General features: G+C 61.6%; 57 protein-coding genes and 1 tRNA gene (1 of these 58 running past the window's edge). 35 read left to right on the forward strand and 23 right to left on the reverse strand.

Translation table 11 applies throughout. The annotated features are described in order from the left end of the window. A protein-coding gene (locus CPI83_RS03825; protein WP_007730016.1) for a CoA transferase subunit A crosses the window boundary here: on the forward strand, positions 1-470 show its 3' portion. The gene continues 277 nt to the left of window position 1, outside the view; 470 of the gene's 747 nt are visible here — the last part of the coding sequence; its start codon lies beyond the left edge, outside the window; its stop codon occupies positions 468-470. Then, entirely contained in the window at positions 467-1114 is a 648-nt protein-coding gene (locus CPI83_RS03830; RefSeq protein ID WP_007730017.1) for a CoA transferase subunit B, read from the forward strand. The genes CPI83_RS03825 and CPI83_RS03830 overlap by 4 nt, the downstream gene beginning before the upstream one ends. Positions 1115-1177: 63 nt before the next feature. On the opposite strand, the gene CPI83_RS03835 is transcribed toward CPI83_RS03830, so the two are convergent. Continuing rightward, a complete protein-coding gene (locus CPI83_RS03835; RefSeq protein WP_097386806.1) occupies positions 1178-2056 on the reverse strand; it encodes an AraC family transcriptional regulator in 879 nt (292 codons plus the stop codon). Positions 2057-2210: 154 nt separating this feature from the next. Between CPI83_RS03835 and CPI83_RS03840 the strand changes: the two genes are divergently transcribed. The 4 genes from CPI83_RS03840 to CPI83_RS03855 all read left to right on the forward strand — a co-directional run bounded on the left by CPI83_RS03840 (position 2211) and on the right by CPI83_RS03855 (position 6312). After that, a complete protein-coding gene (locus CPI83_RS03840) occupies positions 2211-2783 on the forward strand; it encodes a peroxidase-related enzyme (protein WP_097386807.1) in 573 nt (190 codons plus the stop codon). A 133-nt stretch (positions 2784-2916) separates the two neighbouring features. After that, positions 2917-4614: a hypothetical protein gene (locus tag CPI83_RS03845; RefSeq protein WP_097386808.1), complete on the forward strand. Its 1698-nt coding sequence runs from the start codon at positions 2917-2919 to the stop codon at positions 4612-4614. Continuing rightward, positions 4586-5203: a sortase gene (locus tag CPI83_RS03850; RefSeq protein ID WP_097386809.1), complete on the forward strand. Its 618-nt coding sequence runs from the start codon at positions 4586-4588 to the stop codon at positions 5201-5203. The genes CPI83_RS03845 and CPI83_RS03850 overlap by 29 nt, the downstream gene beginning before the upstream one ends. 26 nt (positions 5204-5229) lie before the next feature. Then, positions 5230-6312, forward strand: a complete 1083-nt coding sequence (locus CPI83_RS03855) for a M20/M25/M40 family metallo-hydrolase (RefSeq protein WP_097386810.1) — start codon at positions 5230-5232, stop codon at positions 6310-6312. On the opposite strand, the gene CPI83_RS03860 is transcribed toward CPI83_RS03855, so the two are convergent. Next, positions 6273-7298 (reverse strand): LacI family DNA-binding transcriptional regulator, encoded by a 1026-nt coding sequence (locus CPI83_RS03860; protein ID WP_019745496.1) that lies wholly within the window; start codon positions 7296-7298, stop codon positions 6273-6275. The two genes, CPI83_RS03855 and CPI83_RS03860, sit on opposite strands and share 40 nt — an antisense overlap. 234 nt (positions 7299-7532) lie before the next feature. On the opposite strand from CPI83_RS03860, the gene CPI83_RS03865 reads away from it, so the two are divergent. Genes CPI83_RS03865 through CPI83_RS03900 form a run of 8 tightly spaced genes read left to right on the forward strand, consistent with a single transcriptional unit; the run spans position 7533 to position 14508 of the window. Further along, positions 7533-8375 carry a BtpA/SgcQ family protein gene (locus tag CPI83_RS03865; protein ID WP_003940276.1) on the forward strand — a complete coding sequence of 281 codons (843 nt, stop codon included), beginning with the start codon at positions 7533-7535 and terminating at the stop codon, positions 8373-8375. A 2-nt stretch (positions 8376-8377) separates the two neighbouring features. Further along, positions 8378-9277: a PfkB family carbohydrate kinase gene (locus CPI83_RS03870; RefSeq protein ID WP_092764202.1), complete on the forward strand. Its 900-nt coding sequence runs from the start codon at positions 8378-8380 to the stop codon at positions 9275-9277. After that, positions 9274-10281, forward strand: coding sequence for a substrate-binding domain-containing protein (locus CPI83_RS03875; protein WP_019745494.1), 1008 nt, complete (start codon positions 9274-9276; stop codon positions 10279-10281). Before CPI83_RS03870 ends, CPI83_RS03875 begins: the two co-directional genes overlap by 4 nt. Positions 10282-10283: 2 nt before the next feature. Then, positions 10284-11054: an ATP-binding cassette domain-containing protein gene (locus CPI83_RS03880; protein WP_003939830.1), complete on the forward strand. Its 771-nt coding sequence runs from the start codon at positions 10284-10286 to the stop codon at positions 11052-11054. Continuing rightward, a complete protein-coding gene (locus tag CPI83_RS03885) occupies positions 11051-12094 on the forward strand; it encodes an ABC transporter permease (RefSeq protein ID WP_003939698.1) in 1044 nt (347 codons plus the stop codon). Before CPI83_RS03880 ends, CPI83_RS03885 begins: the two co-directional genes overlap by 4 nt. Continuing rightward, a complete protein-coding gene (locus CPI83_RS03890) occupies positions 12091-13140 on the forward strand; it encodes a phosphotriesterase (RefSeq protein WP_021345661.1) in 1050 nt (349 codons plus the stop codon). Before CPI83_RS03885 ends, CPI83_RS03890 begins: the two co-directional genes overlap by 4 nt. Continuing rightward, positions 13133-13885, forward strand: a complete 753-nt coding sequence (locus CPI83_RS03895) for a glutamine amidotransferase (RefSeq protein WP_003939869.1) — start codon at positions 13133-13135, stop codon at positions 13883-13885. Before CPI83_RS03890 ends, CPI83_RS03895 begins: the two co-directional genes overlap by 8 nt. Then, complete coding sequence (locus CPI83_RS03900; RefSeq protein ID WP_029256359.1) at positions 13882-14508, forward strand: TenA family protein; 627 nt, start codon at positions 13882-13884, stop codon at positions 14506-14508. The genes CPI83_RS03895 and CPI83_RS03900 overlap by 4 nt, the downstream gene beginning before the upstream one ends. Positions 14509-14605: 97 nt before the next feature. On the opposite strand, the gene CPI83_RS03905 is transcribed toward CPI83_RS03900, so the two are convergent. Next, positions 14606-14679, reverse strand: a tRNA-Met gene (locus CPI83_RS03905). A gap of 53 nt (positions 14680-14732) precedes the next feature. Beyond that, a complete protein-coding gene (locus CPI83_RS03910; RefSeq protein WP_020909270.1) occupies positions 14733-15443 on the reverse strand; it encodes an FCD domain-containing protein in 711 nt (236 codons plus the stop codon). Between the two features lie 98 nt (positions 15444-15541). On the opposite strand from CPI83_RS03910, the gene CPI83_RS03915 reads away from it, so the two are divergent. From CPI83_RS03915 to CPI83_RS03930, 4 genes are read left to right on the forward strand one after another with little or no spacing between them, the layout of a single operon-like run. Further along, the gene (locus CPI83_RS03915; RefSeq protein ID WP_097386811.1) at positions 15542-16291 is read left to right on the forward strand and encodes a (Fe-S)-binding protein; all 750 of its coding nucleotides are present in this window, start codon (positions 15542-15544) and stop codon (positions 16289-16291) included. Beyond that, complete coding sequence (locus CPI83_RS03920) at positions 16288-17808, forward strand: LutB/LldF family L-lactate oxidation iron-sulfur protein (RefSeq protein ID WP_020909268.1); 1521 nt, start codon at positions 16288-16290, stop codon at positions 17806-17808. Before CPI83_RS03915 ends, CPI83_RS03920 begins: the two co-directional genes overlap by 4 nt. After that, positions 17805-18431, forward strand: coding sequence for an LUD domain-containing protein (locus CPI83_RS03925; RefSeq protein WP_069145542.1), 627 nt, complete (start codon positions 17805-17807; stop codon positions 18429-18431). The genes CPI83_RS03920 and CPI83_RS03925 overlap by 4 nt, the downstream gene beginning before the upstream one ends. 58 nt (positions 18432-18489) lie before the next feature. Then, positions 18490-19305, forward strand: coding sequence for a mycofactocin-coupled SDR family oxidoreductase (locus CPI83_RS03930; RefSeq protein ID WP_097386812.1), 816 nt, complete (start codon positions 18490-18492; stop codon positions 19303-19305). A 6-nt stretch (positions 19306-19311) separates the two neighbouring features. Here CPI83_RS03930 and CPI83_RS03935 read toward each other — a convergent pair whose 3' ends face one another. Next, positions 19312-19950: an LON peptidase substrate-binding domain-containing protein gene (locus CPI83_RS03935; RefSeq protein ID WP_097386813.1), complete on the reverse strand. Its 639-nt coding sequence runs from the start codon at positions 19948-19950 to the stop codon at positions 19312-19314. Continuing rightward, the gene (locus tag CPI83_RS03940) at positions 19950-20426 is read right to left on the reverse strand and encodes a DUF309 domain-containing protein (protein ID WP_097386814.1); all 477 of its coding nucleotides are present in this window, start codon (positions 20424-20426) and stop codon (positions 19950-19952) included. Before CPI83_RS03940 ends, CPI83_RS03935 begins: the two co-directional genes overlap by 1 nt. Before the next feature lie 140 nt (positions 20427-20566). Here CPI83_RS03940 and CPI83_RS03945 point away from each other — a divergent pair, with 140 nt between their 5' ends. Continuing rightward, positions 20567-20911 carry a YciI family protein gene (locus CPI83_RS03945; RefSeq protein ID WP_007730031.1) on the forward strand — a complete coding sequence of 115 codons (345 nt, stop codon included), beginning with the start codon at positions 20567-20569 and terminating at the stop codon, positions 20909-20911. 6 nt (positions 20912-20917) lie between these two features. Next, positions 20918-22159 carry an RNA polymerase sigma factor gene (locus CPI83_RS03950; RefSeq protein ID WP_097386815.1) on the forward strand — a complete coding sequence of 414 codons (1242 nt, stop codon included), beginning with the start codon at positions 20918-20920 and terminating at the stop codon, positions 22157-22159. Between the two features lie 7 nt (positions 22160-22166). On the opposite strand, the gene CPI83_RS03955 is transcribed toward CPI83_RS03950, so the two are convergent. Both CPI83_RS03955 and CPI83_RS03960 read right to left on the reverse strand, forming a co-directional pair. Then, positions 22167-22745: a hypothetical protein gene (locus CPI83_RS03955; protein WP_080909892.1), complete on the reverse strand. Its 579-nt coding sequence runs from the start codon at positions 22743-22745 to the stop codon at positions 22167-22169. A 35-nt stretch (positions 22746-22780) separates the two neighbouring features. Continuing rightward, positions 22781-23380 carry a TetR/AcrR family transcriptional regulator gene (locus CPI83_RS03960; RefSeq protein WP_020970923.1) on the reverse strand — a complete coding sequence of 200 codons (600 nt, stop codon included), beginning with the start codon at positions 23378-23380 and terminating at the stop codon, positions 22781-22783. A gap of 140 nt (positions 23381-23520) precedes the next feature. Between CPI83_RS03960 and CPI83_RS03965 the strand changes: the two genes are divergently transcribed. The 3 genes from CPI83_RS03965 (at position 23521) to CPI83_RS03975 (ending at position 26268) form a co-directional block, all read left to right on the forward strand. Beyond that, positions 23521-24666: an acyl-CoA dehydrogenase family protein gene (locus CPI83_RS03965; protein WP_007730036.1), complete on the forward strand. Its 1146-nt coding sequence runs from the start codon at positions 23521-23523 to the stop codon at positions 24664-24666. 95 nt (positions 24667-24761) lie between these two features. Beyond that, positions 24762-25523: an SDR family oxidoreductase gene (locus tag CPI83_RS03970; RefSeq protein ID WP_003939707.1), complete on the forward strand. Its 762-nt coding sequence runs from the start codon at positions 24762-24764 to the stop codon at positions 25521-25523. A 97-nt stretch (positions 25524-25620) separates the two neighbouring features. After that, positions 25621-26268, forward strand: a complete 648-nt coding sequence (locus CPI83_RS03975) for a TetR/AcrR family transcriptional regulator (RefSeq protein ID WP_019745481.1) — start codon at positions 25621-25623, stop codon at positions 26266-26268. A 2-nt stretch (positions 26269-26270) separates the two neighbouring features. On the opposite strand, the gene CPI83_RS03980 is transcribed toward CPI83_RS03975, so the two are convergent. Then, a complete protein-coding gene (locus tag CPI83_RS03980; protein WP_019745480.1) occupies positions 26271-26732 on the reverse strand; it encodes an SRPBCC family protein in 462 nt (153 codons plus the stop codon). An 89-nt stretch (positions 26733-26821) separates the two neighbouring features. On the opposite strand from CPI83_RS03980, the gene CPI83_RS03985 reads away from it, so the two are divergent. Further along, positions 26822-27448, forward strand: a complete 627-nt coding sequence (locus CPI83_RS03985; protein WP_070795625.1) for a TetR/AcrR family transcriptional regulator — start codon at positions 26822-26824, stop codon at positions 27446-27448. Positions 27449-28205: 757 nt separating this feature from the next. Then, a complete protein-coding gene (locus CPI83_RS03990) occupies positions 28206-29498 on the forward strand; it encodes an MFS transporter (RefSeq protein ID WP_019745477.1) in 1293 nt (430 codons plus the stop codon). Between the two features lie 761 nt (positions 29499-30259). Here CPI83_RS03990 and CPI83_RS30690 read toward each other — a convergent pair. Together CPI83_RS30690 and CPI83_RS04005 are read right to left on the reverse strand one after the other, a co-directional pair. Then, positions 30260-30511 carry a hypothetical protein gene (locus tag CPI83_RS30690; RefSeq protein WP_133727159.1) on the reverse strand — a complete coding sequence of 84 codons (252 nt, stop codon included), beginning with the start codon at positions 30509-30511 and terminating at the stop codon, positions 30260-30262. Between the two features lie 405 nt (positions 30512-30916). Beyond that, positions 30917-31936 carry a Gfo/Idh/MocA family oxidoreductase gene (locus tag CPI83_RS04005; RefSeq protein ID WP_019745474.1) on the reverse strand — a complete coding sequence of 340 codons (1020 nt, stop codon included), beginning with the start codon at positions 31934-31936 and terminating at the stop codon, positions 30917-30919. A gap of 361 nt (positions 31937-32297) precedes the next feature. Here CPI83_RS04005 and hisD point away from each other — a divergent pair, with 361 nt between their 5' ends. The 6 genes from hisD (at position 32298) to CPI83_RS04035 (ending at position 39689) form a co-directional block, all read left to right on the forward strand. After that, positions 32298-33620: a histidinol dehydrogenase gene (gene hisD / locus CPI83_RS04010; protein ID WP_097386816.1), complete on the forward strand. Its 1323-nt coding sequence runs from the start codon at positions 32298-32300 to the stop codon at positions 33618-33620. After that, positions 33617-35050, forward strand: coding sequence for an aspartate ammonia-lyase (locus CPI83_RS04015; RefSeq protein ID WP_019745471.1), 1434 nt, complete (start codon positions 33617-33619; stop codon positions 35048-35050). Before hisD ends, CPI83_RS04015 begins: the two co-directional genes overlap by 4 nt. Positions 35051-35203: 153 nt before the next feature. After that, complete coding sequence (locus tag CPI83_RS04020) at positions 35204-36790, forward strand: GMC family oxidoreductase (RefSeq protein WP_232816862.1); 1587 nt, start codon at positions 35204-35206, stop codon at positions 36788-36790. A 40-nt stretch (positions 36791-36830) separates the two neighbouring features. Then, positions 36831-38630, forward strand: a complete 1800-nt coding sequence (locus tag CPI83_RS04025; protein ID WP_070796055.1) for a thiamine pyrophosphate-binding protein — start codon at positions 36831-36833, stop codon at positions 38628-38630. Between the two features lie 31 nt (positions 38631-38661). Further along, positions 38662-39498, forward strand: coding sequence for a sugar phosphate isomerase/epimerase family protein (locus tag CPI83_RS04030; protein WP_070795628.1), 837 nt, complete (start codon positions 38662-38664; stop codon positions 39496-39498). 50 nt (positions 39499-39548) lie between these two features. Then, entirely contained in the window at positions 39549-39689 is a 141-nt protein-coding gene (locus CPI83_RS04035) for a hypothetical protein (protein ID WP_153211537.1), read from the forward strand. Between the two features lie 242 nt (positions 39690-39931). Here the strand turns inward: CPI83_RS04035 and CPI83_RS04040 are convergent, their stop codons facing one another. Genes CPI83_RS04040 through CPI83_RS04050 form a run of 3 tightly spaced genes read right to left on the reverse strand, consistent with a single transcriptional unit; the run spans position 39932 to position 42841 of the window. After that, complete coding sequence (locus CPI83_RS04040; RefSeq protein ID WP_070795630.1) at positions 39932-40711, reverse strand: ATP-binding cassette domain-containing protein; 780 nt, start codon at positions 40709-40711, stop codon at positions 39932-39934. A gap of 33 nt (positions 40712-40744) precedes the next feature. Further along, complete coding sequence (locus CPI83_RS04045) at positions 40745-41713, reverse strand: sugar ABC transporter substrate-binding protein (protein WP_097386818.1); 969 nt, start codon at positions 41711-41713, stop codon at positions 40745-40747. A 48-nt stretch (positions 41714-41761) separates the two neighbouring features. Then, positions 41762-42841, reverse strand: coding sequence for an ABC transporter permease (locus CPI83_RS04050; RefSeq protein WP_019745464.1), 1080 nt, complete (start codon positions 42839-42841; stop codon positions 41762-41764). A gap of 346 nt (positions 42842-43187) precedes the next feature. Between CPI83_RS04050 and CPI83_RS04055 the strand changes: the two genes are divergently transcribed. Together CPI83_RS04055 and CPI83_RS04060 are read left to right on the forward strand one after the other, a co-directional pair. Next, a complete protein-coding gene (locus CPI83_RS04055) occupies positions 43188-44729 on the forward strand; it encodes a PucR family transcriptional regulator (RefSeq protein WP_097386819.1) in 1542 nt (513 codons plus the stop codon). 955 nt (positions 44730-45684) lie between these two features. Further along, positions 45685-46731: a LacI family DNA-binding transcriptional regulator gene (locus CPI83_RS04060; protein ID WP_097386820.1), complete on the forward strand. Its 1047-nt coding sequence runs from the start codon at positions 45685-45687 to the stop codon at positions 46729-46731. Between the two features lie 29 nt (positions 46732-46760). Here the strand turns inward: CPI83_RS04060 and CPI83_RS04065 are convergent, their stop codons facing one another. After that, entirely contained in the window at positions 46761-47924 is a 1164-nt protein-coding gene (locus tag CPI83_RS04065; RefSeq protein WP_097386821.1) for an iron-containing alcohol dehydrogenase, read from the reverse strand. 63 nt (positions 47925-47987) lie between these two features. Next, positions 47988-49478 carry a CoA-acylating methylmalonate-semialdehyde dehydrogenase gene (locus CPI83_RS04070; protein WP_021331897.1) on the reverse strand — a complete coding sequence of 497 codons (1491 nt, stop codon included), beginning with the start codon at positions 49476-49478 and terminating at the stop codon, positions 47988-47990. Positions 49479-49592: 114 nt separating this feature from the next. Between CPI83_RS04070 and CPI83_RS04075 the strand changes: the two genes are divergently transcribed. Beyond that, complete coding sequence (locus CPI83_RS04075) at positions 49593-50486, forward strand: LysR family transcriptional regulator (RefSeq protein ID WP_058037608.1); 894 nt, start codon at positions 49593-49595, stop codon at positions 50484-50486. 131 nt (positions 50487-50617) lie between these two features. Here CPI83_RS04075 and CPI83_RS04080 read toward each other — a convergent pair whose 3' ends face one another. Next, positions 50618-51196 (reverse strand): TetR/AcrR family transcriptional regulator, encoded by a 579-nt coding sequence (locus CPI83_RS04080; RefSeq protein WP_097388118.1) that lies wholly within the window; start codon positions 51194-51196, stop codon positions 50618-50620. A gap of 82 nt (positions 51197-51278) precedes the next feature. Between CPI83_RS04080 and CPI83_RS04085 the strand changes: the two genes are divergently transcribed. Beyond that, the gene (locus CPI83_RS04085; protein ID WP_097388119.1) at positions 51279-52208 is read left to right on the forward strand and encodes a DMT family transporter; all 930 of its coding nucleotides are present in this window, start codon (positions 51279-51281) and stop codon (positions 52206-52208) included. Here the strand turns inward: CPI83_RS04085 and CPI83_RS04090 are convergent. The 6 genes from CPI83_RS04090 to CPI83_RS04115 form a co-directional block, all read right to left on the reverse strand. After that, positions 52195-53016, reverse strand: coding sequence for a tyrosine-protein phosphatase (locus tag CPI83_RS04090; RefSeq protein WP_047888321.1), 822 nt, complete (start codon positions 53014-53016; stop codon positions 52195-52197). The genes CPI83_RS04085 and CPI83_RS04090 overlap by 14 nt on opposite strands. Positions 53017-53054: 38 nt before the next feature. Continuing rightward, positions 53055-53468: a phage holin family protein gene (locus tag CPI83_RS04095; protein WP_097386822.1), complete on the reverse strand. Its 414-nt coding sequence runs from the start codon at positions 53466-53468 to the stop codon at positions 53055-53057. 27 nt (positions 53469-53495) lie between these two features. Beyond that, complete coding sequence (locus CPI83_RS04100) at positions 53496-54473, reverse strand: DUF1214 domain-containing protein (protein ID WP_097386823.1); 978 nt, start codon at positions 54471-54473, stop codon at positions 53496-53498. A 64-nt stretch (positions 54474-54537) separates the two neighbouring features. Then, the gene (locus tag CPI83_RS04105; protein ID WP_097386824.1) at positions 54538-54840 is read right to left on the reverse strand and encodes an SHOCT domain-containing protein; all 303 of its coding nucleotides are present in this window, start codon (positions 54838-54840) and stop codon (positions 54538-54540) included. A 1-nt stretch (position 54841) separates the two neighbouring features. Next, positions 54842-55279 (reverse strand): DUF6325 family protein, encoded by a 438-nt coding sequence (locus CPI83_RS04110; protein WP_097386825.1) that lies wholly within the window; start codon positions 55277-55279, stop codon positions 54842-54844. After that, entirely contained in the window at positions 55276-55650 is a 375-nt protein-coding gene (locus CPI83_RS04115; RefSeq protein WP_019745450.1) for a PLDc N-terminal domain-containing protein, read from the reverse strand. The genes CPI83_RS04110 and CPI83_RS04115 overlap by 4 nt, the downstream gene beginning before the upstream one ends. Positions 55651-55735 lie beyond the last annotated feature (85 nt).

The raw sequence follows: 55735 nt of genomic DNA on the forward strand, positions 1-55735 counted from the left end.
TGGAAGTCGAACTCACGCCGCAGGGCACGCTCGCCGAGCGCATGCGCGCCGGGGGAGCGGGCATCCCCGCGTTCTTCACCCCGGCCGGCGTCGGCACCCAGGTCGCCGACGGTGGCCTGCCACTGCGTTACGACGGCAACGGCGGCATCGCAGTTGCCAGTCCGCCCAAGGAAACTCGTGACTTCGACGGCGTCACCTACGTGATGGAGCGCGGCATCGTCGCCGACTATGCACTGGTCCATGCCTGGAAAGGTGACCGGCACGGCAACCTCGTCTACCGCGCGAGTACCCAGAACTTCAATCCGGCTGCAGCAACGTCGGGGCGCATCACCATTGCGCAGGTCGAGCACCTCGTCGAGCCGGGTGAGCTCGACCCTGCCGAGATCCACACGCCGGGCATTCACGTTCAGCGTGTTGTCCACGTCGGCCCCGTGACGGTCGGCATCGAGAATCGGACGGTACGAGCATGACTTCTGTACTACCCACCAAACTCACCCGCGAAGAGATGGCGGCCCGCGTCGCGCGCGAACTCGAGGACGGGCAGTACGTGAACCTCGGCATCGGTATGCCGACGCTGGTTCCGAACTACCTCCCGACCGACATCACCGTTGTATTGCATTCGGAGAACGGCGTTCTGGGCGTGGGGCCGTACCCGACCGAGGACGAACTCGATCCCGAGCTGATCAATGCGGGCAAGGAGACCATCACCGTTCTCCCCGGTGCGTCGTTCTTCGACTCCTCAGCGTCGTTCGGCATGATCCGCGGCGGCCAGGTCGACGTTGCCGTGCTCGGTGCCATGCAGGTCAGTGCCACCGGAGACCTCGCGAACTGGATGATCCCCGGCCACATGGTCAAAGGCATGGGCGGCGCGATGGATCTGGTCCACGGCGCAAAGCGCGTCATCGTGATGATGGAGCACGTCTCGAAGAAGGGTGAGCACAAGATCGTCGAGGAGTGCTCGCTTCCGCTGACCGGTAAGGGCTGTGTCCAGCGAATCATCACCGACATGGCCGTGATCGACGTGACTGACGACGGTCTCCGCTTGGTGGAGACGGCGCCGGGCATCAGCGTCGAGGACGTGGTTGCTGCCACCGGAGCGAAACTGATTCTTTGACAGTATGTTTCATCTGATGGCTCAGCCGCCGGGTCGTGACTTCCATCCGACCCGGCGGCTGTTTTACGCCCCGACGTCCTTCAGCTCGCTCTCGACCGGAATCCAGAGCTCGAACCGTGCGACGGTGAAATCGTCGTTGTATTCGGTACGCATGATCTCGGGACCAGGTACGGAGCGAAAAGGGTTGGCCGGGAACCATTCCGTGTAGATATCGCGCCACAAGTACTGCACAGATTCGATTGCCGACCCGTCGGCGGTGAACACGGCCCACGTGTGTGCGTCGACCGTCAGCACATCGAAACCCGTGGGTGAAGGTTTGCCGGTGACCACTCCCAGGTAGTAATCCAGTTCTGTACCTTCGGTTCTGGGATGCGCCAAATTGTCGACGACACTGACGATTCCTGCCGGCTCCTGATCGGACAGCTCGCGCAAACCGCGCAGCGCAACCTTGTCCACGGAGCGGGTGAAATCTTCGATCGCAGAATTGGGACCTTCGTGAACCAGTGGAACCCGGGTCTGGAATCCGACTACCGTCAGGGCAGGTTTGTCCACAAGCATGTAGTCCATCGGTGTGGCTCCTTCCAACGTCACGTGAATGACAAGTTTCGGTTGTGATTTGAGAACGGCGGGAGCGCGTTTGACCGCGCCGGGGCTCACGCCGTGAAATGCGGTGAACGCTCGTGTGAAGGCTTCCGCGGACGAGTAGCCGTACTTCACGGCGGTCTCCAACACTCCTGATCTGCTGACGGACAACTCGGCACCGGCCAGGGTGAGTCGACGTCGACGGATGTATTCGGATACGGGAATGCCGGCCAGGGCCGAGAACATCCGCCGAAAGTGATACTCCGAGGTGGTTGCCAGCCTTGCCATCTCGGCTGTGTCGATCTCGCCGCTCAGATTGTTTTCGATGTAGTCGAGCGCGCGGTTCAGTCCGTCGATCATCGTGTCTTCCTGTTCACGGGTTTCACGCTACGCAGATCACTTGGTCCGTACCCGACTATCCGTGCCCGAAAAAGTAGGGCAGGAAATGCATCTGGACAACTCAGTTAATCATCATTATCTTGAATCGAACATCGATGGTTGACCAGGAGGCACAGTGAGCACCCGTTTTCCGCAGGCTGAATTGACCGAGGTGCCCGAGGACATCGCCGCCAGGATTCTCGAGATCCAGGAGAAGTCAGGGTTCGTGCCCAACGTCTTCCTGATGTTCGCTCGGCGGCCAGCCGAGTTCCGGGCATTCTTCGCATACCACGACGCGATCATGCTCAAGGAAGATTCCGCACTCACCAAGGGCGATCGAGAAATGATCGTCACCACGATCTCTGCGGCCAACAAATGTACGTACTGCGTTGTCGCGCACGGCGCGATTCTGCGTATCTACGAGAAGAAGCCGCTGGTTGCCGACCAGGTTGCGGTCAACTATCGCACCGCAGAGATCTCCGATCGTCAGCGCGCGATGCTCGACTTCGCCACCAAGGTGAACTCCGCCTCGCACGAAATCGCCGACGTCGACTTCGACGCCCTCCGTGAGCACGGCTTCGGCGACGAGGATGCGTGGGACATCGCCGCGATCACTGCATTCTTCGGGCTCAGCAATCGCATGGCGAGCTTCTCCGGCATGCTGCCCAATCCGGAGTTCTACCTGATGGGGCGCGTTCCGCGGTCCTGATTCCTGCGACTCGAACATAAGCTTTCAATTTTTCGGACCGACCGGTCGTAACGTCTGGAACTCAGCCGACGAAGTAAAGGCTGTCCACGCCGGAATTGCCGTCTTCGTAAAGAAGGCCGAAAGGTTGAGCGCTATGTCGGAGAAGTCCATCGCCCATTCTCGGAGGGTCCGCTCTGCGGCCGCCGGTGCCGTACTAGCTCTCGGATTGGCGGTGGGCGGCACAGGAATTGCATCGGCAGAGCCCGAAACCGTGTGTACCCCGAGTGCCGATCCGCTGGTGACCTGCGCCGAGGAAGAGGCAGCTGCCACCACCGACGCCGACGCGGCGACGAGCACCGAGACCACACCCGAGAAGGTTGAAGCCGGGGTCGCGGGCGCGGGCAGTGCCGAAACCGCAGGTACGGACGCCGCAGCACTGGCGGAAGCCGAAGCAAAAGCCAAAGCAGCAGCCGACGCGGCAGCGAAGGCCGCCGAAGCAGCCGCAGCGGCAGGGGTCGACTCGTCCGCAGCGACAGACACTTCGGTGAAGGCGACCGAGGCAATGACTCAGGCGAGCGTCGAGGCAACCAAGGCGGCGGTCGAATCGACCCAGGCCAAGGCGGAGGCAGGGGCCGCGGAACAGTCTGCCAAGGAAGCCGAAGAGGCAGCCAAGGTTGCGGAGTCCGCTGCAGCCGATGCCAAGGAGGTAGCAAAAACAGCTCAGGCAGAAGCAGACGCCGCCGCAGCCAAGGCTGCCGAACTCGAGGAAGCAGCGAAGGCCGCCGGTTCGGGGACCAAGACCGAGGAGGCGGCACAGGCGCGCGCCGAGGCTAATGCTCTGCAGGCCAAAGCCGATGAGGCGAAGGCTGCCGCGGATGCAAACGCCAAGCTGGTTGCGGACAAGAACAAGGAAGCCGAGGAAGCCTTCAAGAACTGGGACATCGCGAAGGGACTCGCCGCAAAGACTCAGGCGTTGGCCGCGGCTTGGAATGCCAAGCAGCTCGCGATCACCGTCAAGGAAACTCAGAAGGTGGCCACCGCCGCCGAAACCACGGCCAAGGCAGCCGAGTCCGCGGCCGCAACCGAGGTAGAAGCTGCCACTGACGCCCGTAAGGCCGCAGATGAAGCGGCAGCTACCGCGGCTTCCGCACGAAAGGACGCCGACGCTGCGCAGAAGGCCGCGGAGACGGCCCAGGCCGAAGCCGATGCTGCGGGCGAGGCTGCCACCGACAAGCGAGCCATCGCCGACGAAAAGGCTGCCGAAGCCGCCAAGAAGGCCGAAGCTGCCGAAGCAGCGAGTAAGAAGGCGCAGGATCTCTACCTGGCCGCCGAAGACGCGAAGGCCGCAGCCGACGCCGCAGCAGCAAAGGCCAAGGAAGCTCAGGCCGCCGCGGCCGCCGCGAAAGCCGAAGCGGATGCAGCGCAGAAGATCGTCGACGAGCTCAAGGCAAAGGGCGAGAAGGAGATCGACAACGGAACAGGCGTCGGCGGTGAAGTGATCATCGGTGAGCACACCGACGACGGCTCCGGGGTCACGAAGGTCGACGAGACCACCGCTGTAGTGAACAAGACCGGCGTCAAGCTGGTCGGCTACTACAACAACAAGGGCGCCTTCGACGTCGTCGACTACTACGTCACCGATGCCGACGGCGATCCGGCACTTGCAGGAAGCCTGCCCCCCGTCGAACTTGCTCTCGGTGACACTGCAAGCAGCAGCACCAGCGGTAGCAGCAACTCCAACCTGCCGGCTGTATTGATCGGCGTCGGAGTCGTGGGCGCTGCCGCCGCAGCAGCTACGACGGTGGTTGTTCGTCGCAAGCGTCATGACGGCCCGGGCAACACGTCTGCGTAGCGCCGGCCTCTCGGCGGTAGCGATCCTCGCCCTCCTCGCATCCGGATGTTCGGGCGAGAATGCGGGATCGCTACCTGACCGCTCGCCGGTGCAGTCGCATATCGCGGCTGCACCGGCTTCGGTGACCGTCGATCCGGCAGAACCCGAGAGGATCGAGTTGAGGTCTGCGTCCGGGGTCACGTACCTGAGCAGTCCGTTGCACTCGGAGAAACTGATGCGCGGCGGCGAGAGTGGGCAGCAACTGAATCCCGTCGACGAACTGCCGGTGTGGTGGGGCGAGAGCGGAATGCCGGGAACGGAAACCACACAGACCGTTGTTGTCGTCGGGCACAACTACACCACTCGCGAAGCACCGTTCCGGGCGCTCCGGGTAGTGGAGCCGGGCGATCGAATTCTCCTGGCTACATCGAACGGCACACTCGAGTACGACGTCGAAACCGTCGGGCCGCTGCACAAAGGTTCGCTGCTGGGCACTCACGAGTTGCGCGAATCGGTTCCGGGACGGTTGATCCTCGCCAATTGTGATGTCGTCGAAGGAGAGTCGACCGACGACAATTACGTCGTCATCGCCCAGCTGGCAGCGCACTGAATCCGTGGCAGTGCAAGAATAGGTACATGGATTCCCTCGGACTTCTCTCGGAACTGGTAGCTCTCGACACGGTCTCGGGGGAGGCCGCTCCTCAACGGCGGGCGATGGATTCGATTGTCTCGTTGGTTCTCTCACGTGCGCCACAGGCGACGGTGGAGTCAGACCTGACCGGCAATCATCCCTGGGCCTTGATCACCAACGAAGCTGCACCCTCGGCAGCCAGACTCCTGTTCGCCTGCCACGTGGACACGGTGCCAGTGGGCACTGTCTCCGACTGGGAGTTCGACCCGTACGCCGCACAGGTCGACGGCGAATTGTTCCTCGGCAGAGGGACATCGGATATGAAGGCCGGCCTTGTTGCCGCTACTGCCGCGGTTGTCGACGCTTTCGAACGTGGAGTCCCGGTCGCACTACTGCTGACGAGCGACGAGGAAATCGGATCGCTCGGGGCCGTTCGTTCGGCCGACGCCGTAGCGAATCTCGAGGTCGGGGCTGTCATCGTTCCCGAGGCGACCGGCAATCGCATCAACCTGGGGCACCGCGGTGCACTGTGGCTCGAAGTGTCCGTCAAAGGAAAAGCCGCGCACGGGAGTACGCCGCAGCGAGGAACAAACGCTGTCCTCAAACTGCTTGACGTCGTCGATCGAGCTCGGCGTGAGCTTCCGCTGTCGTCCGACGCGTTTCTGGGCGCCGAAACCTGGAACCTCGGTTTGGTCGGCGGCGGTTCGGCTCCGAACATCGTGCCGGACAATGCACGTGCGGTGATCGATCACCGCACGGTGGGAGACGGCGCAGACCTGCTTGCATGGTGGCGCGCCCAACCGGAAGTCGACTCGGTAGAGACGTCGATTCACCTGGGAGGTGTGCGTACCGACGCGTCGGATCCGTGGTTGGCTACCTTGCCGATCTCTGTTGCAACCGAACCGGTTTCGTACTTCACCGACGCTTCGGTGCTGGCAGCGGCCGCCCCCGGCGCTCCTGTCGTGATCTGGGGCCCTGGCACTCCCTCGTTGATGCATGCGGCCAACGAAAGCGTCAAGGTGTCCGAACTGGACGATGCGATCGCTGCCTACGGTGCCGTGGCTGCTGCTTGGCCGACGGTGGACTGACGGACAATCAGTTCAGGAGCAAGCGCAATGTGGGCTGTCGACTCGGAAGAGTTGTTCATCGCCTGATCCAGAAGTCGCACAGCTTCTTCCGCGATTCTCTCCTGCGGCTGTCCGACCGTGGTCAACGGCGGATTGCACAGTTCGGAGAAGGGGATGTTGTCGAAACCGGTGACCAGAACGTCGCCGGGGACGTCGATGCCCAATGCGTGGCAGGTCTGCAGCACACCGAGCGCGATCAGGTCGTCGGCGCAGACCAAGGCGTCGGGGCGAGTCTTGCCGGTCAGGATGGTGTTGGACGCCGTGCGTCCCCATTCGATCGAATACTCGCCGAGTTGTGTCCACTCGTCACGAGTTTCGATTCCCATTCGATCCGCATGGCGGAAGAATCCGGCCCGGCGAAGTTCGGTCGACGAATTGGTCAGCTCGGAACTGATGAAGGCAGCCGATCGCGCGCCGCGCTCGGACAGATGCTCCATCACGAGTGATTGAGCGGCGTCGTCGTCGACACCGACCCAGTCCGTTTGGGTATCCATTGCAAACCGGTCCAGTTGAACGACCGGAAGCGTTGCTGCGCTGGCTCGTACTGCTTCGGCACTCAATTCGCCGTGGCACGGGCTGATGATGATTCCGTCTACCTGCCGCGAGACGAGCGACTTGAGCCGCTGCGCTTCCACGTCGGGATCGGAACGAGAATCGCACAGGAACAGTTGTAGGCCGCGCTGAGCCAGGACGTGTTCGACATTGACCACCAACGAAGTGAAGAAGGGATTCGCGATACTGGGAACCACCATGCCGACAGTGTCCGTCCGATTACGACGCAGTGAGCTGGCGATGATGTTTCCCGAGTATCCGAGAGAATCCGCGGCTCGTTTGATCGTCGCTGCAAGCTCGTCCGAGACAGGGCGGGATCCGGACAGTGCCCGCGACACGGTGGCAGTCGAGACCCCGGCCAGTTCCGCGACATCGCGAATGGTCGCCTTGCGCATGCGTCCCCCGTTTTCTGCTCGATTCGGGTCCGAGGTTATCGAACCGCACGGTCCAGTGTCCCGCATGTAACGCGATTGAGGCAATCGTTTACAAATTCGAATTGTGAAATCCTTGACACAACCCGGTGTTGATCGCATAACCTGCTAATTCATCAAGGCAATCGATTACATCGTGTGCAGATCTTGTGCATGGACATACAGCGCAAATCTTGCGCATGGAATGGGGTAGCTGAAGTGACCGCATCACCGCTCGGAGTCTTTCCGCCCAAGCCCTCGGCGTTGGCAGAGATGTTCACCGGCACGCCTTCTCTCATCGGGGCCATCCACCTCCCTGCTCTGCCGGGCAGCCCGCACTACACCGGGCAGCCGGTTTCGGAAATTGCTCGCTTCGCTGTGGAGGAAGCGCACGCGTACGTCGACAACGGTTTCGACGGTGTGATCGTCGAAAATCACTGGGACATACCGTTCCTCAAGCCCGGTGAACACGGATACGAAACCGCCGCCAGCATGGGAGTCATCACGGCAGCGGTGGTCGGTGAGTTCGGCAAGGCCGTCGGCGTCAGCATCCTGTCCAACGCCGGCGAGTGCGGAGTGGCCGCGGCGTGGGCGGCAGGCGCGAGTTTTGTGCGCGTCAATCAGTGGGCCAATGCCTACATTGCCAATGAGGGCTTCATCGAGGGTCAGGCGGCCAAGACGACGCGCTTCCGTCATCGCATCGGCGCCGACCCGGTCCGGATCTTCGCTGACGTGCACGTCAAGCATGGTGCGCATGCCATTGTTGCGGACCGCACCGTCGCGGAACAGACCGAAGACGCCGAGTTCTTCGATGCAGATGTCCTGATCGCGACCGGTTCGCGCACCGGTGACGCCGCTTCGGTCGACGAGGTTTCCGTGATCCGAGACAACACCGTTCTTCCCGTGATCATCGGATCCGGCATCACGGCTGCCAACGTCGCAGCGCTGATGAAGGAATGCGACGGCGCCATAGTTGCATCCTCGGTGAAGGACAATGGACGCTGGTGGGGACGGGTCGCAGGCGAGAAGGTCCGCGAACTGTCCCGGGCCGCAGGAAAGTAACCATGATTGTCTTTTGTGGATACGCCAACAACGATGTGACGGTACATGTTCCACATGTACCGGTGCTCGGAGAGCGCGTGCAGGCAACGGCCATCAGTCAGATCGACGGTGGAATGAATGCAAATGCTGCGGTATCCGCAGCCCGAATGGGCGCGCAGGTGATCTTTGCCGGTGCCGTGGGCCCGGACGCGCGATCCACCGAGTTTCTCGAAGCCCTCGAGGCTGACGGCATCGACACCAGTTGGTCGCCGCGAGATGCGTTCCTGTCGACGGCAGTTGTACTCATCGCGCAGGACGGCGATCGCTCCATCATCAGTCAAGACGACCCGAACGATGCCGAACGCATCGGAGTTGTCATCACCCGATTGGCTGCTGCCGGTGGTGGACGGCTGTTCCTCGACGGATACCGTGCGGGCTTCCTGCCAGAGGGATTGCCGGGAAGCGTAAGTCTGGTAATCGATCTGGACGGTTGTGAAAACAAAGCCGCGGCACTGCGCGCATTCGCGCTCGCTGACCACGTCGTCGTAGGGCGTGCCCTGTGGGAAGGCGAGTTCGGGATCGGTTTCGATCAGTGGCAGGCACTGGCCGCCGAGCACAACACACACCTGCTGGTGACCGACGGCTCGCGAGGTTGGACACTGGCCACACCGGGCGGCGAGGTGACGAGCGAACCGGCAGTAGTGGTCGACGTCGTCGATGCCGTCGGGGCCGGTGATTGCTTCGGCGGTACGTACATCGCTTTTGTCGACGCCGGGCGCTCACCGGTGGACGCTGCACGACTCGCGGGAGCCTCGGCTGCCTTGGCTTGCGCCACTGCCGGACCCCGCGGATGCCCCACCCGAGATGAATTGGACAGCTTCACAGCAACATTGACCCCTCACACCCTTTTGGAGACTCGATGATGAAACGTGCATTGCCTCTGGCGCTGGGAGCTGCAGTCGCGCTCACGCTCACCGCTTGTGACTCGGCTTCGTCGAGTGACTCGAAGGACGCATCGGGTGGCTCGTCCATCCCGCAGCCGACCCGAGTCGCCGAAAGCTGCGACGGGACGAACGGCAAGCTCAAGGTCGGTCTGGTGACCATCAACCTTCAGGCGCTGTACTTCAACCAGATCAACAATGCCGCCAAGAACGTCGCGGACAAGGCAGGTGTCGACCTGCAGATCATCAGTGGCAACGACGATTCCGTGGCGCAGGCCAACGCCTTCGACAATCTGATCGCCGCCGGAGTCGACGCGATCATCGTCGATGCAATCGACACGGACGGAATCAAGCCGTCGGTGGTCAAGGCCAAGAACGCGGGCATCCCCGTCGTCGCGGTCGACGCGACCATCGACGATCCGGCGCTGTCGACTCAGGTCGGTACGGCCAATGCCGAGGGCGGTGCCAAGATCGGAAACACCTTGGCCGACGTCGCGAACAACACCGGAACGGTCGGTATCGTCGGCGCGCTCAACAGCACTGTCCAGTTGGAGCGGCAGAAGGGCTTCACGGAGACCGTGACCGGCCGCGGAATGACCGTCGGCACCGTCGTGGACGGACGTAACATTCAGGAGAACGCACAGACCGCAGCGGAGAACCTGCTGACCGGCGGTGGCGACATGAAGTACGTCTACGCAACCGGTGAGCCGGCTTTGATCGGACTCGTTGCGGCGGTCAACAGTCAGAAGGCGCAGGATCGCATCGAAGCAGTCGGTTGGGATCTTTCGGATCAGGCGGTAGGCGGACTCAAAGCCGGTTGGCTTAAAGGCGTGGTCCAGCAGAACACCTTCGAATTCGGCCACGAGGCAATGAATTCGGCAATCGACCTGGCTTGTGGTCGCGGCGCTCCGGCGAACATCCCCGTCCCCACCCAGATCGTGACCCCGGAGAACGTAGCCGACTACATGTACTACTTGGAGAAGTAATCATGGCACCTCCACTGATCGAACTCTCGGGCATCACCAAGTCGTACGGACCGGTGAAGTCCCTTCAAGGAGTTGACCTTCGGCTGGCGAAGGGTGAAGTACTCGGAGTCGTCGGCGACAACGGCGCCGGCAAGTCCACCCTGATGAAGATCCTCGCGGGCGCCGTCCAGCACGACGGCGGCGAAATGCGCGTCAACGGTGAACCAGTGCGCTTCTCGACGCCGCTCGACGCGCAGCAGAAGAAGATCGGCATCGTCTACCAGGACCTGGCGCTGTGCGACACGCTCGATGTCGCGAGCAACCTGTTCCTCGGCAGAGAACCGCGAAAAGGTCCATTCCTCGACCGGCATGCCATGCACGAGAAGGCGGCTCACATTCTCGCCGACCTTCATGTCAAGGTGAAGTCGACCTACCAGGAGATCGGGCAACTGTCCGGCGGGCAGCGGCAAACCGTCGCGATCGCCCGCGCTGTTTCCTTTCGGCCAGACGTACTGATCCTCGACGAGCCCACCGCAGCGCTTGCCGTCGCCGAGGTCGAGTCGGTGCTCAAGCTGATCACGGACGTCGCAGCGGCCGGAGTGGGCGTCATTCTCGTGACACACCGCCTGCAGGACCTGTTCCGCGTATGTGACCGAATCACGGTCATGTACGAGGGGCAGAGCGTCGACGACGTTCCGATCGGCGACCTGAACATCGAGTCCCTCGTCGGACTCATCACTCGAACTCCGGTGCCGCAACGGACATCGGCAGCAACACAGGGAGCCACGGCATGACCACTCTCGAGAAGACCCAGGCGCCGATCGAGCGCAAGCTCGCCGCGAAACCCTCTTTGTGGGACAGCGTCAACAAGCCCACCCTCGCGATGCTGGCGGTGACAGTTGCTGTCGCAGCCGTCTTCTCGGCGACCACGTCGTCGTTCCTGACATTCACGAACCTGTCGAACCTGGCAACCCAGATCGCTCCGGTTCTGATCATCGCGGTGGCGATGACTTTCGTGATCACGGCAGGTCAGATCGACCTGTCCGTCGGTGCGATCGTCGCGTTCGTCGCGGCGATGAGTGCCGAGCTTATCCAGGCCGGCGTCGATTCGTCCCTGGTCTTCGTCGCCGCCCCGGTGATGGGTGCGGCCTGGGGCCTGGTCAACGGATGGCTCGCTGCCTATCAGGGCATTCCGCCCTTCATCGTGACTCTCGCGACGATGTCCGTCATTCGCGGTATCGCGCTGTATCGGACCGAAGGATTCTCCGTTCCGGTTCCGGCCGACACTTACTTCGCGAAGCTCGGAACTGCTGAGTTCCTCGGGTTCTCCGCCAGCGCCTGGATTGCTCTCGTAGTCGTGGTCATCGGAGCAATTGCGCTCAACCGCATGCGCTTCGGGCGCTACGTCACCGGTATCGGATCCAACGTCGAATCCGTGCGACGGTCCGGCGTCAACACGCGTCGTGTGCTCATGATGACGCTCGTCTTCACCGGCTTGGCTGCCGGTATCGCGGGACTGCTGATCGCGGCTCGACTGGGCTCGGGTTCGGCCAACTCCGCAACGGGATTCGAGCTCACGGTGATCACCGCGGTGGTTCTCGGTGGTACCAACCTCTTCGGCGGTCGCGGCACCGTGATCGGTACCGTCATCGGCGCTGTCCTGACCGGAATCATCGCCAACGGACTGACCCTGCTCGGTGTGAGCCCGTTCTTGACACCGATCATCACCGGTGTCGTTCTGCTACTGGCCATCTGGATCAACATGCGGGGACACACCCTGAGCGCGCTGTGGCGACACCTGCAGTCCGCACCCTCGGGGCCTGCACGCTCATGAGCAAGGTTCGTACTGTCACGGGAACTGTGGACAGCTCGGAACTCGGACTGGTTCTCCCACACGAACATCTGCACAACGATGTCACCGGTGCGTACACCGAGGCCCCGGATCCGGTTGTGGCACAGCGGTTGGCCGGTCCGGTACGCGCCGAGGATGCCTGGCTTCTTCACGACAATCCGTATTACAGTCTCGACAATTGTCGAGTCGACGACGCAGCGGCCGTGGTGGAAGACCTTGTGGACTTCGCCCGCCTCGGTGGTCGGACGATCGTTGATCTGACACCGCCGGGACTGGGCCGGGCACCGGAGAAGTTGGCGGAGTTCTCGCGAAAGTCAGACGTGCGAGTGATCATGGGTTCAGGGTGGTACCTCGAGACGACCCATCCGGTCGAGGTCCACGAACTCGGTGTCGACGATCTGGCAGGTTCGCTCGTCGAGGAGTTCGATCCGGCAAAGGAATTGGCACCTGGCGTGATCGGGGAGATCGGAGTCTCCCCGCTCTTCACTCAGAACGAGGCGAAAGCGTTGAGGGCGGCATGCATCGCCCAGCGCGAGGTGGACGTGCCCCTGTTCGTCCACCTTCCGGGATGGCAGCGCGTCGGACATCACGTCGTCGACATCGTGGTCGACGAGATGGGCGTCGATCCGCAAGCAGTGGTCCTGTGCCACATGGACCCGTCCGGACACGACGCCGACTACCAACGATCGCTCGCCGACCGCGGTGTCTTTCTCGAGTTCGACATGATCGGGATGCCTTTCGATTTCCCCGGCGAGGGTCTTTCTCCGCATCCGGCGGAAACAGCCACTGCGGTAGCCGGATTGGTCACCTCCGGTCACGTATCACAGCTCCTGCTCAGTCACGACCTCTTCCTCAAATCAATGCTCAGAAAGCACGGCGGAAACGGATTCTCCTACGTACCACTCGTCTTCGCCGCCCGGTTGGTGCGCGCAGGCGTAGATCCCCAGCAAGTGTCCGCACTGATGCGAGACAACCCGAGGTCGCTCTTCGAGCAGGCCGCGAAAGGAAACAGAAGCAGTCATGGGTAAACGAGTACTGATCGCCGGCGAGAGCTGGATGACGACGTCGACGCACGTCAAGGGCGTCGACGAGTTCAGTGTCCATTCCTACGTCGAGGGAGTCGGTCCGCTTCGGGATGCGCTCACCTCACGTGGCCACGACGTGACACACATGCCCGCACACCTGGTGCCGACGCAGTTCCCCGGTACCGCAGAAGCGTTGTCCCAGTTCGACGTCGTCGTTCTCTCCGACATCGGAGCGAACTCGCTGCAGTTGGCTCCCGGTGTCTTCGACCAGTTCCGCGCCGGGGAGGATCGCCTTGTCGCGCTTCGTGACTGGGTGAACGCCGGCGGCTCACTGATGATGATCGGTGGCTACCTCTCGTTCTCCGGGTTCCAGGCGCGAGCAGCTTTCCGCCAGACCGCGATCGCCGAGGTACTACCCGTGACGATGCTGGCCGAAGACGATCGCGTCGAGACACCGGCCGGGATCGTTCCCACCGTCGTCGATGCTGCTCACCCGGCTCTCGGTGGTGCCGGCGATTCCTGGCCGGCGCTCCTGGGATACAACCGTGTCGTCGCGAAGGACGGTGCCGTGGTTCCCGCCACCATCAACGGCGATCCGCTTGTCGCTGCCGGTGAATACGGCGCCGGACGGTCGATCGTCTTCACCTCGGACTGCTCGCCGCACTGGGCTCCGCCGGAGTTCTGTGAGCAGTGGCCTGGATACACCGACCTGTTCGACGGCTTGATCAGTTGGGTCGCCGGCGAATGAGTCGCTCCTCAGACCTGCTCGCGCGGCAGCAGAGTAATCTCGCTGCCGCGCGGGCGGTTCCATTCATCGAGGACACCATCGGCGGGACGTTGAGTGATGAGGGATTCCGCCGGTACCTCGTGATCGAAGAGGCATTCGTACTGACGGCCGTCAAGGTGTTGGGGTTGGTGGTCGCCGAATCCCCGACGCTCGACGACGCGCTCGACCACGTGACGTCGATGTCGAACCTGGTGGGCGAACAGCGCGAGTATTTCGCGCAGTTGCGTTCCCGCTTCCCGTACGCGGGGGACGCAGCGGCTCTGGTCGAGGAGTCGTCTGTGCTGTCGACGCATGCCTTGACCCTCGCTGGCGAAGAGGGCAGGGCGGCGGCCCTGGTGGGCATGTACGCCGCGGAAACCCTGTATCTGTCGTGGTGCCGGGAGGCGGCGGCAGTGAACGTACAGCGCGAACCAGCGTTGCAGGACTGGGTAGACATGCATGTCGCTCCGCCGTTCGTGTCTCAGGTGGCGGTGCTGGCGTGCGAGGTAGACGCCATGCCCGAGTCCGTCACCGACGAGGACCTGGATCGGTGGTTCTCCGGCATGCTGGCCGCAGAGATCGATTTTCACAACGTGGCGGTGTGAGCTACTGCTGTGCGCCTTTATTAACCCCCGGCGGTTAATAAAGGTGCACAGCAAAAGGCCCGTAGGTAGCTTTCGCAACCTACGGGCCTCTTCTTTGTAGCGGGGACAGGATTTGAACCTGCGACCTCTGGGTTATGAGCCCAGCGAGCTACCGAGCTGCTCCACCCCGCGTCGGTGTGAAACCAACAGTACACGACTTCTGGGGGTGCAATTACCACCCCCTGTCACCGGCTGGAGTGAGCGCTTTCCGAGTAGTAACCGCGGATGTGTCCGACTATGCGCTGACGTGCGAGTTCGCCGTCACCCGCGTTGACCGCATCGACCAATCCTCGGTGTTCGTGACGCAGTCGCATGCAGGTGCTCGGCCAGCTGTCGATCTGCACGCCCGCGAGAACGTAGGCCTCGATGGACTCTCGTAGGCCGGTCATCATGGCTGCGATCACCTGATTGCCCGCCGCGTCGGCGAGCGCTACGTGGAATTGCGCGTCGAGTAGTAGGAATTCCTCGGCGGAGAGATTTACGTCATCCATCGAGTCGAGCAGTTCGACGGCCGTGCTGAGGTCGGGCGTCGGGGTCCGCGATGCCAGGGACTGCATCACCTCGGATTCGAGAACGAGTCGTGTCTTCACCACATCCGAGACCGGAAATCCTTGTGCTGCAACCTGCATCCGCATCAGCATGGTCATGCCGCCGGTCGGTTTGGCCACGATCATCGCGCCGGACGTCGGGCCGGAGCCAGTCTGCGCCTTGAGGAGGCCGAGTGCTTCCATGACCCGCAACGCTTCTCGGACCGATGACCGTCCGACGCCCAACTCTGCTGCCAGAATTCTCTCTCCCGGCAGGCGCTGGCCAGGAGACACCTCGCCTGAAACGAGCCGACGTTCGAGGTGGCTCAGTACTTGTTCCCACGCTCGCGGGCTCGGCTCGGTCGGCATGAGGCAAGAGCATAACCGGGTGGACGCCGTTTACGGGGTGGCCTGTCCGGGGATGTATTACTGTGGTCAGACCACACCGACAGATTGCGGGGAACCACATGCGAGTAGCGCTGTTCGCCACCTGCATCGGGGACACGATGTTTCCCGACGCCGTCAAGGCCACCGCCCTCCTGCTCACCCGTCTCGGGCACGACGTCGTGTTTCCGTCCGGGCAGACCTGCTGTGGGCAGATGCACGTCAACACCGGCTACCAGCCGGGCGCGCTGCCACTGGTCGCGAACTACGCCGATACTTTCGGTGATGCGTCGATCGACGCCGTTGTCGCACCATCGGGATCGTGCGTCGGTTCGATCCGTCATCAACACGAGATCGTCGCCGAGCGCTACGGCACCGCGTCGCTGTGTGGGCAGGTGCAGACCGTGAAGGCAAAGACGTTCGAGCTTTCGGAATTCCTCGTGGACGTTCTCGGTGTCACCGATGTGGGTGCGCACTTCCCGCACCGGGTCACCTATCACCCGACCTGTCACTCACTGCGCATGTTGAGAGTGGGAGACAAACCACTTCAGTTGCTGCGCAACGTCCGCGACATCGATCTGGTCGAACTCCCGGAAGCAGATTCCTGCTGCGGCTTCGGCGGCACGTTTGCCATCAAGAACGCCGAGACGTCGACGGCCATGTTGGCTGACAAGATTCGCCATTTGGCCGACACCGGCGCAGAGTTCTGCAGCGCCGGAGATTCGTCCTGTCTCATGCACATCGGCGGTGGGATGTCACGACTGCAGATGGGCGCCAAGACCATTCACCTCGCGGAGATTCTGGCATCGGTGGAAAGCCGGGTGCACGCATGAGCGCTGTGACGCTGGGTCTGCCCAGCTTTCCGCCGAGGTCACCCGAAGGTGCAGGGTTCCTGCGAGGTACTGAGAAGTTCCCTGTCGCAGCACATCACGAGCTGGCCAACGCGCAACTGCGACGCAATATCGGCAAGGCAACGCATACCATCCGTGCCAAGCGCATCAACGTAACTGGAGAGCTCCCCGATTGGGAGGAGCTGCGGGATGCGGGTTCGGCGATCAAGGCCGACGTCATGGCGCGGTTGCCGGAACTGCTCGAACAGTTCGAAGCTGCAGTAATCGCTCGCGGTGGGCAGGTGCATTGGGCAGCGGATGCCAACGAGGCCAACGCCATTGTGACCGAGCTTGTCAAAGCCACCGGCTCCGACGAGGTCATCAAGGTCAAGTCGATGGCAACGCAGGAGATCGGTCTCAACGAGCATCTCGAAACCCAGGGAATTATCGCCTACGAGACCGATCTCGCGGAATTGATCGTCCAGCTCGGCCACGACAAACCGTCGCACATCCTGGTTCCTGCGATCCATCGCAACAGGTCAGAGATTCGCGAGATTTTCCTGCGTGAGATGCCAGATGTCGATCCGAACCTCGGGGAGAACCCGGCCGAACTTGCCGCAGCTGCACGAAAGTTCTTACGCCACAAGTTCATGACGACGCCCGTCGCCGTCTCCGGCGCCAATTTCGGCATCGCGGACACGGGCACTCTGACCGTCGTGGAGTCGGAGGGCAACGGGCGAATGTGCCTGACGCTGCCGAAAACACTGATCACCGTCATGGGCATCGAGAAGATTCTGCCGACCTATCAGGATCTGGAGGTCTTCCTTCAACTGTTGCCGCGGTCGTCGACGGGGGAGCGGATGAACCCGTACACCTCCCTGTGGACCGGCGTGACGCCTGACGACGGTCCACAGGAATTTCACCTGGTCCTCCTCGACAACGGCCGGACCGCCGCGCTTGCCGACAAGATCGGGCGGGAAGCCCTGAGCTGCATACGGTGCTCGGCGTGCCTGAACGTGTGCCCGGTCTACGAGCGCACCGGTGGCCACGCCTACGGATCCACCTATCCGGGACCGATCGGCGCGGTACTGACTCCGCAGCTCGCGGGCATGCATGGCAAAGACGATCCGAATTCGACTCTTCCTTTTGCCTCGAGTCTGTGCGGTGCGTGCTTCGACGCCTGCCCGGTCAAGATCGACATCCCGTCGCTGCTGGTCGAATTGCGGCACCAGAAGGTCGAGCAATCCGGTGTCACGGCAGAGTCTTTGGCGATGAAAGCCGCATCTCTGGCGATGTCGACCGAGGGCAGGTGGACGCTGGCTCAGAAAGCTGCCGGGCTCGGACGCGTCGTGGCCGGCAGGAAAGGGAAGATCTCCACGTTGCCCCCTCCACTGAACGGTTGGACAGCTGCCAGAGACATTCCCGCTCCACCCAAGCAGACCTTCCGATCCTGGTGGGACTCCGACGAAGGCCGCGAGGCATTGGACGAGGCTCGTCGTGACGGGAAGGCAGACAGATGAATTCACGTGACGTGGTGCTCGGACGCATTCGTGATGCCATCACCTTGGCGCCCGCCGGTGAAGGCGAGATACCGCGAAACTACCGGACTGGCAGAACCATGCCAGACGGGGAGCTCATCGATTTGTTCGTCGACCGCCTCGAGGACTACAAGGCGCACGTTCACCATTGCGCTGCAACAGAAATCGCCGATGCCGTCGCCGGAATACTGAGACAGCACGGACTGAACACTCTGGGGATCCCCGCCGGCCTCGACCGATCATGGGTAGCCGGGTTCGACGGAACGCTGGTGGTGGACAGCCCGGACGTACCGGCTCCCGAACTCGAGAACCTCGACGCCGTTGTCACCGGCTCGAAGGTAGCGTGCGCCGAGACCGGCACCATCTTCCTCGACGCCGGTCCATCGCAGGGGCGCCGTGCGTTGACGCTGGTACCGGACACACACATCTGCGTCGTGTATCGCAGCAGTGTGGAAGTGGGAGTGCCGGAGGCGATTGCGCGGCTGACGCCGCAGCGTCCCACCACCATGATCAGCGGCCCGTCGGCAACCTCCGACATCGAACTCGAACGCGTCGAAGGTGTACACGGTCCGCGAAATCTGCACGTCGTGATCGTGGATGGCTGATTCCCGCCGAGCGGGAACTCAGGGGCAGCGGGCCACATCAGCGTCTAACGTCCCGGCCATGACACAACTCTTGGCAGGCAAGGTCGTCTTCATCACCGGTGCAGCGCGGGGTCAGGGACGCAATCACGCGATCCGACTCGCGCAGGAAGGTGCCGACGTCATCGCTGTCGACGTGTGCGCGTCGGTGTCCGAAGACGTGGGTTACGCGGCCGCAACGGAAGCCGACCTCGACGAAACGGCCCGTCTCGTGCGAGCAGAGGGGCGCGAGATCGTCACCGCGGTAGCGGATGTACGTGACCTCGAGGCGCTGCGGGCGGCGGTGGCGTCGGGCGTCGACAAGTTCGGTCGCCTCGACGTCGTGATCGCCAATGCGGGCATCGCTACGTGGAATCGTTTCTGGGAAATGCCGGAAGAACAGTGGTCGACGCTGGTGGACATCAATCTCAATGGTGTGTGGCGCACGATGACAGCTGCGGTTCCCTCGATGATCGAAGCCGGCAACGGTGGTTCCATCGTGATCGTCAGCAGTGCTGCCGGCGTCGCCGAAGCGCCTGGTTGTGCGCACTACTCGGCGGCCAAGCACGGCCTCGTGGGTTTGGCTCGCACTGCTGCAACGGAATTGGGAAGCTTCGACATTCGAGTCAACAGCATCCACCCTGGCGCGGTGGAGACCGAGATGGGCAACGATCCCAACGTCGGTAAGGTACTCACTACTCATCCGGAGTACATGAACTCGTACAAGTGGCCGCTCACGTCCGTCCCACGCACCACCGTCGAGGACATCTCCAACGCCGTGGTCTACCTTGCGACGGACCTCTCCCGCGCGGTCACCGGGACGAAGATCGTCATCGACATGGGTCAGACGATGGCGTAGTCGCGCTCAGAGCAGATTGAACTGCGCCACCTCGATGGTGTTCTCGACCGCCTCCGAGAGCGTGCGAATACGTTCGTCGGCGCCTGGCGCGGTCAAAATCGCCAGGCGATCGGCGTCACCCATCGGAATGTTTCTGGCAAGGGCATACAGCCGAGAACCCAGCGGATCCAAGGGATCCGGTGGGACGGGCATTCGCGGAGTCTGTTCGCCGGCCCGAAGTGCGAGCTTTCCCAGCATTCCGTACATGAACTCGATGCGCTCGAGGAGAGAGTCGTATTCGTAAGCGGTGACAGGTGTTCCGTTGTTCTCGTCAGGCCACAATTCGATCTCGGCGAGTGGGTAAGGATCGTCCGGCAGCCAGCGATTGACGCGGATGCGGTCTTCGGTCCGGCAATACAACTGATACCGTCCGGCACCCATTGCGACATGAGACTCGATCCGAGCCAGAGTGCCGACGTCGTGGCGTGATTCGCCGCCACCGACCTCGTGGCCACGAGCGATGAGCACTACTCCGAACAGTGGGCCGTCGGCAGCTTCGAGAACGTTCTCTACCAGTGCGCGGTACCGAGGCTCGAAGATGTTCAGTGGCAACACCTCACCCGGAAGCAATGCAGAGCCGAGCGGAAACATGGGGAAGATGGGCATCAGGGGATTCTCAACCTCGGAATCGGAGGGGCGGGGAAATCGCCGGGGCGATCGATTTCAGCGAGCAAGTGCTCGGACCACATCAGCAGGCCGGGGATGTCGAGGCCGTGCGGGCTTTCCACTTCGTAGTGCCTGATGCGGTCGTGACCCTGGCCGAGGAGTGAGACGGCACCGGTGTTGTTGCCCCGAAGTAGATGGGTGAGCCCGACGGCCAATTGAGCCAGTCCCTGCCACAGGTCACGCTCCTCGCCGGGAGCGTCCTTCCACGTTCCTTCGAAAATTTCGTGCGCGTGAAAAGGCATCCCGTGGTCGAGAAGACGCTGAGCCTCGGTGATCGACTCGTCCGGAGGGAGGCGCACATCGTCGGGAATGCGCGGGACACCGCCCGCTGCGTCACGTGGCAGTGGACGGCCGAGTCCGTCGCGGGGCCGCGAATTGAGGGGCTTTCCAGCGGCGTCCCGGTCGCGTTCGGTCATACACTCAGCCTAACGGCAGCACCTCGGACGAACCCGCCGAAAGTTTTTTCGAGTCGCCTGTCGATTCCGGGGAGAACCGTTCGTCGTCATGTTGTAAGGCAAGAAAGCCGGAAGAGAAACAACAGACCAAGGAGTCAGTCATGAAGTACATGTTGCTCATCTACACCGCGCCCGGCGGAGACACCGAACCCCAGTGCACGTTCGAGGACTGGCAGCAATACGACAAGGAAATGAAGGATGCCGGTATCTGGGTGTCCGGCGATGCCCTCGCCGACCTGACCACCACGACAACGGTTCGAGTCTCGCAGTCCGGAGAAAAGACCGTCACCGACGGACCCTTCGCTGAAACCCGTGAAATCCTCGGCGGCTACGACGTCATCGACGTTCCCGATCTGGATGCGGCGCTGGCCTGGGCCGCGCGGTGCCCCGGCGCGCGCGACGGTGGAAGCGTCGAGGTGCGTCCGCTGGCCGGGTTCGGGGACTGATTCGCCGTGGACGAGCAGGCCGAGAACTCCATCGAGTCAGTGTTCCGGGAGGAACGTGGACGACTCTTGGCCTCGCTCGTCCGCCGTTTCGGTGATCTGGATCTGGCCGAGGAAGTCACCTCCGAAGCCGTCGAGGCCGCGTTGGTGCACTGGCCGGTGGACGGAGTGCCGGCCAAACCCGGCGCCTGGCTGCTGACCACGGCGCGTCGCAAAGCCGTCGACAGGCTTCGTCGTGATCAGGCCTATGCGGCGCGATTGGCGGTGATGCAGGTGGACGCCGATCGTGCCGACCCGGCGCCGCCCACGGTCGACGGAGAACTTCCCGACGAGCGGTTGCAGCTGTTCTTCACCTGCTCGCACCCGGCGCTGGCCGAGGACGACCGAATCGCACTCACCTTGCGTTGCCTCGGCGGGTTGACGACGCCCGAAGTTGCTCGGGCCTTCCTCGTTCCTTCGGCGACAATGGCGCAGCGGATCGTGCGTGCGAAGAAGAAGATACGTCAGGCTCGGATTCCCTTCCGAACTCCCAGCACCGAAGAACTCCCGGAACGCCTGCCCGGTGTTCTACAGGTGATCTATTCGGTGTTCACCGAGGGGTATGCCGCCAGTTCGGGGCCGGATCTGCAACGCGTCGACCTGGCGGTAGAGGCGGTCAGGCTGGCGAGGATCCTGCGCGCATTGCTTCCCGATGAGCGCGAGATCGCCGGGTTGCTTGCGTTGATGCTTCTCGTCCACGCGCGTCGGGATGCCCGTACCGACGCCGGTGGCGGGATCGTCCTCCTCGAGGACCAGGATCGCGGGTGTTGGGACCAGCCGATGATCGATGAAGGCAGCGACCTCGTCGTGGTCGCGTTGACCGGGGGAGCGCCGGGGCCGTACGGGGTGCAGGCTGCCATCGCCGCATTGCATGACGAGGCGGCGGATGTGGAGAGCACCGACTGGCCGCAGATCTGCGCGCTCTACGGAGTGCTCCTCACGTTGACGCCTTCGCCTGTCGTCGCAGTCAACAGGGCAGTGGCGCTGGCGATGCGCGATGGCGAGGAGGTTGGGCTGGCAGCGTTGGAAGAACTGGCAGCGGAGCCCAAACTTGCCGACTACCACCCGTATCACCTCGCGCGCGCCGAACTGCTCGCCCGGTTGGGGCGCACCGACGCGGCAATGTCTGCATACCGACGTGCGCTGAATCTGGTTGGTACGGAACCGGAGCGGGCCTACTTGGAGCGTCGGCTCGGTGAGATCTCTGACTGATCGGTGGTTATTGCGGGACGTCGAGATCGAAGTACAGGGTCTCGGACCAGTAACCGAGGCCGAGCTCGCGTAGCGGTTCCTCGACGCTCTCCTGAGTCGGCGTGAACAGCCGCTCCCAGAAGCGCGGCTTGGCGGGTGCGAGCGTGGCCAAAGCTGCCTCCATCTCGGCGTCGATGTCCGCCAGACCGGTCATCAGGGCCGCGCCCTGTTCGGCGAACGGTTCGTCGTCCATGTCGAAGATCTCGCCGCACTCGAGGACGAAGTAGTGGTCGGGCTCGGTGTGGCTGCGCAGGAAACGCAGCGCATCGCCGGCCATCGTGCCGAGTTCGGGGTGATCGATTCTGCCGAGGAAGTCTTCGAGCCGGGCGATACCAGGACCGCAGGGCGCGGTGACCGCGATCAGGTCTGGGGTGTCGTCCCAGATGACCGACTGGTGGGCGAAGGGATTCACGGACACAAGGATCCTCGGGACCAGCGGTATCGCGTACGACCACTCGGAGATACCGGTGAGACCTCGGGCGCGAGCGGCAGCCGGATTCTCATGCGGAGCAACAGGGGTCGAGTAAAGATAGGTGCGGTTGGCCACTGGCCGAGTCCTTTCTGCGGTCGGTGTCACCTGATTCAGGCGGCGCCCACCATCCTCAATGCCAGGTCTCCGTACAGTTTTCCAATGTCTTCCGGATTCGTGTAATTGCCGGCCGGGAACCAGCGGCACACGTCGACGCACAGGGACATCAAGGCGAGGGTGACGCCTTCGGCATCGGGGATCGTGAAGTCGCCCGACTGGACGCCGGCGTCGACAACCTCCCGGACCACCCGCGTCGTGCTGCGGCGAAGCGCGACGACGGTTCGGTAGTGCTCTGGTGTGAGTGCAGTGAGTTCGTATTGGACGACGCGAGCGAGTGAGTGGTGCCCGGCCTGCCAACTGGCGAAGGTGCTGACCAGTTCCTGGAGGCGAACGGACGGCTCTTCACCCGGTCTGTCGGCGCCCTCGACCACCTTCAACGCTTCGGTGTGACCTTCGAAGCTGATCGCGAAAAGCAGCTCTTCTTTCGAGCGGTAGTGCGGGTACATGGCGGCGGGACTCATGTCGAGTCGTGCGGCGATGTCACGCGTGGTGGTGCCGCCGTAGCCCGCGGAGGCAAAAGCGTCCACGGCTGCCGCGCGGATACGGGCCGCAGCTTTGGAGGGGCTGATCACCACGTCAGGTGAATCGCTCACGGTTTCCTCCAGGTGTGACGGATTTCGATGTTGACAATATCCCGCTCTCGATTCACTATAAGCAGATGCTTAGATTCTAAGCGAATGCTTAGGAACATCGTTACGTGTGGCATTGCCACGCCGAAAGGAAGCAACTCGTCATGCGTCGCACTCTGTACGGACCCGATCACGAGGCATTTCGCGAATCTGCCCGCGAATTCGTCAACCGGAACATCCTTCCGGTCGCAGAGAAGCTGATCGACCAGCGCTTCATCGATCGTGAAATCTGGCTCGAAGCGGGACGCAACGGCTTCCTCGGACTCGAGGTTCCAGAGGCGTACGGCGGAAGCGAAGCCGGCGACTACCGCTTCAACGCTGTTCTGGCCGAAGAACTCTCGCGTGCCAGTGCAGCTGTTGCCTCGAGCTTCGGCATCCATGCCGACGTCGTTGCTCCGTACCTCGTTCAGCTCACCACCGAAGAGCAGAAGCAGCGTTGGCTGCCCAAGTTCTGCACCGGTGAGATGCTGACGGCCATCGGCATGACCGAGCCTTCCGGCGGATCCGACCTCGCCTCGCTCAAGACCACTGCGGTCAAGGACGGCGACGACTGGATCATCAACGGCTCCAAGACCTTCATCACCAACGGCTACAACGCTGATCTCGTGATCGTGGCGGCGCGGACCAGTCCAGAGAAGAAGTCCAAGGGCATCACGCTCTTTGCCGTCGAAACCGGCATGGAAGGTTTCGAGCGCGGACGCAAGCTCGACAAGGTCGGCCAGCACGAGTCCGATACCGCCGAACTGTTCTTCGAGAACGTTCGCGTGCCGTCCACCAACATCATCGGTGAGATCGACCGCGGGTTTATCCACATGATGGAAATGCTGCCGCAGGAGCGCGTCGGCGCTGCGGTGTCCAACATCGCGCACGCTGCTCCGATCCTCGAAGAGACGCTGCAATATGCCAAGGACCGCAAGGCTTTCGGTCAGCCGATCGGCTCGCTGCAGTGGAACAAATTCCTTCTCGCGGATCTCGTGACCCGCATTGAGGTCACCCAGGCTTACGTCGACAACTGCGTCGCAGCACACGCTGCCGGCGAGCTGACCGCCATCGACGCCGCCAAGGCGAAGTGGTGGACCGCGCAGGTGCAGAACGAGGTCCTCGATCACTGTGTTCAGTTGCACGGCGGCTACGGCTTCATGACCGAGTACCGCGCCGCTCGCGCGTGGATGGACGCCCGCGTCACCAAGATCTGGGCCGGATCCAACGAGATCATGAAGGAACTCATCGGCCGCGATCTCGGCCTGTAATTTCGCAACTGCAGTCCATATGTCACTGCAGTCGATACGCCACTGCAGTCCATACGTCACTTCCCGAACCCGACGACACAGGAGCATCACCGCGCATGTCTGTTCTCGACAAGTTCTCTCTGACCGATCGAGTGGTCATCGTGACCGGTGCGTCGTCGGGCCTCGGGGTGGCGTTTGCGAAAGCCGCAGCAGAGGCCGGCGCGGATGTCGTCCTCGCTGCTCGCCGCGTCGACAAGCTCGAAGACACGGCCAAGCTCGTGCGTGACGCAGGCCGCGAAGCGTTGTGCGTGGCCACCGACATCGTCGATCCGGCTCAGGCTCAGAACATGGTCGACGCCGCGATGGAGAAGTTCGGCCGCGTGGACGTACTGGTCAACAACGCCGGCGTCGGAACCGCTGTTCCGGCAACCCGTGAGACCCCGGACCAGTTCCGCGCCGTCATCGACATCAACCTCAATGGGTCCTACTGGGCAGCGCAGGCCTGCGGCCGCGTCATGCTCCCGGGCAGCTCCATCGTCAACATCTCGAGCATTCTCGGATTGACGACCGCCGGACTCCCACAGGCCGCCTATGCGGCGAGCAAGGCAGGCGTCGTCGGATTGACCCGTGACCTCGCACAGCAGTGGGGAACGCGCAAGGGCATTCGCGTCAACGCGATCGCGCCAGGCTTCTTCAAGTCGGAAATGACCGACCAATACAACGACGGCTACTTGGACGCGATGGCTCCGCGCCTGATCCTCGGCCGCATGGGCGATCCTGAAGAGCTCGCGGCCACCATGGTGTGGCTCGCGTCCGAGGCAGGCGGATACGTCACCGGTCAGACCATCGCCGTCGACGGAGGAATCACCATCACCTGACGCCGATGCCGAGATGTCGCCGGCTTTGCCGTATAAGTAGCTGGTGACCTCTCGCGCCGAACCTCAGGAGAACTGGGAAGACCGTCCGCCACCATCCATGGCTGCGACGGAGCTTCTGCGTGACCTGCCGGTGACTGCCCGCGGCGTCCGGACCAGGGCTTCTCTGGTCGCAGCGGCTCGAACGGTGTTCGAGCGCGCAGGGTATCTCGATGCCCGTCTGACGGACATCACCAAGGAAGCGAACTGCTCCACCGGCACGTTCTACACCTACTTCGACAACAAAGAGCAGATCTTCGCCGCAGTTCTCGACGTTGCGCAGGAAGACATGTTGCACCCCGGCATGGGACGGGTCCGCGACGTCGACAATCCGTATGCGGTCCTCGAATCGAGCAACCGTGCCTACCTGACGGCGTTTCGCCGCAACGCCAAACTGATGGGTCTGCTCGAGCAGGTATCGCACATCGATCCGGCCTTCGCGAAACTGCGTCGGGACCGAGCCGAGACCTTCATTTCTCGTAATGCCCGAGCCATCGAACGCTTGCAAGCAGCTGGCAAGGCAGACGGCTCGTTGGATCCGCTGTTGGCTTCCCGAGCACTGTCGGCGATGGTGAGCCGTCTTGCCTACAGTTCGTTCGTCTCCGAGGAACCTGGCGCCGACGGCAACCCCGTCCCGTTCGAGGACGTCGTCAAGACGGCTACTCAGGTGTGGGCCAACGCGCTGGGCCTCGAAGGCGACCGCGGGTAGTTTCAGCCTTCGCCGCGGGCCGCGAACTGCTGCTCGAGGCTGTGGCGCAACGTCTCCTCGCTGTTCCTGACAGCGTTTTCGACGAACGGCCCGATCAAGCGGCCGAGAGCTTTGCCGGCAATGCCGCCGGGGAGTTTGTAGGCGAAGTCGACGGAAAGCTCGGTCTTGGAATCGTCGATCGCGGCGAACTCCCACGTGGACGAGTTGGATACACCGCCGAGCGAAGACAGCTTGATGATCCGATTCTTCTCCCACTCGGTGACCTCGAGCTTGGAGCGCAACGTGCTTGGCCCGATCTGCATGGCCGCGTCGAACGTGGCGCCGAGCCCCTGATCGAACTCTCCGAACGGGGTGAACTCGGAAACACCGAACATCCACGTCGGGACGTTGCGGTAGTCGTCGATGTAGTCGAAGGCGACATCAACCGGCACGGCAGCAACCGCGGAGTGGCGAACATGGATCATGACTGGTCCCTGTCTTTCGGTGAACATCGACTGTAACCAATGGCACCGACGCGTTCGGCGGCGGCGCAACGGCGATCTACGGTATCGGTATGACGAACGAGCTTCCGGTACGCGGGTCCTGGCGCGATTACGAAGACCTGGGACTACCGAAACCGCTCGCTGCGGCGCTGGAGGCGTTCGTCGAGCAGGGCTATCACGGGACTTCGATCCGTGACGTCGCGTCGCGGTCCGGGCTGTCGGTGCCGGGGCTCTACCACCACTACCCGTCCAAGCAGGCTCTGTTGATCGGTCTGGCGACCGTGGTGATGACTGAGTTGTTGGAGCGAAGCCGCGCCGCCGAACTCGATGCCGGGGACGATCCCTCTGATCGCTTCGACGCGGTGATCGAATCTCTGTTGCGGTTCCACATGTTTCGACGCGAGCAGTCGTTCGTCGCTTCCTCCGAGATCCGCAGCATGGAGCCCGACAGTCGGGCTAGTTACATCGCGCAGCGCGACGAACAGCAGAAGCAGGTGGACCGGATCGTCCTCGACGGCGTTGCTTCGGGCGTGTTCGATGCCGACCATCCCGAGGATGCCAGCCGAGCTGTCGTGACGATGTGCGTCGCCGTCGCGGTGTGGTACCGACCGGACGGTGAGTTGTCTCCGGACGAGTTGGTGGAGAGGTATCTGGAGATAGCGCGTCGGATGGTGGGGGCGAAGCGGGTGGGGGAGTGACTGTGGGGGCGAAGCGGGTGGGGGAGTGACTGTGGGGGCGAAGCGGGTGGGGGAGTAACTGCTGTGTGCAGTGTCGCGGTAGGCGGTCGCCAGCGTTTGGTGTCGGCCACGACGCGTTCAACCTCGCTTTTGTTTGCCTGGGAAATCGCATAGGTCGGTCGCATTGACCAGCGCGCGGAGACGGTTTGCTGCGTTGCGAAGGCGTTCTCCAACTATCGGATTCCGGACGGCCCCGGCGGCCAACGACTTTGCAACAGTGGCGACTTCATCGCCGCGGGGGATCAGTAGGCGGTCATTGGACGCCGTGAACGAAGGCCGCTGCGATGCGAGCGATTCCCGAATGCGGCAGGTCGAGTGTGCGTGGGCAGGGCTCGCAGTAGCTACTTCTGCGCCGACGCGGGGCGCGCCTTCGGGCAACCGGCTCGGTCGATCGTTTACCAGTGCGCTGATTCTTGCCCTATTGACTCTTCCACGTGCGGTGATACGTTTAACCGCACGAGCATGGTGAGTGTTATCCCCGGCGTCGGTACGCGCAATGATGCAGTGTGCAGTGTGGACCTGGCGGGCGTGTGACTGCAGGGACTGTTTGGCCTGCTATATGCACGATGTGTGCATATTTATGGTGAAGTAGTGCTCGTACTGTGCATCGTTGTTGTGATGGTGACTCCGTAACGTGATTTGGACAACGCTGATTGCAGTACATGACGTGCCTCGCAACCCTATTGAGGGGCATGCGTGTGCAGATTGAGGACTCACAATGACTACGAACATTTCGGAAGACCCGCGGGCGCTGAGCCTCCAGCGAATTCGGCTTGCCCGGGTTGCGACATTCTTCGGATTCGCACAATTGGGAGCGGTCATGCTCACGTGGTCGACGAACACCACTGCGCTCCGTGCTCACCTGGGGTGGTCGGGGGAGGGCGGCGACTCGAATTTCGGGCTGGTGGCATTGGCGATCGGCGTCGGCGCTGCAGTCGGCTGCTTCCTCATCGGGCCGTTCGTCGACAGGTACGGTCCGCGAGCCACCTGTATGCCCACGATGATCATCTACCCGTTGATGTATATCCCGTTCGCGTTCTTGCAGGGTATTGCCAGCGCAATGTTCCTCGGCGTGATGATCGGCTTGTTGAGAGGTGCCTTCGACACCGCCTTCAACACACACGGTGTGCAGGTGGAGCGTTACTACGGCAGGCCCATCATGTCTGCGTTCCACGCGGCCTATCCGGCAGGCGGATTCGTCATCGGCCTGGTGGCCAGTGCAATCGCCCGTCACTATGTCGAGAGCCCCGCGGTGGCCTACATCTCGATCGGTGTCACGATGTCGGTTCTCGGAGCTGTGTTCGGTCGCTGGTTGTTGACTCGCGATGAGCTGCTACCCCCGGATGCCGCAGCCGTTCTCGGGAAGCAATCGACAACCGGGAGATCGGCGTCGACGACGACTTTGCTGATCATGGCCGGATTCGGCCTCTTGATGCTGGCATCGATGCTCAGCGAAGGCGCAATTCTGGACTGGGGACAAGAGTTCGTCCGGCGCCATGCCGATACCAGCGCTGGTATGGCTGCGACAGCTGTGACCTTCTACTCCGGTGCACAATTCGTGGGGCGCCTCTTCGGTGACCGGCTCGCCGAGTACTTCGGTGCGCGCGTCATCGTGGCCGTCAGTGGTGTGATCGGATTCGTCGGTGCCTTGCTTGCGATCGGGGGTGCGTCAGCTCCGTTCGCCCTGGTGGGATTCGTTCTCCTGGGGCTCGGGCTGGCATGCATGGCTCCGCTGATGCTCTCTGCTGCCGGCCGTCGTGACCCCGAGAACGCCGGAAGAAACATCGGAATTGTCAATGCGATCGGCTACGTCGGCATGCTCGTCGGGCCGGCTGCGATCACGCTCATCGTCGACGGATTCGGAATCGGCTGGATGCCGGCGCTGCCGGCGATCTTGCTCCTGCTCATCGCCGTCGGCGGTCCTGTATTGATGAAAACCGTTCCGCGATACTCGGAAACTGAACGTACGGGAAATGCTCCGAAGCCGGAGCACCACACGGTCTCCCACTGAGGTCGAACAAGCAGTGGCCCACGTGCGAGTACATCGAAATCCGGTGTACTCGCACTGGTGTCACCGAACGGAAGGAAATTCTGTTCGGGATTTGAGGAAGAAACAGGATGAGCACTGGCGGACCTTCGGAGTCGATCAGACGTTCTGCGCGAGCGCTGATCGTGGATCATTCGTACCGAATACTGTTGTGCAACTTTCGATCTAGATCCGATGAAACCTATTGGATCACGCCCGGTGGCCGTTGCGAGGAACGTGAGACCCCACGCGGCACACTCGAGCGAGAGCTTCGAGAAGAGGTAGGGCTCGAACTACGCACGACGCAGCCGCTCGTCTGGCGCCAAACGATCATCGATCCAGAGCACTTTCCCGGATTCAGCGGCGTCGACAACTTCTATTTCCTGGTTCGAGTTCATGGGTTCGAACCACGAGGGGCATTGACCGACGCAGAATTGCGCGATGAGCACCTACACGGTTTCAGATGGTGGACTCTGGAAGAGATCGAGAACTATTCAGGTTCGGCCCTTTTCGCGCCTCACGATATCGCCGAGAGACTCGATCTCACCCTTCGTCGCGGGTCGCCGTGCCCGGTAGTGTGTTTCGGCTCGGATTGATCCAGGTTGCTACTCGTACAGAATCGGGCCGCGCGATCGCTGGCGACACCGACGCTCTGTACAGGAGAATATGCCGTAACTGGGCAGCGACCCGTCGTAGACAACCCCGTGGACGACTCGTGATGCCAATGCTGTTCGAGGTCGACGCGGTTATGTTCGGCGCACCAGGACTGTGCCGTTGGTCGCAGAGTTGGTTCCAGACACGTGAAACATTGCGTGCGCCCAGGGGCGGTCCGCGTTCAGCAACGAATTCTCTTCGATCATCCTGTCGTCGTGATAGCCCTGTGGATCCTCGCCGAGCTCGACCAATCGTTGTCGCGCTGTCTCCGGTGCGGTGTCGACCCACACTGTCGCGTCGTACAACATCCGCAATGAACGGCGGATCGACCCGGCACCTTCCACGAGAAGCAACGTCGTCTGGTCAGAGACAGCGATATCGCGAGGCTTGTCGTGGTTCGACCGGAAGGTGAATGGAAGCCCAGTTCGCCGTATAGGTTCCAGTAATTCCTTGGCGAGCAAGGTATCCCAGCCAAAAAATGTTCGACTGCACGCGATGTCATCTGTGTGCACGATGACCGTCCCTGTGCAGTTTGCCGATAACAGTGCGGCCAGCGTCGACTTGCCGGAACCACCCCTCCCATCGATCCCTACGATTGCCGGGCCGCGCCCAACTGAACCGGACCGCAGAAGTTCCACGAATTGTGGGATCGCGAATCTATTCCAATCCGAATTTTCGTCACGTTCAGTGGGACGTTTCATGAACCTCTACCTTGGATCGAACCAGCTCCGAGTGTGAATTGTGAACGGCTACTGTCCACAGAAGTCGACTGTGACCCGGCTAGCCGTCCTGGCCGACTCGAGTATCGAGATGCTCACTGCCAGTGCGTTGGTCGCGTCGAGTCCGTCGACGACTGGTCGGCCGTCACCGCGCGTGGCACGGGTGAAGTGTTCCAGCGTGATGTCGTACGTGTGCCGGCGGTCTTCGACATCGATCTCGTGTGATCCCCGGCGATCGTGCAGAACGACCGACCCGATGGGTTCCGGAGTCATGACGTCGGCTGCATGAAGGCTGCCGGCTGTCCCGTGCACCTCCACATACGTGGGTGCGAATGGCGTAGTGAAAGTGTCGTGGAATCGTACAAGGACGTTGTTCTCGTAGAGAATCGACGAGGAGGCTGCATCTTCGGCTTCGGTCGCCCAATCTCCTTGAGCCACAGTGATCGCGCTCGCCGTCAGTGCTCTTGTGCCGAGTAGCGGATTCACGACTGATGCGTTGTGGCAGGAAAGATCCATGACGGCGCCTGATCCCGGCGCGCTACCGAGTCGCCACCCTCGCAATCGTTCGGGTAGGAGTGACGTGTGGCGAACACTGACCGACAGAATCCGGCCTATGTCGCCGCGCGTCACTGTGCGTCGAATGGCCTGGTGCGTACCTGCGGCAGGCAGGTGGTGGTTGACACCTAGGACTACGCCGGCGGATTGGCAAGCGGCGGTCATCTTCCGCGCATTGTCGATGCTCGTCGACAGCGGCTTCTCGCAGAGAACGTGTTTTCCGGCTGCTGCCGCCGCGCACACCTGCTCGAGGTGGCGATCATTTGCACTGGAGATGTAGACCGCATCGATGAGGGGATCGCTGAGCAGATCGTTCAGCTTGTTCGTTCGGTTCGATATCTCGTTCCGACGTGCGTACTGCTCGGCGTGGTCCGCATTTCCGCTGTACACGGAACTGATGTGGTGGCCGGTCCTTCGCAGTGCGGGAATCATTCGCGTTTCGGCGATATCACTCGCACCGACGATTCCCCAGACGAGATGCGGTTGTTCGCTCATCGAAGTATTCCTTCTCGGGCATCGACGATGTCGAATAGACAACGACGGCTCCGGGTATTGGCCGACTCGACGTCAGGAGTTCGGCGCGTACGAAATCTTGTAGGCCAACACTACGAAGTGGCGATAAATATCGACAGCGCCAAAACGTGCAAGCGTGAGCCGCTGATCGACCACTGTGAGCAGGCGCGAGCGCTGCACCTGCTCTGACCGTGAGCTTTCGAACGACCGGCATATCATGCACGGATTGGGCAGAATTTGGCAGAAGTGCTTCCCCCTATGTGTCTGTTCGCTGGATCACTTCGCAGGAAAGCTAGGGCTATCAGTTTGATTTCATGCCTCACCTCGAAGGAGCAACCCGCCAATGTCGTTCGTTCTCAAAGCAGCAGTCGGCGAACCAGCGCAGCGTGCCAGCAATCCGGCGGTGGTCGACACTGTCGCGGGTGTGATCGCAGACATTCGTGCTAACGGTGACGACGCGGTCCGCAAGTACTCTGACCGTTTCGACCGGTGGTCACCGGATTCGTTCCGCCTCGACGAAGATCAGATCCGCGAGATCGTCAAGTCCGTCCCGACAACGGTCCTCGAGGACCTGCAGTTCGCGCAGCGTCAGATTCGCGACTTCGCCCAGGCGCAGCGCGACACCATCACAGACCTCGAGGTCGAGACTCTGCCCGGCGTGTTCTTGGGGCACCGGAACATTCCGATCGACGCGGCTGCAGCTTACGTTCCGGGTGGCAGGTACCCGCTGACAGCGTCGGCGCACATGACGGTGCTGACCGCGAAGGTCGCAGGCGTCGAACGCGTCGCGGCTACGACGCCCCCGAATGACGGGCTTCCGCCCCAGATCAGCATCACCGCAATGCATCTCGCCGGGGCCGACGAGATTTTCGTGCTCGGTGGCGTACAGGCGATTGCAGCGCTGGCTCTCGGTACCGAGACGATCGATCCTGTCTCGATCCTCACGGGGCCGGGCAACGCATACGTGGCAGAGGCAAAGCGTCAACTCTTCGGTGAGGTCGGAATCGATCTCTTTGCAGGTCCCACCGAAACACTGATCGTTGCCGACGAGTGCGCCGACCCGTTCACCATCGCAGTGGATCTACTCAGCCAGGCTGAACACGGTCCGGATTCACCGTGTGTGTTGATCACGACGTCCGAGGCTGTGGGCAACGAGGTGATCAAACACATCGACGCATTGCTACCCGGTCTGGAGACGAACGCGATCGCCGGGCCTGCCTGGCGCGACCATGGACAGATCCACGTTGTCGGGACTCTCTCCGAAGCATATGAACTCGCGGACAAGTTTGCCTCCGAGCACGTACAGATCCTGACGCAGAATCCGCGTGAAGCGCTCGACAACATGAGCAACTACGGTGCCCTTTTCCTCGGGGAAGGAACGTGTGTTCCATACGGCGACAAAGTGATCGGGACCAACCATGTACTTCCTACTCTTGGCGCTGCGCGCTACACCGGAGGGCTCTGGGTAGGGAAGTTCCTCAAAACCCTCACTTTCCAGGAGGTGCGCGATCCGGCGGCGAGCGCCAGGATCGGCGAGATCGCTGCGCGACTGTCCCGATTGGAACGCTTCGAAGGCCACGCCCGTTCAGGTGACCTGCGTGCGGCGAAGTTCGGTGGAGCCGAACTACCGTGGGGCGAGATCCCGGTGGCGGCAAACCTCAAATGACGATGCGCATCGAGCACGACCTGCTCGGTGATCGTGAAGTGCCTGCGGAGGCCTACTACGGCATCCACACGCTGAGGGCACTGGAGAACTTCCCGATCACCGGTATTCCTCTCTCGGTCCACCCGGACATGGTATCGGCGTTGGCCGCGGTCAAGCAGGCCGCGGCTCGGGCGAACGCCGACCTCGGAATCCTCTCGCCCGAGCATGCAACAGCGATCGAGCAAGCTTGCAAGGAGATTCGCGCGGGCAGGTTCGCCGACCAGTTCGTCGTCGACGTCATTCAGGGTGGTGCCGGCACGTCCTCGAACATGAACGCCAACGAAGTGGTCGCGAACCGCGCGCTCGAAATGCTCGGCCGCGAACGGGGGCAGTACCAATTCCTCCATCCTCTCGAACACGTCAACATGAGTCAGAGCACCAACGACGTCTACCCCACCGCGATCAAAATCGGCTTGCAAGGTGCGGTCACCAGGCTTCGAGGTGCGATGGACGAACTTGCAGGCGCATTCGCGGAGAAAGCAGCCGAGTTCTCCCACGTGCTCAAGGTCGGACGGACTCAGTTGCAAGACGCGGTCCCGATGACTCTCGGTCAAGAGATCGTCACGTTCGCCGTGATGATCAAGGAGGACTCTCAGAGACTGGAAGAGGCCGCTCGGTTGATCTCGGAGATCAACCTGGGAGGGACGGCGATAGGCACCGGTCTCAATGCGCACCCGGAGTACGCCAGACGTGTGCGTGAGCACCTGGTGTCGATCACCGGTCTCGACATCTCGACGGCATCGGATCTCATCGAAGCAACCCAGGACGTCGGGGCCTTCGTTCAGTTGTCGGGAGTGCTCAAGCGCACTGCGGTCAAGCTGTCCAAGATCTGCAACGATCTGAGATTGCTGTCCTCGGGCCCACGCGCAGGGCTGGGTGAGATCAATTTACCTGCGGTGCAGGCGGGTTCGTCGATCATGCCTGGCAAGGTCAATCCGGTCATTCCCGAAGTGGTCAATCAGATTGCCTACCGGGTGGTGGGAAACGATCTGACCATCACCATGGCTGCCGAGGCGGGTCAACTGCAGCTCAACGCATTCGAACCTGTCATTGCACACAGCCTGTTCGAGACTGCAGAACTCCTCACGCGGGGCTGCACTGTGTTGCGCGAGCGATGCGTGATCGGCATTACCGCCAACGTCGCGCATCTCGAACGAACGGTCGCGGCTTCGATCGGTGTCGTGACCGCGCTCAATCCCTACATCGGCTACACAGCCGCGACGGAATTGGCGGCGGACGCGCTTGCTTCCGGTCGCACCGTCGTGGAGTTGGTGCTCGAACGCGGGTTGTTGGGCAAGGAGGATTTGGACGCGATCATGGAGCCTGCGAATTTGGCACGAACTGCGATCGTGTCGGCTCCCGATTTCGATCCGCTCGTCCCGTCGACCTGACCAGGTCTTCAGGGCGGTTGACACCGCACATGTGGGCGGTATCGTTTAGTGATACGTATAACTACTTGCAGTCCTGTTGCGTCAGGATTGACAGAAGCTGAGTCGGCACGGTTCAAGGACGTACAGCGTCAAGCCAGCCAGGAGACGGAAACCATGTTCGAAAAGACACGAATGGACAGTCATCCCCCCTGTAAGAGCAACTACGACGTCATCGTCGTGGGAAGCGGAATGGGGGGTGGAACGATGGCATACGCTCTCAAGGATTCCGGCCTCGATGTGCTCTTGATCGAGAGGGGAGACTTCCTTCCACAGGAACGTCAGAATTGGGACCCCCGAGCGGTGTTCGAGAAAGATCGGTACAAGAACGCCGAAAAATGGGTCGACACCGAAGGGCGGGAGTTCGCCCCCGGCACCTACTATTACGTCGGCGGAAACACCAAATTCTACGGTGGCTCGCTGGTCAGGTTCAGGCGAGAGGATTTTCAGTCCTCACGGCATCACGACGGTGAATCGCCGGCATGGCCGTTCTCGTACGACGATCTCGAACCCTACTACGCACGTGCCGAGCAGGTGTACAAGGTTCACGGCGACCACACCGACGACCCGACGTTGCCACGCAACGAACCGTTTCCGTACCCTCCCGTAGGGCACGAGCCAGCGATACAGCAGGTCGCCGACGATATGCGTAAGGCGGGTTTCACCCCTTCCAATCTCCCGCTCGGGGTCGACCTTCGGCAGGGTGGGTCATGTATTCGATGCAAGACATGCGACGGGTTCCCTTGCCGTACCTTGGCGAAATCGGATGCCGACGTCTGTTGCGTGCGACCCGCACTCGATTCGGGCAACGTCGAAATCGTCACGAACGGGTACGTGGAGAAGGTGCTGACCGACGATTCCGGACGTCGAGCATCAGGCGTCGAAGTGACCCATCGCGGCGTCACCTCCACCGTACGTGCGGATACGGTCGTAATCTCCTGTGGTGCGGTCAATTCTGCAGCGCTGCTGCTACGTTCGGCCACGTCTGTCCATCCTGACGGGCTCGCAAATTCCTCCGGAATGGTCGGTCGTAACTACATGGTGCACATGAACTCGATCATGGTGGCCATCGACCCACTCAAGAAGAACAAGTCCGAGTTTCAAAAGACGTTGTACTTCAACGACTTCTACCTGCGTGGCACTGACGATCATCCGTATCCGCTGGGCCACGTGCAACTGATCGGGAAGCTCCAGGCGGAGATGATCAAGGGGCAACGGCCCCACATCCCCAAATGGGCGTTGAGCCTTGCCACGAACCGTAGTACCGATTGGTGGCTGTTCACGGAGGATCTGCCCAACCCTGAAAATCGTGTCACGCTGACTCCCGGAGGGCGTATCCAGATCGCGTGGGAACCGAATAACGTCCGGGCACACGAGGTTCTGGTTCGCGAGACGCGAAAAATGCTTCGCAAGATCGGATTTCCGGTGGTCATCAGTGAAGGAACCGGGATAGAGGTGAACTCGCATCAGGCCGGAACCGTTCGGCTCGGTACCGACCCGGCTACATCGGTCCTCGATCCGAGTTGCCAGGCACACGATGTCGACAACCTGTATGTCGTCGACTCCTCCTTCTTTCCGTCGCTCCCGGTGATGAATCCGGCGCTGTCGATCGCGGCGAACGCGTTGCGTGTTGCAGATTCGATCATCGCTCGAAGCGGCGGCTCCACGGCGGGTGCATCGCACGGCTCGTCGATCTCTGCATAAATTGCTCACCCCAATTCTTTTCAATTCGAAAGTGAAGAACATGACTGTGCAAAAGCTCACCGGTGGCCAGATGGTGGTCGACATACTGATCCGTGAAGGAGTTGAAAAGGTATTCGCTATTCCGGGACACGGCAATACAGCGTTACTTGATGCGTTCGTCGACCGGGCCGACGAAATCGAGTTGGTTCCCGCCATCCACGAGCAGGGCGCCGCACACATGGCCGACGGCTACTACCGCGCATCGGGCAAGATCGCGGCCGTCTGTACTTCCATCGGACCGGGAGCGACGAACACCGTAACCGGAATCGCGACTGCGTTCGCGGACTCGCAGCCGATGATTCTGATCACCGGCGCCGTTCACACGTATATGGAGAACCGCGGCGTCCTCCAGGAGATCGATCGGCCGCACGGGAACAATTTCCCACGGATGGTCGAGCCGGTCGTCAAGCGCTGGTGGCAGCCCGGTCGACTGGAGCAGCTACCTTCCGCGATGGCTCAGGCGTTCAACACGATGCTCGAAGGTCGCAGAGGGCCTGTCCTGGTGGATATCCCGCAGGACCTGCAAGCTGAGTACGGCGACTATGTTCCAGAGTTGTACTCGCGCCGAGCTCAGACCCGGGCGACTGGTGATCCCGTCGCCATTGCCGAGGCAGCCAAGCTACTGGCGGGTGCTAAGCGTCCCGTGATCCTCGCTGGCGGAGGCGTCATCGCAGCCGAGGCCGGTGCGGAACTCCTCACACTGGCGGAACGTCTCGGCGCTCCCGTGACGCACTCCTTCCAGGGCAAAGGCGCATTCCCCGCAGACCACGATCTGTACGCGTGGCCGTGCGGCGACATGGGATCGATTCCTGGTAACGGAGTCACCAAGACCGCCGACGTCATTCTTGCAGTGGGTTGCCGGTTCAGCGATCGCATCACGTCCTCCTACCGCCCGGGAGTCACATTCGACATCCCTAACACGAAACTCGTTCACATAGACATCGACGGATTCGAGATCGGCCGCAACTACCCGGTCGAGGTCGGGATCGTCGGCGACGCCAAGACCTCGCTCGCGTCTCTGATCGACGAACTCGGCGCACCGGCAGCGGATTACGACTTCCGAGCAACCGACTACTACGCCGAACTTCAGGACTTGAAGGCGCAGTGGGACGAGCACCTGCGCCCTATGCGTGAGACCGATTACTTACCGATGACCAACTCGCGGGCAATGGTCGAGATCCGAAAGGTTCTTCCGCGTAACGGAATTCTGGTCACCGATTCCAGCAACCCGGCAAACCAGGCGTTCAACGAATTCCCGATCTACGAGCCGAAGAGCAACATCGTTGCCGGCGGATTCTCCGGAATCGGATTCGGTGTACCTGCCGCGATCGGCGCCGCGATCGGCGCACCGGACAAGCCGGTTCTCGCGCTCGTCGGCGATGGCGCGTTCCTACAGACCGGCACGGAGATCGCAGCTGCCGCCATGAGCGGCGTCAATGTCGTCTTCGTCGTTCTGAACAACGGTGGCTGGGAAGCAATCAAGGACCTTCAGATCAATCTCTTCGGCGCGGAACGGGAAATCATCTCAGGGTGGAAGTTGCCGGATGGATCCCCGTACTTCGCCGATATCACTGCGTTCGCCCAGTCCCTCGGATGCAAGTCCGAGCGTGTCGAGGATCCGGCAAAGCTCGGCGCCGCTGTTCAGCGCGCATTCGAGACCGAGGGCCCCGTAGTCATCGAGGCGATCAGTGCTCGCGAGCTGCCCTGGACCGAGATGCATGCAATGGGTTGGTGGGATATCACCGTACCGGCGTACCACGGCGAAGTTCGAGACGACTACGTGAACCAGCGCGGCTTCTGACCCACCCCTCACCGGAAAGTAGTTGTAAGTCATGGGCAACATCAAACTCGGACTTAATCTGGAGTTCGCGCGATACGAGAACGGCTCTTTCGATTGGGCCATGGACCAAGCTGCTGAGATCGGCTACAAGTACGTCGAGCCGATGGTGCACTGGGGTCGTGAACTGCTCAGTGCAGCAGGATATTTCCACAGTCGTTCCATGCTCGACGATCCGTTGATCCTACGGAATGCGGCCGAAGATCGCGGTCTCAGCATCTCGTCGCTGTCGAGCCACGCGCCACTCGCCAAGCCGGAGGTGGCAGTGGAGTACTTCCGCCAGGCCATCCGTTACGCCGCGGAGGCAGGTTCTCCGATGATCATGGTCGACGATGGACCCACCCCGTCTTGGACCACGGAGGAAGAGAACTACACGCTCATGCGGTACACCCTGAAGGAGGCAGCGCTGGTCGCGGAACCCCGGGGTATCAAGATCGCAATCGAGACCCACGGGCCGTACACCGCGACTCCGGAGCGCCTCGACAAGATCATGAATTTGGTCGACAGTCCTGCCCTGACGATCAACCTCGATACCGGAAACAGCTACCTGAGTGAGAACGATCCGCACGAGTGGCTCGAAGCCATCATCGGTCAGGTCACGCACCTGCACGCCAAGGACATCGCGTTAGACGACGCGAAACGTCTACGCGGAAAAGTGCGAGGCATGCTGGGATGCGCATGCGGTGAAGGCGTCATCGACTGGAAGCGCATCGTCGACACACTCGCCGCGGCCGACCACGACGTCGTCTTGTCGGTGGAGTGCGGCACGCTCGACGCCGCGAAGAAGAGCTACACCCACCTCAGCGCATTGATCGAAGCAGTCGGTCAGTAGCCGTGTTCGGTTTGGAGACGCATCCGGGAAACATGAATACAGTCGTGATCATGGACCCGTCCGTGATGAAGCCGAGGATTCCGAACGGTGAAGTGCCGACCGTCGAGGAGTTCGTGACAGCCCCGCCTGCCGTACGCGCACTGCCGATCCCGCGGATCGAAGCCGTCGACGGCCGAATACAGATCAACTAACCGAACACCGAAAGTGCTCGGGCCCAACCTCATCAGGTTGGGCCCGAGCACTTTTCGTCTCGGCGGCTGTAGTTCTGCCTCGTCTGGGGCGGTGGGGGCCAGGTGGGTGATGGAAAGGGTCTCGGATGTCCGACGCCGACGGTGAGACAGTGAGTCTCGGATCCGCGACACGAACAGGCCCGTCGACAGTCGTGGTGACTTCAGACGGGCCTGTACGTCGATCTGCTTGCAGCTACAGCTGCTTACGCGACGGCTTCTGCTGGTCGGGCGCCGGTGATCATCGAGACGATCTCGTCGGCGGTGGTTTCCTTGGTGTTTCGGCACCCGACGACCTGGCCTCGCCGGAAAACGTACACCCGGTCGGTCAGTTCCAGCACCTGTTGCATGTTGTGGCTGACGATGATGACCGCGACTCCGCGTTGTTTGAGGCGTTTGATGATGTCGTGGACGTGGGCGGTCTCCTGCAGGCCCAATGCCGCTGTGGGTTCGTCCATGATGATGAGCTTCGATCCCCAACCGGATGCGCGGGCGATGGCGATACCCTGGCGCTGGCCACCGGAGAGACCCCGAACGGTCCGGTGTACCTCGGGCACGTTCACTCCGATCTCCGTGAGCAATTCGGTTGCACGCTTGGCCATCTTGCGTCTGTTGAGCACGCTCAAGCCGCCCAGGTTGATCAGCTTCTCTTCACGCCCGAGGAACAGGTTGGTCAGGACGTCGAGGTCGTCTGCGAGTGAAAGATCCTGATAGACGGTTTCGATCCCGGCTTCGCGTGCATCGATTGGGCTTTGGAACTCACAGTCCGCACCGTCGAATCGGATGGTGCCATCACTCGACGGTTGCGCGCCGGAAAGGATCTTGACGAAGGTGGACTTGCCTGCGCCGTTGTCGCCCATGATGGCGATGTGCTCACCGTGTCCGACGCTGATGGAGGCGCCTTGCAAAGCTTTGACGCCGCCGTAGAACTTGGAGAGGTTCGTAGTCTGGAGAAGAGGCTCGGTGGTGTTGGTGATAGTACTCATTGAGGTGGTTCCGATCTGGGGGGTCGTCTCGAATCAGTACGCTGCGGGAGAGTCGGCGACATTGGCGGATGTTACGGGCGGGATCGGGACGAAGATCTTGGGTTGCACCGTGCCACCGTCCAGCAGGGTCAGCATGGCGGCGACAGCTTCTCGCGCCATCTCCTTGGGATCGCCGTTGATGGTTCCGTACGTGTCTCCCGCGAGGATGCTCTCGCGCATCTCTTCCGGATAGTCGTTGCCGACGAAGACGATTTCGCTTCGGCCCATCGACTTGGCCAGGCGGGCGCCCGCAGCCAATTCGGGTCCTTGCGCGACGACGGCGTTGATCTGCCCTGCCGGATACTTCGCGAGCCAGTCCTGGGTCAGGCTGATGGTCTTGTCGTTCGCCCAGTTGTTCGGCTGCTCTTCGACGAGTTTGACGTCGGGGAAGTTCTCCTGCAGTTCGGCACGGAACCCTTCCGACCGGCCGATCTGCGGCCCACTGCCGAGGATGCCGGTCATCAAGGCGACGTTGCCCCGATTGCCAATTGCTCCTGCGACCATCTTCGCCTGCTCGCGTCCGACCTGAACGTCGTCGGTCCCGACGAACGAGGAGACCGGGGCGTCTTCTGACAGCGCCAGGGAGAATGCGATGACCGGGATTCCTGCTGCTTCGGCTCGTTTGATTGACGGAGTCATGCTGTCCTGGTCGCTGGGGGCGAGGAGAATTGCGTCGACCTTCTGCGTGACCAGCTGGTCCATTCCGCTACTCATCTGAGCGATGTCGTTGTGCCCGTTGACAACACTGAGCTTGTATCCCGCAGCTTCAGCTTCTTCTTGCACAGTCGAGATGGCTACGTTCATCCACGGGTCGACGCCGACGTCGTACACCACGAAGCCCAGCGTCTTGTTCGCACCCGAGGAAGGTGCGGTTCCGCAGGCCGTGAGTGCGACGGCGACGAACGCGGCCAGGCAAAGGGCAAATGCGGTTTTGATTGTTCGGGACGTTCTTCTTGCGGTCATATGTTGTCACTCCTGGAATGTGGTTGGCTGCGACTGGAATCGGACGTATCAGCGTTTGCGGGCGCTGCGGAACGCTTCGAAGCCGACTGCGAGCAGAACGGCCGTACCCGTCAGCGCCGGCTGCCAGTAAGCGGAAACGCTGTACAGGTTCAGTGCGTTTGTGAGGACGGTGAGCGACAGGATGCCGATCACCGCGGAGCTGATGCCGCCGACTCCGCCAGTGAGTGGTGTGCCGCCGATGATGACGGCGGCGATGGCGAGGAGTGCCCACTGTGTACCTGTTGCCGGACTCCCGATTCCCGAGATCGAGACGAGAAGAATTCCTGCGATGGCAGCGCACAGTCCGCCGATGGCATAGACGGCAATCAGAACCCGATCGACATGGATTCCGGCACGACGCGAGCCTTCCTTGTTGCTCCCGACGGCGTAGATGTGCTGGCCGAAGAGCGTGCATCGTAAGACGAACAACAGAATCAGGATGACCACGACGAATGTGAGACTGGCAAAGGAGATTCCAGCGATGTTCCTCAAGCCAAGATCGGTCCATCCGGAAGGAAGAGGAGCGATCGGGGTGGCGCCGGTTGCGGCGTACAGCAGTCCGGTGACGACGGCTTGTGTACCGAACGTGGCCACAAATGGGTTGATGCCGATCTTGGCTACGAGGATGCCGTTCACGAAGCCGGCGAGTAGACCGGCGACCAATCCGACGAGAATTCCGATGGCTATACCGTGCTGGAGACTGACGTACGCTGCCGCGCATCCGGCTGCCGCTGCCACGATTCCGACCGAGAGATCGAAGCCACCTGAGATAATCATCAGCTGCATACCGCCGGCAATGATTCCGACCATCGCCGCCTGTTGCAGCACGTTCAGCAGGTTGTCCGACTGCCGAAAGATCGGGTTGGCGATGCACAGAATCACCACCGATGCGGCCAGTACAGTCAGCATCACCCGCTGAACGACCTGCGACGGTGTGCTTGGCAGAATGCGTTTAAGCAGAGCAGGTAGCCATTCCTGCGAGGATGCGTGGGGCGGCTGGGGTGCCGCGGAACGAGTGGAACGGCCGACGTCATCGACAGAGATTCGCGCGCTTGGCGGCCGTTTCTGCTGGTCTTCGGTCAGGGGCATTGAGGACTCCTCGAAAGGGTGTGTCGGTGTTCGGTCGAAAGAGCGAAATCAGGTCACCCGGCGGCACGGCGTTGTGCGTGTCGAGATTTGGATCGGTGCCATGCAGTTCGCGTTCGGTTCGTGAACCGGTAGCGATTACTCGGACGGTGGGCCGGGTCTATATGGGCGCTGAAACAAATCTTCGGACAGGTAGGAAGCGGGTTCGCCATGTGTCTCAACTCTGTTTGGCGCCCCCCGGTGAAGCCCTGGGGTTGTAGAAATACTGTCCTGTGACTGCATTCACAGCTAGACGCAAGGCGGGAAAGATGTCTCGGCTGAGCGACACGTTTTGTGTAGTGTCTTTGACATGTCTTTCACGGTTGCGGACGCTCTGGAACTCTCACTGATCCGCGCGGCCGGTCCTCACGTACTCACCAACGGAACGGATCTGGATCAACGCGAAGTACGATGGGTTCACTCGTCCGAGATCCCCGATATCGCACGATTTCTCAGCGGCGGCGAATTGTTGCTGACGGCGGGCCTCGGTATAGGGGAAACAGAAGCCGAGCAGCGTGCTTACGTGAAGGCGATTTCTCGAGCGGGTGCGGCAGCTCTGGTGATCGAAGAATCCGGTCGCATGTTCGATCGAGTTCCTGAAGCTGTTGTACAGGAAGCCCAACAAATGCTGCTTCCGGTGATCGCGTTGACCCACGAAGTGTCGTTCGCCGGAGTCTCCGCCCAGGTGCACGAAATTCTGACCGAAATGCGACTTCGGAGCCTGACTCGTGAGCGTGAGGTCGAAGCAACATTCTCGGGATTGCTGCTCGACGGCGCAGACCATCTCGGAATAGTGGAGACTCTGGCGGCGCTCACCGACAGCACGGTGGTTCTGGAAAACATCGCGCACCGGGTGACGGTCTATTTTTCAGTGGACGGTGTCGAATTCGATGACGACGAGTGGAATCGTCACGCCAGAGTATCGCACGACAATGAAACTGATTGTGTCCGAAGGCCCGTCGTCATGCGTGGTCAACCGTGGGGGTGGATCCACGTGCTCCAGGGACAATCGCCGACCGCGCCGTTCTCGGCTGAATTCGCGGCGGAGCGGGCAGCAGCAGCGATCGCGATCTCGCTTCTCACCGATCGTAGCCGCGAGGCGCGTGACGATCAGCGCAGTACCGCTTTGATGACACACTTGCTGCTGGGAGAAATTTCCGGCGATGAGTTCGTGAAGCAGGCCAGTCGTCTGGGGTATCGGCTCGGATCTGGCCTGATGCGAGTGTTCGTGGCCAACAAGAATACTCGTGACGATTCTGGTGGAATCCGGCCCAAGCGCAGGAGCAGTCCCAATGCGATCAGTGCCGACATGGGTGATTACATCGTCACGGTGGCGCCGGAAGTGAGTGGCCGTCCGCCGGAGATCGAGGATCTTGTCGGTTTCGTCGGAGCGGGTGTCGGTGTGAGCCGCGCTATTTCACGTGACATGGTTGCTGTCGCGCTCACTCAAGCGCGCAGTGCTGCAGCCGTCGCCCGAGCTTCTGGTGGTGTCCTCCACTTCGACGAACTGGGGGTCGAGCGGATTTTGGTGACCCTGGCGCAGGGCCCGGAACTGGCGAGCTTCGTCGAAGACGAATTGGGTCCGTTGTTGACGAAGGATGCGCACTCGGCCAGTCCGCTGCTGCCGACACTGCGTGCGTTTCTCAGCGTCGACGGGCGCAAGACTGAAGCGGCGGACAAACTCTACGTGCAGCGCAGAACTCTGTACAACAGGTTGGAGCGGATCTCCACGATTCTCGGAAAATCCCTTGATGCCCCGGAAACACGGCAGCGCTTGCTGTTGGCAGTCAAAGGTCTTGAGCTGCTGGAGGGTTCGGCGATCAGTTCGTCGCGACGTTCCGGAAGGAACTAGCGTTCCGACTTCGATGAGGGGGACGGCGGTTCCTGCCGTGGCTAAACCTATACTGATCGCCCTGCGAGCTCCGCGCGCGGCAATGAGACGGCCTGTTGCCAGCAATCCGCACAGGGAACCACCGGGCAGTCCCAAGATGACTAAACCGAGTCCGCTGGTGGTGAGCTCGAGTGCATTCTTGACGTCGGGTGTCACTGTCACCCAAGAGGCTTGGCAAGCTCCGAGAAGTGCGAAGATGACAAGCTGTGCCCATTTCGTGCGGCCGAGCACGAAGGGCAACTTCGGGTAGAGCATTTCGTTGATTCGCTTCGTGGAGAGTTAAGTGAATCGTATCACCCGGTGATACGATTCACTCGTGTCTGTGGTGGTGAAACAAGGTGAGGTTGAGATGTGGCGCGACAGGCGGAAGTATCGCAAACCACGGTGTCGCGCCTACCGTCTCCCGAAGTGTTCGGTCGGGGTAATCGCCGCTGCCGACAGTACCTCTCACGGACGTCATCGTTCGTACATTCGCGGGACCTTCAGTGCAGAAACATCTTTGAAACTATCGAGGCAACGGCAGGAGTGGGGCGACGAACATGGCTAGTCACCGTATGGAGGAAGAAGTGGGGTACGTCTGTGTCACGTGTCGCCATATCGGTTCGTCGTTGCCTATGCCCAAGCCGTCTGTGCCGCTGGCCGTGCGAGCTCGATGCAACCTCTGTGGCGAGATCGACACGGCGATGTCGGGGCGGAAAGACGATGTGCCATACCGTGTCGAGCTCTTCGGGGGCTTTCGTAGAGCTTGGACGCATGCAGTCCGGTGTGGGCGAATGTGTGAACACCATCTACTGTGACGACAGGTCAACCGAAGCCAGCACTCGGTTGAAACGAGACCACGATAGAATTCGTGAGATCGTCAAGGGTTACGGCGGATGATTCGTCCGGAGCAAGGGGAGTCGCTTCAGTGGTTACGATGAAGGACGTGGCGCGGGCAGCAGGCGTCTCCCAAGCCGCTGTCTCATACGCGTTCAGTAACTCTCCGAAAGTTTCTGCATCGCAGCGCGATCACATCTACGCAGTCGCTCAGTCTCTGTCCTACGCCGGGCCGAACATCGTCGGCAGTAGCCTGCGCTCCGGCCGAGTTGGAGCGGTAGGCATCATGGTGATGGAGTCGTTGGGGCACGCACTGGAAGACCCGTCGACCATGCTGTTGATGAAGGGGGTAGTCGAAGTCAACGAACTCGCCGACGTTGCCCTCACTTTGTTGCCGTTGGTCTCCAGTAGGGAAGAAGGATTCAATTCTCCCGCGGTCAGAGGTTTGGTCGACGGAGTAGTCCTGCACAATGTAACTCCTACCCACCCGATCATTGCGGCCCTGATTCACTCAGGAACGCCGGCAGTTGCGATCGATTCACCCGCGGACTGCGGCTTGCCGTTCATCGGAATCGATGATCGCGCTGCGGGATTCAAGCAGATGGCCCATCTCTTGGATCTCGGGCACCGAAGAATCGGTGTGGTCTGCGAACGTTTGAACATCGGTGGCACCGACGGGCCGATCTCCAAGGCAGTTGTCGAACACTCTTCCGAGCGGGTCCAGCGAGATCGGATCCTCGGGTACTTCGATGCTGCAACTGCACGGGGAGATGCCGGTATCTCGATTGAGGTTTACGAGGCTTCAGGTATCGATCGTGACAGCGGCGTCCGTGCTGTTCGCTCGATGGTCGAGAAACTGAATCCGACCGCAATAGCCACGACATCAGATGTCTTTGCCGTCGCTGCCTTGAGCGTGCTTCGTAGCATGAATATCTCAGTACCTGAGGTTGTTTCGGTTGTCGGATTCGACGATGCGCCAATCGCCGAACTCATGGATCTGACCACTGTGCGTCAACCGCTGGTGGAGAAGGGGCGCGCCGCAGCCTCCATGCTGCTCGACAATATCGACGGCGCCAAGCGGAGGCAGAAAATCTTCAAAACCAAGCTGATCGTCCGAAACTCGACAGGCCCGGTCAGCACAGTCTGAACGAGACCATGCTGACCGGGCCGAAGTGGTCAGGATCGATAGACTTTCCGGTACAGTTCGGCGATTTCCTGTGCGCTGGGCACCACCGGGTTGTTCGACGGAGAACCCGACGCCAAGGCCTGTTCCGCCATCAGTGGAATGAGCTCCTCCCAGCGGGACTCGTCGATGCCGAATGTGCGCGGACTGGGTACCTCTACGTCGACGCACAAAGCATCGATGAAGTCGACCAGCTTGTGCGAGGCCGCCTCGTCTGAATCGCCGCGATCGGCCGCGCCCAGCTGCCTGGCGCAATCGGCGTATCGATCACGCGCCCCGGGTATGGAGAACGCGGTGATCGCCGGAAGTAGCATTGCATTGGAAAGTCCATGCGCCACATGGAAATGTGCGCCGATCGGACGACTCATCCCGTGTACCAGGCACACGCTCGCATTGGAGAATGCCATACCCGCCTGAGTGGAAGCATGCATCATCTGTTCACGTGCTTCTCGATCTGAGCCGTCACGGTACGCGCGCAAGAGGTACGCCCCGATTGTCTTCATCGCAGACAGTGCGAGCCCGTCCGAGATGGGGTTTGCCTTCTTACTGACGTAGGCCTCGATCGCGTGTGTGAGTGCGTCGACACCTGTGTCGGCCGTCAGTCTCGGCGGCATCGACATCGTGAGGTCGGAATCGACGATCGAGGCGATCGGAAGAAAAGAAAGCCCAGGGCATAGCATCTTCTCGTCGGTGGCAACATCCGTGATGATCGTGAATTGTGTTGCTTCCGAGCCACTTCCTGCCGTCGTCGGGATGGCGATGATCGGAAGCGCCGGCCCCGCGTACACCCGAGGGGCTTTGAAATCGCGCATGACGCCGTCCTGCTTGAACAAGACGGCAAGTGCTTTTGCCGTGTCCATCGGGCTGCCGCCGCCGAAGCCGATGATCGAGTCGGCATCGTGGGCGGTCAGAGCGTCGAGACCAGCCTGTAGAGAATCGGTAGTGGGGTCGGGAACCGTCTCGGAGAAGAGTGCGGCCTTCTTTCCTGCTGCTGCAACGATCTTCAGCAATCGATCGGCAGAACCATTGCTGACCATGAACGCGTCGGTGACAAGAAGCGGACGCTCGATGTTCAGATCCGTCAGCACTTCGCCGAGACTCTCGACGGACCCAGGACCAAGTTTCAAGAACCGGGGAAATGAAATGTTGGCAACCATGCCGATCCCTTCGAATGTTGTGAATGTATTTCCCGGCCCGTCGTATTCGGACGGGACAAGAACTCAGTTGTTTTCGGGGAAGCCGAGGTTGATGCCGCCGTGGCTGGGATCGAGCCAGCGGGTAGTGACGACCTTCCCACGGGTGAAGAAGTGGACTCCTTCGGTACCGTGAGCGTGCGTGTCGCCGAACAGGCTGTTCTTCCAACCGCCAAAGCTGTAGTAGGCCATGGGGACGGGAATGGGGACGTTGATCCCGACCATGCCGACCTCGATCTCGTTCTGGAAGCGACGTGCTGCGCCACCGTCATTGGTGAAGATCGCGGTGCCATTCCCGAATGCACTCGAATTCACCAGGTCGAGTGCTTCGTCGTAGGAGTTCACTCGCACGACCGAGAGCACAGGGCCGAAGATTTCGTCTGTGTAGATGCTCATGTCGGTGGTGACGTGGTCGATCAGGGTCGGGCCGAGCCAGAATCCGCCCTCACCACCGTTCGCCTGCACGTGCCTGCCATCGACGACGAGCGTCGCGCCGGCCGCCTCACCGGCGTCGACGTAGGAGGCGACCTTGTCGCGGTGGGCCTTGGTCACCAGAGGACCCATGTCTGAGTTCTTCGTGCCGTCACCGGTTTTCAGGGTGCGGGTTCGCTCGGCGATCTTGCCAACGAGTTCATCGGCGATGTCGCCGACGGCGACCAGTGCCGAGATCGCCATGCAGCGCTCGCCGGCCGAGCCGAATCCGGCGTTGACCATTGCGTCGGCGGCCAGATCGAGGTCTGCGTCAGGCAAGACGATCGCGTGGTTCTTCGCTCCTCCGAGAGCCTGAACGCGCTTTCCGTGGCTGGTGCCGGTGCTGTACACGTACTGGGCGATGGGGGTTGAACCGACAAACGAAACGGCCTTGATCGCAGGGTTGGTCAGAAGTTCGTCGACAGCTGTCTTGTCGCCTTGCAGGACGTTGAACACGCCCGCTGGAAGTCCTGCCTCGGCCCAGAGCGCCGCGATCCACAGCGAAGCAGATGGAACTTTTTCGGACGGCTTGAGTACTACCGTGTTTCCGGTGGCGATCGCGATGGGGAAGAACCACATCGGGACCATCGCGGGGAAATTGAACGGCGAGATTATCGCGACCGGGCCGAGCGGTTGACGGATCGAGGTGACGTCGACGTTCGTCGAGGCATTCTCGGTCATACCGCCCTTGAGCAGGTGCGCGATGCCACAAGCGAATTCGACGACCTCCTGGCCTCTTGACACCTCGCCGAGTGCGTCGGAGAGGACTTTGCCGTGCTCGGCGGTGATTATCTCTGCGAGTTCGTGCTTGCGGTCATTGAGCAGTTCGCGGAACGCGAAGAGGATTGCGGTGCGCTTGGCGAGCGAACTGTCGCGCCAATCGGGAAACGCAGCAGCAGCTGCGTCGATAACGGCGCGTGCGTCTTGCACGCTGGCGAGCGCGACACTGCCAGTGACGGCGCCGGTCGCAGGGTTCGTGACCGGAGCGGAGTTTCCACTCGAACCGGGGGCGATCTTGTTGTCGATCCAATGTGCGATGACAGTCATGACTATTCACTCCTGAGGCTGGGGTTGATTCGAGTCTGTGCCGCAGAATTGCCGTCGTCAACAAGTAAGATCGCAGTACTCAATGCAAAATTGCAGCCAAGAACGGGAATGGCGATGTTCACTTCTGACAACCTGCGCTTTCTGCTGGAACTGTCACGCACGGGGCGTATTTCGGATACGTCGAAGCGACTGGGGGTCGATCAGACCACGGTCTCCAGGAGAATCTCTAGGCTTGAAAAAGACATGGGAGCAAGGCTTTTCGATCGCGGCGTCTCGGGCTGGCAGCTGACCGAGGCGGGCAGGCGATTGGTTCCCTACGCGGAGAGTATCGAGTCGACGCTACTTTCTGCGCTCGGTGAGACGACCGCCTCGGCGTCGCCGAGCCTCAACGGGACGGTCCGGATCCTGACCCCAGACGGCTTCGGTGCCTTCGTATTGGTTCCGGGCCTGCGCTCTGTACGTGCCCGGCACCCGGATTTGTACACCGAAGTGCTGACTTCGACTACCCACGATGTGTTGACCGGGCGTGACTTCGACGTCGCCGTCACATTGGAGCGTCCCTCTCCCCGATCTGTGGTCGTCAGCAAACTTGCGGACTACAACTTGCGGCTTTACGCCTCGCGTCGGTATCTGGAGACGCACGAGTCGATCTCGTCGGTGGACGACCTACGTCATCACACGCTCGTCTGGTATGTGGACGCGTTCTTGGATGTCGAACCTCTGCGTATCCTCGACCGGATACTGCCCACCGGGCGAGCGCAGATCCAGACCAATAACATCGCTGGTCACTACGAGGCAGTCAGGCACGGTGTGGGAATCGCGCCCTTGCCGACGTACATCGGCGCGACCGACGATGACCTCGTGCCGGTGCTGCGTGACGAGTTCGTAATTCGGAGGTCGTATTGGCTCGTTGTCCCGCGCGAGCTGATCAGATTGGCCCGCGTGCGGGCGATAACCGATGCCTTGCATGAGATTGTCGACAGGAACCCCGACCTCCGTGCGCGGTGATGTGCGGGTTTCCTGTATTCGTCGGGCGAGGCGATGGTTGACGGTCAGTTTGTGGCGCCTATGAGGAATGATCTCGATTTCAGGTGTGGACTCTGTCGAAGGGTCTTCTGGAATGTGTGGAGAGGGGTGGATCACCCGGAATGCTTCAGCATTTCGAGGGCCGCATCCCGGCCGACGTCGAAGGGGTCGGTGCCGATACCGATCCCGTCTGCGACGAGGGCGCCTTCGTGAAGCAGCATGATTGCCTCGACGAGACGTTCGTCGGCTTGCCCGTCTGTCGCCAGAATGCGCCGAAAGACGTCCAACATTTCCTGCTTCTGTTCGGCGATGACAGCGAACACCGGGTGTGACCGATCGCTGAACTCGGCGTGCGCGTTGATCATGCTGCACCCCTTGCCTCCGCTTGCCTTGGACCAGGAGGCGGAAGCGTCGAATGCCGCACTCAACTGCTCGGCGCGGCTGTGTCCGGCTGATGCGAGCTTCTTGTCGCGAAAGGCTCGCCACCGCCGATCTCGATCCTTCAGATATTCCACGACGAGGCCGTCTTTCGAGCCGAACCGCTCGTACAGAGTCTTCTTCGTGACCCCGGCGTCCAGTGCGACGGTATCCACGCCTACGGCGTGAATTCCCTTTTCGTAGAACAGCTTCGACGCCGACTCCAGGATGCGACGTGCTTTCGGAGTCAAGTCGGGTACGGATTCGTCTGCCATGGACAAGAGTATACCGATCTGTATAGTCGACTCCATGAGTAAACAGATCGGTATACCTCGGATCGTGACCTCGAGATCTGCCGTGACGGCTACCTTGTCGGTCCTGTTCGTCGCGTGCTGGAGTTCGGGATTCATCGGAGCCAAACTCGGCGCCGGCAGTGCCGAGGTCCCCACGCTGCTGATGTGGCGTTTTCTCCCGCTTGCGGCGGTACTGGTCCCGATTGTCTGGCTGTCCGCCCGGCGCCGGAACGCGATGCCGACACCGCGGGCTGTCGGCAGGCAGGTGGTGATCGGAATACTCTCCCAGAGCGGCTATCTGTTGTCCGTGTACTGGGCAGTCGATCTCGGCGTGAACACCGGAACCACAGCACTGATCGACGGTATTCAGCCTCTGGTGGCCGCCGCGCTGCTCGGCCCGGTCCTCGGTGTCGCAGTCCCGCGGATGCAGTGGATCGGTTTAGCGATCGGACTGGCCGGCGTCGCGATGGTCACGGCAGCCGACGCCGGGGCCGGTACATCGGCCCCGTGGTGGGCGTACGCGATTCCGTTCCTGGGAATGCTCAGCCTCGTTGCATCCACCTTCGTTCAGCAACGCGCTCCCACGTCCACGCCGCCACTGCAGGCTTTAGCCATCCACTGCTCAACCAGCGCAATAGTTTTCACAACTCTGGCGATCGTCTCGGGTGCTGCCGTACCGCCGAGTGTCAGCACATTCTGGATCGCATTGCTCTGGTTGATCGTGTTGTCCACCTTCGGCGGATACGGGCTGTACTGGTTGTTGCTCCGCCGCATCGGCATCACGTCCGTCAACACCTTGATGTTCTTGATCGCCCCCGTCACCGCGGTCTGGGGCGCACTGATGTTCGGAGAATCCTTCACTCCGTTCACCGCTCTCGGCTTGGCGGTGGGCATCGTCGCCGTCGTCGTGGTCACCCGGGTGGACAATCGACCGAAGAAGCATGACGAGAGCACGGATTCCTGCCCGGCAAGAGCTCCGATCACGTCGCGCTGACGAAGCCCGATCGCGATGTGAACCGCTCGCGGAGCGTGGTGATTTGTTCTGCGGTGAGCTTGAGTCCGTTGATTGCGTAGTCCTCGACTGTGCCGAAGCGCGTGCGCATTTCGTCGAGCGCGGCGTCGAAGTAGCTGTCACGGACTCCGAGGAGCGGCCGGAGCAGTTCTCCGTCAACGCCTTTGCTTGCGGCGAAGTCGAGGATCGGTTCCGTCATGGGCGCCAGATCGGTGTTCGTCTCCAGGTAGTCGGCGCGTACATCGGCTTCGTCGGCGCCGAGGAGGAGTAAGAAAGAGGTCGCGGCCCACCCGGTGCGATCTTTGCCGGTGGTGCAGTGGAAAAGTGCTGCACCGGTTCTTGTTTCGTCGATGAGGTCGAGATAGAACGCGCGGTAGGCGTCGAGGGCGGACGGCAGGCTGACGAAGTTGCGGTTCGCTTCCTCCATCTGTGCGATCCCACGTCCATCGCTGATGGTCTCGGCGTACGCGACCGGGTCCGTCATGAGTAGTCCGGTGGCCGCGGCGTTTTGGGCATTGTCGGCGAGAACGTCGAGCCAGACCGTCCGCGTCGAGTCAGGGAGATTGTCGAGTGCGCCGTCGCGCTCGGCAGCGGTCCTCAGGTCGTAGACCGTCCGGACGTCCAAGTCGGCGACCGCGGCGACGTCGTCGCCGTCGAGTTTCGCGAGCGTCGCCGAACGGTAGAGCGCGCCGGCGCGGACGGTGCCATCAGCAACGGGAATGCCACCGAGATCCCGGAAGTTCGGAGCGGTCTTCAGGAGAACGCGACGATCGAGCGGGTGAGTTGGCATGGCTGACTCCTTGTGGGTTCCGTTTCCGAACTGATCATTCATGCCTTCTGCACACTGCGCACGAGCTTTTCGGCATTGCGTCTCTTGATCCACTTGTCGATGACGAGAGCCATGAAGATCCATCCTCCCAACGCGGTGATCACCCACACGATGATCGGGGCGAGGATCCAGGACCCGACGCCGCTGATCGCAATGCCGTCGGGGACCAGGGTCGCAACCCAGAGCGCGAGCAGCGTGGCGACCAAGCCGACACCGCCCGCGAGCGGAGCCGCGTAGTGCAGTGCCACGCTGAGCACGAATGGGCCGAGAATCATGTGGGAGAGGGTGAATACACCGATAGCGGCCAAGAAACCGTTGACGCTCAGGCTGACCCCGGGCAGCGCAAAATGCACGACGATCAGCGCGATCGCGCCGAGTATGCATTGCGAAACGAGCTGAAATAACAGACGCATGGCTTGTACCTCCGTGATCAGGTCTAGTCACCCGAGAGTGGTGTGTGCGTGGGGAACGCTTTGCTGGAGGGCCTCGGGACGAGGCGCCGTCCAGGTTCCGTCGAGCACGTCGGGGCGGGGGCGGTACAGGCGCAGTACGTAGTTCCAGCCCGGCATGATGGGCAGTGCGTTCGCGACGCCGTCGAGATTGACGCCGAACCGGATGGTGGTGCTGCCGTCGGAGTCGGGGGTGGCTGTGAGGCTGTTGATGCTGTTGACGCCCAAGGCGTTCTCTTCGAAGTATCCGGCTGCGTTGTACAGCGAGACCGACCAGAACGCATCCACGGGAACATCGTTCAGGCGGAGACGGTATTCCCCGATCGGGAGACGTTCGTCGAAGTTGACGTAGGTGGCCTCGTACTCGGGAAGGCCACCCCAGCCGGATGCGGTACCGAGCAGGTGCCTGATCGGGTCGACTTCCGCTGCGGTGCCGAATGAATGGTCGTAGGTGGTGATGCCACGAGCGAGTGCGAGGAGCGCGTCGCGGGTCTCGGTCTGCGATTGTTCGTCGTAGTCGGGCAACGGGAACTCTCCCGTTCCGCCGCCGTCGATGGTGAGGGCGTCTTGCAACCGGTTCACCTCGGCGACGTCTTCGGGGCTGTTCGGATCGACGAGGATACGCACGATCAGTGCGGCGTAGTCGGTTCCGACCAATTCGCGCGTGAGCAGGTGCTCTCCCGGATCGCGCAGGATGACGGGACCGAAGTGATCTTGACTGACCACCCACACGGAGATGTAGCGCTTGCCGGTATCGGGCACCGTGATCGTGACGTTCTCGCGCACGTCGATGATCGCGCTGCTGTACAGAGTGTCGCGGTTCTGGCGGATGATCGGCTGGTTGTCGAGTGACCCGAGATCACGAGTGTGGTTCCACGTGCCCAGGCCGACGCCCGCGGCCAGGCGAGCGAACATGAGATCGGACTCTGCCCGATTGAAGTTCAGGACGTTGACGGCGATCGTGGACATAGTGGGTTCCAATCGGTGTCGGGGTACGGAAGCGGGCGCGGTAATCCATGGCCCGTCGGGTGAATCAGCCCAGCAGTCGTGCTTTCGCGGCTTGGAACTCGGCGTCGCTCAGTAGGCCTTGTGATTTGAGATCGCCGAGTTTCTGCAACTCGGCGACGAGATCGACCGGGGGTGCGGGTGTGGGTGTGGGGAGTACGGCTTGCTGCTGGGCGAATTCGTACTGCGCCTGCTCGTAGTCGGCCTGAGCTCTCCTTTGCCGGCGGGTGGCCATACCGTCGCTGACGGCGGTCGCGGTACCGGTCACGACCGCGGTGCGGGCGGCGAGGCCCAGCAGTCCGGGGCGTCCTCGTCTCGGGATGTACGGCATGTCAGACCTCCAATTTCGGGATGATCGTGTCCATGAGGGCATTGACGACGGGTGCGGGTATCCGCTCGTAACCCAGTAACACCGCGCCGGACTCGGCGGTCCGGGCGGCGAGTTCGCGCTGATAGACCAGCTCGAGCGCGACCAGCAGCGCTGAAGCGCCGGCGGGAATCGCCTCCGCGAGTTCGGTGATGTCTTCATGCCCGAGCAGACCGGACGCGCCGAGCATTTCGACGTTGATCTCGAAGCCGTTCGGCAATTCCTCGACCTCGACGAGGGTGAGTTCACCGTCCTCGGACTTGGAGATGACGATCAGATCGAGGAGTCGTACCAGGCCGGTATCCGTGAGGTCGGTGAGCGCGGAGAACGCGGCGGGGTCGAGGCTCTGCCCCGGCAGACCGAGAAGGTAGAAGTCGACGGGGCCGAAACGCGCGGCACTCACGAGAGCACCTTCAGCTTGAGTGCGGCGAACTCTTCCTCGCTGATCGATCCGGCTTCGAGGAGTGCTGCAGCTGTGGCGATTTCCTCGCTGGGACTCTTTCCTGCGACTTCGCGGATATACGATTCGGCCGCGCTCTCGGCCTCGCGTGCGGCCTTGTTGCTGCGTTCCGTCATCCCATCGCCGCGGGCGACGAGATAGACGAGCGCGGTGAGGATGGGTAGGAAGAGCAGGAAAAATATCCAAACAGCTTTCAACCAGCCGCTCAGCTTGTGGTCGCGGAACAGGTCGGCGACGATCGCGAACAGCGCGAAAAGATATCCGACGAAGACGGTCGCCCACAGCATCCAGCCGAGGCTTTCCCAGAAACTCATGTGTCTTGTCCGTTCGTGTCAGGCCTGCGCATCGGCATTCCGCCGACTCGCGCTTTCAGTTGGTTCCGGCAATTCTCACCGGTTT

This window comes from Rhodococcus sp. H-CA8f (genome assembly GCF_002501585.1).
Classification (GTDB): domain Bacteria; phylum Actinomycetota; class Actinomycetes; order Mycobacteriales; family Mycobacteriaceae; genus Rhodococcus_F; species Rhodococcus_F erythropolis.

Excerpts from the sequence above, each read along its gene's own strand:
- CPI83_RS03830 (WP_007730017.1), top strand. The coding sequence starts at position 467 with ATGACTTCTGTACTACCCACCAAACTCACCCGCGAAGAGATGGCGGCC.
- CPI83_RS03835 (WP_097386806.1), bottom strand. The coding sequence starts at position 2,056 with ATGATCGACGGACTGAACCGCGCGCTCGACTACATCGAAAACAATCTG.
- CPI83_RS03845 (WP_097386808.1), top strand. The coding sequence starts at position 2,917 with ATGTCGGAGAAGTCCATCGCCCATTCTCGGAGGGTCCGCTCTGCGGCC.
- CPI83_RS03850 (WP_097386809.1), top strand. The coding sequence starts at position 4,586 with ATGACGGCCCGGGCAACACGTCTGCGTAGCGCCGGCCTCTCGGCGGTA.
- CPI83_RS03855 (WP_097386810.1), top strand. The coding sequence starts at position 5,230 with ATGGATTCCCTCGGACTTCTCTCGGAACTGGTAGCTCTCGACACGGTC.
- CPI83_RS03860 (WP_019745496.1), bottom strand. The coding sequence starts at position 7,298 with ATGCGCAAGGCGACCATTCGCGATGTCGCGGAACTGGCCGGGGTCTCG.
- CPI83_RS03870 (WP_092764202.1), top strand. The coding sequence starts at position 8,378 with ATGATTGTCTTTTGTGGATACGCCAACAACGATGTGACGGTACATGTT.
- CPI83_RS03875 (WP_019745494.1), top strand. The coding sequence starts at position 9,274 with ATGATGAAACGTGCATTGCCTCTGGCGCTGGGAGCTGCAGTCGCGCTC.
- CPI83_RS03880 (WP_003939830.1), top strand. The coding sequence starts at position 10,284 with ATGGCACCTCCACTGATCGAACTCTCGGGCATCACCAAGTCGTACGGA.
- CPI83_RS03885 (WP_003939698.1), top strand. The coding sequence starts at position 11,051 with ATGACCACTCTCGAGAAGACCCAGGCGCCGATCGAGCGCAAGCTCGCC.
- CPI83_RS03890 (WP_021345661.1), top strand. The coding sequence starts at position 12,091 with ATGAGCAAGGTTCGTACTGTCACGGGAACTGTGGACAGCTCGGAACTC.
- CPI83_RS03895 (WP_003939869.1), top strand. The coding sequence starts at position 13,133 with ATGGGTAAACGAGTACTGATCGCCGGCGAGAGCTGGATGACGACGTCG.
- CPI83_RS03900 (WP_029256359.1), top strand. The coding sequence starts at position 13,882 with ATGAGTCGCTCCTCAGACCTGCTCGCGCGGCAGCAGAGTAATCTCGCT.
- CPI83_RS03910 (WP_020909270.1), bottom strand. The coding sequence starts at position 15,443 with ATGCCGACCGAGCCGAGCCCGCGAGCGTGGGAACAAGTACTGAGCCAC.
- CPI83_RS03915 (WP_097386811.1), top strand. The coding sequence starts at position 15,542 with ATGCGAGTAGCGCTGTTCGCCACCTGCATCGGGGACACGATGTTTCCC.
- CPI83_RS03920 (WP_020909268.1), top strand. The coding sequence starts at position 16,288 with ATGAGCGCTGTGACGCTGGGTCTGCCCAGCTTTCCGCCGAGGTCACCC.
- CPI83_RS03925 (WP_069145542.1), top strand. The coding sequence starts at position 17,805 with ATGAATTCACGTGACGTGGTGCTCGGACGCATTCGTGATGCCATCACC.
- CPI83_RS03930 (WP_097386812.1), top strand. The coding sequence starts at position 18,490 with ATGACACAACTCTTGGCAGGCAAGGTCGTCTTCATCACCGGTGCAGCG.
- CPI83_RS03935 (WP_097386813.1), bottom strand. The coding sequence starts at position 19,950 with ATGCCCATCTTCCCCATGTTTCCGCTCGGCTCTGCATTGCTTCCGGGT.
- CPI83_RS03940 (WP_097386814.1), bottom strand. The coding sequence starts at position 20,426 with ATGACCGAACGCGACCGGGACGCCGCTGGAAAGCCCCTCAATTCGCGG.
- CPI83_RS03945 (WP_007730031.1), top strand. The coding sequence starts at position 20,567 with ATGAAGTACATGTTGCTCATCTACACCGCGCCCGGCGGAGACACCGAA.
- CPI83_RS03965 (WP_007730036.1), top strand. The coding sequence starts at position 23,521 with ATGCGTCGCACTCTGTACGGACCCGATCACGAGGCATTTCGCGAATCT.
- CPI83_RS03970 (WP_003939707.1), top strand. The coding sequence starts at position 24,762 with ATGTCTGTTCTCGACAAGTTCTCTCTGACCGATCGAGTGGTCATCGTG.
- CPI83_RS03975 (WP_019745481.1), top strand. The coding sequence starts at position 25,621 with ATGGCTGCGACGGAGCTTCTGCGTGACCTGCCGGTGACTGCCCGCGGC.
- CPI83_RS03980 (WP_019745480.1), bottom strand. The coding sequence starts at position 26,732 with ATGATCCATGTTCGCCACTCCGCGGTTGCTGCCGTGCCGGTTGATGTC.
- CPI83_RS03985 (WP_070795625.1), top strand. The coding sequence starts at position 26,822 with ATGACGAACGAGCTTCCGGTACGCGGGTCCTGGCGCGATTACGAAGAC.
- CPI83_RS03990 (WP_019745477.1), top strand. The coding sequence starts at position 28,206 with ATGACTACGAACATTTCGGAAGACCCGCGGGCGCTGAGCCTCCAGCGA.
- CPI83_RS04005 (WP_019745474.1), bottom strand. The coding sequence starts at position 31,936 with ATGAGCGAACAACCGCATCTCGTCTGGGGAATCGTCGGTGCGAGTGAT.
- hisD (WP_097386816.1), top strand. The coding sequence starts at position 32,298 with ATGTCGTTCGTTCTCAAAGCAGCAGTCGGCGAACCAGCGCAGCGTGCC.
- CPI83_RS04015 (WP_019745471.1), top strand. The coding sequence starts at position 33,617 with ATGACGATGCGCATCGAGCACGACCTGCTCGGTGATCGTGAAGTGCCT.
- CPI83_RS04020 (WP_232816862.1), top strand. The coding sequence starts at position 35,204 with ATGTTCGAAAAGACACGAATGGACAGTCATCCCCCCTGTAAGAGCAAC.
- CPI83_RS04025 (WP_070796055.1), top strand. The coding sequence starts at position 36,831 with ATGACTGTGCAAAAGCTCACCGGTGGCCAGATGGTGGTCGACATACTG.
- CPI83_RS04030 (WP_070795628.1), top strand. The coding sequence starts at position 38,662 with ATGGGCAACATCAAACTCGGACTTAATCTGGAGTTCGCGCGATACGAG.
- CPI83_RS04035 (WP_153211537.1), top strand. The coding sequence starts at position 39,549 with ATGGACCCGTCCGTGATGAAGCCGAGGATTCCGAACGGTGAAGTGCCG.
- CPI83_RS04040 (WP_070795630.1), bottom strand. The coding sequence starts at position 40,711 with ATGAGTACTATCACCAACACCACCGAGCCTCTTCTCCAGACTACGAAC.
- CPI83_RS04045 (WP_097386818.1), bottom strand. The coding sequence starts at position 41,713 with ATGACCGCAAGAAGAACGTCCCGAACAATCAAAACCGCATTTGCCCTT.
- CPI83_RS04050 (WP_019745464.1), bottom strand. The coding sequence starts at position 42,841 with ATGCCCCTGACCGAAGACCAGCAGAAACGGCCGCCAAGCGCGCGAATC.
- CPI83_RS04055 (WP_097386819.1), top strand. The coding sequence starts at position 43,188 with ATGTCTTTCACGGTTGCGGACGCTCTGGAACTCTCACTGATCCGCGCG.
- CPI83_RS04060 (WP_097386820.1), top strand. The coding sequence starts at position 45,685 with ATGAAGGACGTGGCGCGGGCAGCAGGCGTCTCCCAAGCCGCTGTCTCA.
- CPI83_RS04065 (WP_097386821.1), bottom strand. The coding sequence starts at position 47,924 with ATGGTTGCCAACATTTCATTTCCCCGGTTCTTGAAACTTGGTCCTGGG.
- CPI83_RS04070 (WP_021331897.1), bottom strand. The coding sequence starts at position 49,478 with ATGACTGTCATCGCACATTGGATCGACAACAAGATCGCCCCCGGTTCG.
- CPI83_RS04075 (WP_058037608.1), top strand. The coding sequence starts at position 49,593 with ATGTTCACTTCTGACAACCTGCGCTTTCTGCTGGAACTGTCACGCACG.
- CPI83_RS04080 (WP_097388118.1), bottom strand. The coding sequence starts at position 51,196 with ATGGCAGACGAATCCGTACCCGACTTGACTCCGAAAGCACGTCGCATC.
- CPI83_RS04090 (WP_047888321.1), bottom strand. The coding sequence starts at position 53,016 with ATGCCAACTCACCCGCTCGATCGTCGCGTTCTCCTGAAGACCGCTCCG.
- CPI83_RS04095 (WP_097386822.1), bottom strand. The coding sequence starts at position 53,468 with ATGCGTCTGTTATTTCAGCTCGTTTCGCAATGCATACTCGGCGCGATC.
- CPI83_RS04100 (WP_097386823.1), bottom strand. The coding sequence starts at position 54,473 with ATGTCCACGATCGCCGTCAACGTCCTGAACTTCAATCGGGCAGAGTCC.
- CPI83_RS04105 (WP_097386824.1), bottom strand. The coding sequence starts at position 54,840 with ATGCCGTACATCCCGAGACGAGGACGCCCCGGACTGCTGGGCCTCGCC.
- CPI83_RS04115 (WP_019745450.1), bottom strand. The coding sequence starts at position 55,650 with ATGAGTTTCTGGGAAAGCCTCGGCTGGATGCTGTGGGCGACCGTCTTC.